General features: G+C 70.6%; 47 protein-coding genes (1 of these 47 running past the window's edge). 21 read left to right on the forward strand and 26 right to left on the reverse strand.

Going from position 1 to position 57671, the window contains the following annotated elements:
- Positions 1-551 precede the first annotated feature (551 nt).
- Entirely contained in the window at positions 552-1193 is a 642-nt protein-coding gene (locus tag AC07GB_RS24400; RefSeq protein WP_478848805.1) for a DNA-3-methyladenine glycosylase, read from the reverse strand.
- 204 nt (positions 1194-1397) lie between these two features.
- Between AC07GB_RS24400 and AC07GB_RS24405 the strand changes: the two genes are divergently transcribed.
- The 3 genes from AC07GB_RS24405 (at position 1398) to AC07GB_RS24415 (ending at position 3502) form a co-directional block, all read left to right on the forward strand.
- On the forward strand, positions 1398-2180 hold the full coding sequence (locus tag AC07GB_RS24405; RefSeq protein WP_478848807.1) for a sporulation protein: 783 nt from the start codon (positions 1398-1400) through the stop codon (positions 2178-2180).
- 120 nt (positions 2181-2300) lie between these two features.
- A complete protein-coding gene (locus AC07GB_RS24410; RefSeq protein ID WP_478848809.1) occupies positions 2301-2840 on the forward strand; it encodes a YbhB/YbcL family Raf kinase inhibitor-like protein in 540 nt (179 codons plus the stop codon).
- A 155-nt stretch (positions 2841-2995) separates the two neighbouring features.
- Positions 2996-3502, forward strand: coding sequence for an HNH endonuclease (locus AC07GB_RS24415; RefSeq protein ID WP_478848811.1), 507 nt, complete (start codon positions 2996-2998; stop codon positions 3500-3502).
- A gap of 65 nt (positions 3503-3567) precedes the next feature.
- On the opposite strand, the gene AC07GB_RS24420 is transcribed toward AC07GB_RS24415, so the two are convergent.
- The 3 genes from AC07GB_RS24420 to AC07GB_RS24430 form a co-directional block, all read right to left on the reverse strand.
- Complete coding sequence (locus AC07GB_RS24420) at positions 3568-4518, reverse strand: SPFH domain-containing protein (protein ID WP_478848813.1); 951 nt, start codon at positions 4516-4518, stop codon at positions 3568-3570.
- Between the two features lie 147 nt (positions 4519-4665).
- Positions 4666-5094, reverse strand: coding sequence for an NfeD family protein (locus tag AC07GB_RS24425; protein WP_478848815.1), 429 nt, complete (start codon positions 5092-5094; stop codon positions 4666-4668).
- A 48-nt stretch (positions 5095-5142) separates the two neighbouring features.
- Positions 5143-5952, reverse strand: a complete 810-nt coding sequence (locus AC07GB_RS24430; RefSeq protein ID WP_478848817.1) for an ABC transporter ATP-binding protein — start codon at positions 5950-5952, stop codon at positions 5143-5145.
- A gap of 112 nt (positions 5953-6064) precedes the next feature.
- On the opposite strand from AC07GB_RS24430, the gene AC07GB_RS24435 reads away from it, so the two are divergent.
- Positions 6065-6868 (forward strand): hypothetical protein, encoded by an 804-nt coding sequence (locus AC07GB_RS24435; RefSeq protein ID WP_478848819.1) that lies wholly within the window; start codon positions 6065-6067, stop codon positions 6866-6868.
- A gap of 113 nt (positions 6869-6981) precedes the next feature.
- Here AC07GB_RS24435 and AC07GB_RS24440 read toward each other — a convergent pair whose 3' ends face one another.
- The 4 genes from AC07GB_RS24440 to AC07GB_RS24455 form a co-directional block, all read right to left on the reverse strand.
- On the reverse strand, positions 6982-7224 hold the full coding sequence (locus AC07GB_RS24440; RefSeq protein WP_478848821.1) for a chaplin: 243 nt from the start codon (positions 7222-7224) through the stop codon (positions 6982-6984).
- 109 nt (positions 7225-7333) lie between these two features.
- On the reverse strand, positions 7334-7579 hold the full coding sequence (locus tag AC07GB_RS24445; protein ID WP_478848823.1) for a chaplin: 246 nt from the start codon (positions 7577-7579) through the stop codon (positions 7334-7336).
- A gap of 196 nt (positions 7580-7775) precedes the next feature.
- Positions 7776-8450: a response regulator gene (locus AC07GB_RS24450; RefSeq protein ID WP_478848825.1), complete on the reverse strand. Its 675-nt coding sequence runs from the start codon at positions 8448-8450 to the stop codon at positions 7776-7778.
- Positions 8443-9588, reverse strand: a complete 1146-nt coding sequence (locus tag AC07GB_RS24455; RefSeq protein WP_478848827.1) for a GAF domain-containing sensor histidine kinase — start codon at positions 9586-9588, stop codon at positions 8443-8445. The genes AC07GB_RS24450 and AC07GB_RS24455 overlap by 8 nt, the downstream gene beginning before the upstream one ends.
- A 294-nt stretch (positions 9589-9882) precedes the next feature.
- On the opposite strand from AC07GB_RS24455, the gene AC07GB_RS24460 reads away from it, so the two are divergent.
- The 3 genes from AC07GB_RS24460 (at position 9883) to AC07GB_RS24470 (ending at position 12646) form a co-directional block, all read left to right on the forward strand.
- Entirely contained in the window at positions 9883-10584 is a 702-nt protein-coding gene (locus tag AC07GB_RS24460) for an SDR family NAD(P)-dependent oxidoreductase (protein ID WP_478848829.1), read from the forward strand.
- Positions 10581-11624 (forward strand): S-adenosylmethionine:tRNA ribosyltransferase-isomerase, encoded by a 1044-nt coding sequence (locus tag AC07GB_RS24465; RefSeq protein WP_478848831.1) that lies wholly within the window; start codon positions 10581-10583, stop codon positions 11622-11624. The genes AC07GB_RS24460 and AC07GB_RS24465 overlap by 4 nt, the downstream gene beginning before the upstream one ends.
- 332 nt (positions 11625-11956) lie before the next feature.
- Positions 11957-12646: a transglycosylase SLT domain-containing protein gene (locus AC07GB_RS24470; protein ID WP_478848833.1), complete on the forward strand. Its 690-nt coding sequence runs from the start codon at positions 11957-11959 to the stop codon at positions 12644-12646.
- A 136-nt stretch (positions 12647-12782) separates the two neighbouring features.
- Here AC07GB_RS24470 and AC07GB_RS24475 read toward each other — a convergent pair whose 3' ends face one another.
- Positions 12783-15428 carry an ABC transporter ATP-binding protein/permease gene (locus AC07GB_RS24475; protein WP_478848835.1) on the reverse strand — a complete coding sequence of 882 codons (2646 nt, stop codon included), beginning with the start codon at positions 15426-15428 and terminating at the stop codon, positions 12783-12785.
- Positions 15429-15735: 307 nt separating this feature from the next.
- Here AC07GB_RS24475 and AC07GB_RS24480 point away from each other — a divergent pair, with 307 nt between their 5' ends.
- Together AC07GB_RS24480 and serB are read left to right on the forward strand one after the other, a co-directional pair.
- A complete protein-coding gene (locus AC07GB_RS24480; RefSeq protein ID WP_478848837.1) occupies positions 15736-17481 on the forward strand; it encodes a streptophobe family protein in 1746 nt (581 codons plus the stop codon).
- Positions 17482-17795: 314 nt separating this feature from the next.
- Positions 17796-19064 (forward strand): phosphoserine phosphatase SerB, encoded by a 1269-nt coding sequence (gene serB / locus AC07GB_RS24485; protein WP_478848839.1) that lies wholly within the window; start codon positions 17796-17798, stop codon positions 19062-19064.
- A 105-nt stretch (positions 19065-19169) separates the two neighbouring features.
- Here serB and AC07GB_RS24490 read toward each other — a convergent pair whose 3' ends face one another.
- The 4 genes from AC07GB_RS24490 to AC07GB_RS24505 form a co-directional block, all read right to left on the reverse strand.
- Entirely contained in the window at positions 19170-19688 is a 519-nt protein-coding gene (locus AC07GB_RS24490) for a SixA phosphatase family protein (protein WP_478848841.1), read from the reverse strand.
- Positions 19689-19817: 129 nt separating this feature from the next.
- On the reverse strand, positions 19818-20039 hold the full coding sequence (locus AC07GB_RS24495; RefSeq protein ID WP_478848843.1) for a hypothetical protein: 222 nt from the start codon (positions 20037-20039) through the stop codon (positions 19818-19820).
- 191 nt (positions 20040-20230) lie between these two features.
- Positions 20231-20347 (reverse strand): SGM_5486 family transporter-associated protein, encoded by a 117-nt coding sequence (locus tag AC07GB_RS24500; protein WP_107450643.1) that lies wholly within the window; start codon positions 20345-20347, stop codon positions 20231-20233.
- A gap of 68 nt (positions 20348-20415) precedes the next feature.
- Positions 20416-21813, reverse strand: coding sequence for a CynX/NimT family MFS transporter (locus AC07GB_RS24505; RefSeq protein WP_478848845.1), 1398 nt, complete (start codon positions 21811-21813; stop codon positions 20416-20418).
- A 103-nt stretch (positions 21814-21916) separates the two neighbouring features.
- On the opposite strand from AC07GB_RS24505, the gene AC07GB_RS24510 reads away from it, so the two are divergent.
- Positions 21917-22600 (forward strand): FadR/GntR family transcriptional regulator, encoded by a 684-nt coding sequence (locus tag AC07GB_RS24510; protein ID WP_478848847.1) that lies wholly within the window; start codon positions 21917-21919, stop codon positions 22598-22600.
- 13 nt (positions 22601-22613) lie between these two features.
- Here the strand turns inward: AC07GB_RS24510 and AC07GB_RS24515 are convergent, their stop codons facing one another.
- The 6 genes from AC07GB_RS24515 to AC07GB_RS24540 form a co-directional block, all read right to left on the reverse strand.
- A complete protein-coding gene (locus AC07GB_RS24515; protein WP_478848849.1) occupies positions 22614-23027 on the reverse strand; it encodes a hypothetical protein in 414 nt (137 codons plus the stop codon).
- A 137-nt stretch (positions 23028-23164) separates the two neighbouring features.
- Positions 23165-23938 (reverse strand): enoyl-ACP reductase FabI, encoded by a 774-nt coding sequence (gene fabI, locus AC07GB_RS24520; RefSeq protein ID WP_030684230.1) that lies wholly within the window; start codon positions 23936-23938, stop codon positions 23165-23167.
- Positions 23939-23943: 5 nt separating this feature from the next.
- Positions 23944-24663, reverse strand: a complete 720-nt coding sequence (gene fabG / locus AC07GB_RS24525) for a 3-oxoacyl-[acyl-carrier-protein] reductase (protein WP_478848851.1) — start codon at positions 24661-24663, stop codon at positions 23944-23946.
- 109 nt (positions 24664-24772) lie between these two features.
- Positions 24773-25939 (reverse strand): McrC family protein, encoded by a 1167-nt coding sequence (locus AC07GB_RS24530; RefSeq protein WP_478848853.1) that lies wholly within the window; start codon positions 25937-25939, stop codon positions 24773-24775.
- A 137-nt stretch (positions 25940-26076) separates the two neighbouring features.
- A complete protein-coding gene (locus AC07GB_RS24535) occupies positions 26077-28299 on the reverse strand; it encodes an McrB family protein (protein ID WP_478848855.1) in 2223 nt (740 codons plus the stop codon).
- 244 nt (positions 28300-28543) lie between these two features.
- On the reverse strand, positions 28544-29014 hold the full coding sequence (locus AC07GB_RS24540; RefSeq protein WP_478848857.1) for an ATP-binding protein: 471 nt from the start codon (positions 29012-29014) through the stop codon (positions 28544-28546).
- A gap of 187 nt (positions 29015-29201) precedes the next feature.
- Between AC07GB_RS24540 and AC07GB_RS24545 the strand changes: the two genes are divergently transcribed.
- Both AC07GB_RS24545 and AC07GB_RS24550 read left to right on the forward strand, forming a co-directional pair.
- Positions 29202-30053 carry a helix-turn-helix domain-containing protein gene (locus AC07GB_RS24545; protein WP_478848859.1) on the forward strand — a complete coding sequence of 284 codons (852 nt, stop codon included), beginning with the start codon at positions 29202-29204 and terminating at the stop codon, positions 30051-30053.
- Positions 30050-30271: a DUF397 domain-containing protein gene (locus AC07GB_RS24550; RefSeq protein ID WP_478848861.1), complete on the forward strand. Its 222-nt coding sequence runs from the start codon at positions 30050-30052 to the stop codon at positions 30269-30271. The genes AC07GB_RS24545 and AC07GB_RS24550 overlap by 4 nt, the downstream gene beginning before the upstream one ends.
- Positions 30272-30331: 60 nt before the next feature.
- On the opposite strand, the gene AC07GB_RS24555 is transcribed toward AC07GB_RS24550, so the two are convergent.
- Genes AC07GB_RS24555 through AC07GB_RS24565 form a run of 3 tightly spaced genes read right to left on the reverse strand, consistent with a single transcriptional unit; the run spans position 30332 to position 43013 of the window.
- Complete coding sequence (locus AC07GB_RS24555; protein WP_478848863.1) at positions 30332-34744, reverse strand: Eco57I restriction-modification methylase domain-containing protein; 4413 nt, start codon at positions 34742-34744, stop codon at positions 30332-30334.
- Positions 34741-37764, reverse strand: a complete 3024-nt coding sequence (locus AC07GB_RS24560) for a helicase-related protein (RefSeq protein ID WP_478848865.1) — start codon at positions 37762-37764, stop codon at positions 34741-34743. Before AC07GB_RS24560 ends, AC07GB_RS24555 begins: the two co-directional genes overlap by 4 nt.
- On the reverse strand, positions 37761-43013 hold the full coding sequence (locus AC07GB_RS24565; RefSeq protein ID WP_478848867.1) for a DEAD/DEAH box helicase: 5253 nt from the start codon (positions 43011-43013) through the stop codon (positions 37761-37763). Before AC07GB_RS24565 ends, AC07GB_RS24560 begins: the two co-directional genes overlap by 4 nt.
- A 252-nt stretch (positions 43014-43265) precedes the next feature.
- On the opposite strand from AC07GB_RS24565, the gene AC07GB_RS24570 reads away from it, so the two are divergent.
- The 3 genes from AC07GB_RS24570 (at position 43266) to tyrS (ending at position 47602) form a co-directional block, all read left to right on the forward strand.
- Positions 43266-44789: a TldD/PmbA family protein gene (locus tag AC07GB_RS24570; protein ID WP_478848869.1), complete on the forward strand. Its 1524-nt coding sequence runs from the start codon at positions 43266-43268 to the stop codon at positions 44787-44789.
- A gap of 88 nt (positions 44790-44877) precedes the next feature.
- A complete protein-coding gene (locus AC07GB_RS24575) occupies positions 44878-46272 on the forward strand; it encodes a metallopeptidase TldD-related protein (RefSeq protein ID WP_478848871.1) in 1395 nt (464 codons plus the stop codon).
- Positions 46273-46333: 61 nt separating this feature from the next.
- Positions 46334-47602 carry a tyrosine--tRNA ligase gene (tyrS, locus tag AC07GB_RS24580; protein WP_478848873.1) on the forward strand — a complete coding sequence of 423 codons (1269 nt, stop codon included), beginning with the start codon at positions 46334-46336 and terminating at the stop codon, positions 47600-47602.
- Between the two features lie 114 nt (positions 47603-47716).
- Here tyrS and AC07GB_RS24585 read toward each other — a convergent pair whose 3' ends face one another.
- Complete coding sequence (locus AC07GB_RS24585) at positions 47717-47992, reverse strand: GlsB/YeaQ/YmgE family stress response membrane protein (protein WP_478848875.1); 276 nt, start codon at positions 47990-47992, stop codon at positions 47717-47719.
- Positions 47993-48206: 214 nt separating this feature from the next.
- Between AC07GB_RS24585 and AC07GB_RS24590 the strand changes: the two genes are divergently transcribed.
- Both AC07GB_RS24590 and AC07GB_RS24595 read left to right on the forward strand, forming a co-directional pair.
- Positions 48207-48596: a DUF3099 domain-containing protein gene (locus AC07GB_RS24590; RefSeq protein ID WP_478848877.1), complete on the forward strand. Its 390-nt coding sequence runs from the start codon at positions 48207-48209 to the stop codon at positions 48594-48596.
- A gap of 179 nt (positions 48597-48775) precedes the next feature.
- On the forward strand, positions 48776-49012 hold the full coding sequence (locus tag AC07GB_RS24595) for a hypothetical protein (protein WP_478848879.1): 237 nt from the start codon (positions 48776-48778) through the stop codon (positions 49010-49012).
- A 14-nt stretch (positions 49013-49026) separates the two neighbouring features.
- On the opposite strand, the gene moaA is transcribed toward AC07GB_RS24595, so the two are convergent.
- From moaA to AC07GB_RS24610, 3 genes are all read right to left on the reverse strand, one after another.
- Complete coding sequence (moaA, locus tag AC07GB_RS24600; RefSeq protein ID WP_478848881.1) at positions 49027-50019, reverse strand: GTP 3',8-cyclase MoaA; 993 nt, start codon at positions 50017-50019, stop codon at positions 49027-49029.
- A 158-nt stretch (positions 50020-50177) separates the two neighbouring features.
- Positions 50178-51827, reverse strand: a complete 1650-nt coding sequence (locus AC07GB_RS24605; RefSeq protein WP_478849088.1) for a solute symporter family protein — start codon at positions 51825-51827, stop codon at positions 50178-50180.
- Between the two features lie 8 nt (positions 51828-51835).
- Entirely contained in the window at positions 51836-52204 is a 369-nt protein-coding gene (locus tag AC07GB_RS24610; protein ID WP_478848883.1) for a DUF485 domain-containing protein, read from the reverse strand.
- A 359-nt stretch (positions 52205-52563) separates the two neighbouring features.
- Here AC07GB_RS24610 and AC07GB_RS24615 point away from each other — a divergent pair, with 359 nt between their 5' ends.
- The 4 genes from AC07GB_RS24615 to AC07GB_RS24630 form a co-directional block, all read left to right on the forward strand.
- Positions 52564-54150, forward strand: coding sequence for a S8 family peptidase (locus tag AC07GB_RS24615; RefSeq protein ID WP_478848885.1), 1587 nt, complete (start codon positions 52564-52566; stop codon positions 54148-54150).
- Positions 54151-54167: 17 nt separating this feature from the next.
- Positions 54168-55715 carry a S8 family serine peptidase gene (locus AC07GB_RS24620; RefSeq protein ID WP_478849090.1) on the forward strand — a complete coding sequence of 516 codons (1548 nt, stop codon included), beginning with the start codon at positions 54168-54170 and terminating at the stop codon, positions 55713-55715.
- A gap of 96 nt (positions 55716-55811) precedes the next feature.
- Positions 55812-56378, forward strand: coding sequence for a hypothetical protein (locus tag AC07GB_RS24625; protein WP_478848887.1), 567 nt, complete (start codon positions 55812-55814; stop codon positions 56376-56378).
- Between the two features lie 7 nt (positions 56379-56385).
- A protein-coding gene (locus AC07GB_RS24630) for a CoA transferase (RefSeq protein ID WP_478848889.1) crosses the window boundary here: on the forward strand, positions 56386-57671 show its 5' portion. The gene runs 169 nt beyond the window's last position; the window shows 1286 of its 1455 coding nt (coding positions 1-1286); it begins with the start codon at positions 56386-56388; the stop codon falls past the right edge of the window.

Here is a 57671-nt window from a genome sequence, read left to right on the forward strand (position 1 = left end):
ATGTGTACCCGTAATCGGGTGCAACACCACGAGAGCGGAACAACCAGGAGGAATAATCCCGGTCGTTCACAGCGTCCTCGCTGTGCGCCTCCCAAACTTGGAAGGACTTTTTCAAAGGAACCTCGCCACCGGACTGATGTCCAGTAGACGGGGTATCAACATATCTGGCGTTGACTTTTGGCACGCTGTTGAGTTCTCAAGGAACGGACGCTTCCTTTGTACTCACCCTCTCGGGCTTTCCTCCGGGCGCTTCCCTTCGGTATTTCGTGTTTCCAACCTTACCAGATCCGTTTTCCGTTCCGTTTCCGGTTCGGATTTCATTTCCGGTGGCCGTTGGAGGGCCTTTGCCTTTCGGCGTGGTCACTACTTTAGCGGATCCTCCCTGCGACTCATAATCGAGTCTGCGGATTCGAATTTCGGCATGCAGGCATGCGAAATACGGCCCCGCGGAGGGGAAGTCGTAGGTAGTGGTTGGCCGCTTCCGGCTGCAGGCTGATTGCCGTACCCGGGTCAAGCGGCTCGGGCTACATTACGGACCTGCCAACGCCACGTCAAGTTCGTCGACGACGGGGCGTATGGGCCCTATAAGGGCTCACCGTCGGGTCGTTGGCCTGCCAGAAGCGCCACGGGTGGACGCTGCCCTCCCCGCCGACTCCGGTTCGGGGACCGGTCTTGACCTGGTCGGGGTGGACGGGTGTCCCGGCGAGGACGCTGAGCGGTGCCTCGGGGCCCGCGCAGACGTCGGCGCCGTTGAGGGCGCGGTCCACGTCGAGGGCCGTGGCCAGGCGCGCGGGGCCTTTGGCCAGTTCCTTGTCGTTACGGGCCGAGAGTCGACGTTTGCGGGCCAGCTCGGCCCCCTCGATGATCTCTCCGGCACGCAGCAGCACTCCGCTCGCGGCGCCCTCTGGGCCGCACACGAAGTTGAGGCAGTGCCACATGCCGTAGGTGAAGTACACGTAAGCGTGCCCGGGCGGGCCGAACATCACGTCGTTGCGGGCGGTGCGGCCCCGGTAGGCGTGCGAACCGGGGTCCGCCTCCCCCGCGTACGCCTCGACCTCTGTCAGACGCAGCTCGATCGGGCCGTCCGGCGAGTTCCGCACGAGGACGCGGCCGACCAAATCGGCAGCGACCTCGAGGACGGGCCGGTCGAAGAAGTCTCTGGGCAAGGGCGTACGGTCAGGTCCCGCGATCATGCCGTACGAGCGTAGTGCACCGGGCGTGCGTGGGTACCGGGCAGAGGGTGGGCGGAGCCTGGCCGGGGGGTCTTCTCGCCGGCAAGGCGAGGGCGCCAGGGTGAGAGCGCGGAACCGCACACCCGCTGATCGCGTTGGTACGGATCGAAGTAGACGATCCATCGATCGAATCAAGCCACAGGCAGCGTCCTGGGGAGGAGAGTCATGGCGTTCAAGAAGCTCCTGGCGAGTCTGGGTGCCGGCGGCGCGTCCGTAGAGACGGTGCTGACCGAGGCCAACGTCGTACCGGGCGGTGTCGTCCAGGGCGAGGTGCGCATCCAGGGCGGCTCCGTGGATCAGCGGATCGAGGGTCTGGCCGTGGGGCTCCAGGCCCGGGTCGAGGTCGAGGGCAACGACCAGGAGTTCAAGCAGGACATCGAGTTCACCAAGCAGCGCCTCGGCGGGGCCTTCGAGCTGAAGGCGAACGCCGTGCACACGGTGCCGTTCGGCCTCGACATTCCCTGGGAGACGCCGGTCACCCACCTCGGCGGGCGCGAGCTGCACGGCATGAACATCGGGGTGAAGACGGAGCTGGCGATCGCCCGCGCCGTGGACTCCGGCGACCTGGACCCCATCCACGTCCACCCACTGCCCGCGCAACAGGCCATCCTGGACGCCTTCGGGCAGCTGGGCTTCCGCTTCAAGAGCGCCGACATGGAGAAGGGGCACATCCGCGGCACGCGCCAGAAGCTGCCGTTCTACCAGGAGATCGAGTTCTTCCCGCCGGAGCAGTACCGCGGGCTGAACCAGGTCGAGCTGAGCTTCGTCGCCGACGACCGCGAGATGGACGTCGTCCTGGAGATGGACAAGAAGCCCGGCCTGTTCAGCGAGGGCAGTGACTCCTACAAGGCGTTCAAGGTCGGTCTCCACGACTTCCAGGGCACGGACTGGGCCGCGTATCTGAACGCGTGGCTGTCCGAGGTCGGCAGCCGCCGCAACTGGTTCTAAGGCCTAGGCTCGTCGGCGCGGGCTGATCGTCGTGATCGTGGACGGTCGCCGCGCCGAAGAACCGTTGTCTGTACCGATCAGCCAGTATCGATCAGTCTGTACCGATCAGGAGGTGCCTACGTGGCCGAGGTCAACAGGCCGCCGCTGCCGCACGACTTCCACCCGCCCGTGCCGTCGTTCACGGTCGCGAGCGCGGACTTCGAGGCGGGCGCGACGCTGCCGGACGCCCAGGTGTACGCGGGTGGGAACACGTCGCCGCAGCTGCGATGGGAGGGGTTCCCGCCGGAGACGAAGAGCTTCGCCGTGACGTGCTTCGACCCGGACGCCCCCACGGGGAGCGGATTCTGGCACTGGGTCGTGTTCGACATCCCGGCCTCGGTGACCGAGCTGCCGGCCGGTGCGGGCAGCGGCAAGTTCGATGGCCTGCCCGAGGGCGCGGTCCAGGTGCGCAACGACTACGGGACGAAGGACTTCGGGGGCGCGGCCCCGCCGCCCGGTGACCCGGCGCACCGCTATGTGTTCACCGTGTACGCGGTCGACCAGGAGCAGCTGGGTCCTGACGCGGACGCCTCGCCCGCCGTGGTCGGCTTCAACCTGAGGTTCCACACGCTCGCGCGGGCGCACGTGGTCGCCGAGTACGCGGCGCTCGCGGAGGACTGACACCCGCCGACCGTTCATTGAACGTTTGCCCGCCCCTGGTCTTGGAAGTGATCAGGGGCGGGCATCTTTTATTGCGTTGTCCATCCCGGCGCGCCCGGCCAGAGTTGATCCAAGCCCGCCAGGCGGTGGGCCGGTGCACACGGGAGGTGGGCGAGATGCGAGACACGCTGGTCCTGAACGCGAGCTTCGAGCCGCTGTCGACAGTGACGCTGAACCGAGCCGTCGTACTGGTCCTCCAGGACAAGGCCGTCGTGGAGCACGCCCACCCCGGACTGCGGATGCGCGCCGCCGATGTGGACCTTCCGGTGCCGCGGGTGATCAGGCTCTGCCGTTATGTACGTGTGCCGTTCCGAAGACGCGCTCCGTGGTCACGGCGCGGTGTGCTGGTGCGCGACCGGCACCGGTGCGCGTACTGCGGCCGGCGTGCGACGACCGTGGACCACGTGGTGCCCCGGTCCCAGGGCGGCGCGGACAGCTGGCTGAACACGGTGGCGTCGTGCGCGCTCGACAACCACCGCAAAGCGGACCGCACGCCGGAGCAGGCGGGGATGCCGCTGCTCCAGCAGCCGTTCGAGCCGACGCCCGCGGACGCGATGCTGCTCACGCTCGGCCGTGAGGACCTGGCAGCACTTCCCGACTGGCTGGCACAGCCCGCCGCCTGACCGCCGGTACGACGTTGGGGCCGCACTCCTCGAGAGTGCGGCCCCAACGTCGTACCGTACGCGCGTCAGTCGATGGGCGGCTGTTCGCGGCGCTCCACGCCGCCCGGGGTCTTGGGGGCGGCGGGAGCGCCGCCGCCGGAGATCGGGCCGAAGTTGCCGAGCGCGCCGCCGAGGCCCTTGAGGGCGTCGCCGATCTCGCTGGGCACGATCCAGAGCTTGTTGGCGTCGCCTTCGGCGATCTTCGGGAGCATCTGGAGGTACTGGTAGGACAGCAGCTTCTGGTCGGGGTCGCCCGCGTGGATGGACTCGAAGACCGTGCGGATCGCCTGGGCCTCGCCCTCGGCGCGCAGGGCGGCGGCCCTGGCCTCGCCCTCGGCGCGCAGGATCGCGGACTGCTTCTCACCCTCGGCGCGCAGGATCTCCGACTGGCGGACACCCTCGGCCTGGAGGATCGCGGCGCGCTTGTCGCGGTCGGCGCGCATCTGCTTCTCCATCGAGTCCTGGATGGAGGTGGGCGGCTCGATGGCCTTCAGCTCGACGCGGTTGACGCGGATGCCCCACTTGCCGGTGGCCTCGTCGAGGACGCCGCGCAGCGCCGCGTTGATCTCCTCGCGGGAGGTGAGGGTCCGCTCCAGGTCCATGCCACCGATGATGTTGCGCAGGGTGGTGACGGTGAGCTGCTCGATCGCCTGGATGTAGCTCGCGACCTCGTACGTCGCGGCGCGGGCGTCGGTGACCTGGTAGTAGATGACCGTGTCGATGTTCACGACCAGGTTGTCCTGGGTGATCACCGGCTGCGGCGGGAAGGGCACGACCTGCTCGCGCAGGTCGATGCGGTTGCGGATGGAGTCGATGAACGGGACGACGATGTTCAGGCCCGCGTTCAGCGTGCGGGTGTAGCGGCCGAAGCGCTCCACGATGGCGGCGCTGGCCTGCGGGATGACCTGGATCGTCTTGATCAGGGCGATGAAGACCAGCACCACCAAGATGATCAGGACGATGATGATTGGTTCCATCGTGGTTCCCCACTACCCTTCGTGCTTCGGCGGTTCCGGAAGATCTTGGCGATCTGGCTGCGAGTCTTTCAGAACGCCGCCTGCCCCGTGGGGGGTTCCGATCCCCCGGCGGCGTCACTCGACGGCCTGACGGACGGCTTCGCGCCGTCACATGACGACGGCGGTCGCTCCGTCGATCTCGACGACGTCCACCTGCTGGCCCGTCTCGAAGGTCTGCTCGGTGTCGAGCGGACGCGCCGACCACACCTCACCGGCGAGCTTGATGCGTCCCCCGGAGGCGTCGACGCGCTCCAGGACGACCGCCGACCTGCCCTTCAAGGCGTCGATTCCGCTGGCCAGTTCGGGCCGTTGGGAGCGGTGCCGGGCCGCGATGGGCCGTACGACCGCGATCAGGGCGACGGAGACGGCGACGAAGACGATGGTCTGCGCCACCGCTCCGCCGCCGACGGCCGCGGTCGCCGCGGCGGCCACGGCCCCGACGGCGAGCATGCCGAACTCCGGCATCGCGGTCACTACCAGCGGGATTCCCAGGCCGACCGCGCCGATCAGCCACCACACCCATGCGTCGATGTCCACATAATCATGGTAGGGCCGCGACTCCCGTTACGGACAGGGCGTACAAGGTCAGCTGAGCGGCAGGCCCTGCGCGGTCCAGCGGTCGCCCCGCTGCTCGACGACCAGCGGCAGGCCGAAGCAGAGGGAGAGGTTGCGCGAGGTCAGCTCCAGCTCCAGGGGTCCCGCGGCGAGGACCTTGCCCTGGCGGATCATCAGGACGTGCGTGAAGCCCGGGGCGATCTCCTCGACGTGGTGCGTGACCATGATCATCGAGGGGGCGATGGGGTCGCGGGCGAGCCGGCCGAGGCGGCGCACGAGGTCCTCGCGGCCGCCGAGGTCCAGGCCCGCGGCGGGCTCGTCGAGGAGCAGCAGCTCGGGGTCGGTCATCAGGGCGCGGGCGATCAGGGTGCGCTTGCGCTCGCCCTCGGAGAGGGTGCCGAACTTACGGTCCAGGTAGTCGCTCATGCCGAGGCGGTCGAGGAAGGCGCGGGCGCGCTGCTCGTCGATGTCCTCGTAGTCCTCGCGCCAGCCCGCCGTCATGCCGTACGCGGCGGTGAGGACGGTCTGCAGGACGGTCTGGCCCTTCGGCAGCTTGTCGGCCATGGCCATGCCCGCCATGCCGATGCGCGGGCGCAGCTCGAACACGTCGACCTTGCCGAGCTGTTCGCCGAGGACGGTGGCGGTGCCCTTGCTCGGGAAGAGGTAGCTGGACGCGACGTTGAGGAGGGTGGTCTTGCCCGCCCCGTTCGGGCCGAGGATGACCCAGCGCTCCCCCTCCTTGACCGACCAGGAGACCTGGTCCACCAGAGCCCGGCCCTCTCGGACCACGGATACGTCCTTAAGCTCCAGTACTTCGCTCATGAGCGCGGTCTCTCCCATTGCAGTCTCGGCTGTCGCGGCGTCCGTGGACTCGGTTGGACGCAGCCCCCGGATAAAACCTACGCCACTGGCCGACCGTTCCCGTGCTGAGGCCGGTCCTTAGGCTGTGTGCATGCTCTCGGAACCACGCTCAGGACGCTTGGCCGCATGGGGAAACGCCCTTTTGGCCGGACTTGTTTCACCGGACGACGCGGTGCACGCGATCGTGGGTGACGACGCGGTGCACCGCGTCGAGGGGCTGCCCGGGGAGCCGGCGCCCGTCGGTCTGACGCTCGCGCTCGGGCGGCTGCGGGGCCTCGGGGTGACCGGGCTCCGGGTGGCGCTGCCCGTGCCGGGGCACCCGCTGGGGCTGAGCGGGCCGCCCGCCTTCAACGAGCGTGCGCTGGAGGCCGAGGAGGCCGTCGTCGCGTCCGGCGCCGTGTACGGTCTCGTGCCCGAGGTGTACGAGGCCGGCCCCGAGGACGCCACGGCCGTCGAGGACGTACATGTGGAGGTCGTGTGGCACTGCCTGCCGGTGCGGGACGCGCCGCCCGCCGACGTGCCCTCGCTCGGCGAGGCGGAGCGGGAGCTGGCGGAGGCGATGCGGGAGGCCACGCGGGTGCTCTCGCGGCTCGACGTGGCGGCGTCGGGCCCGCTCGCCGAGGCGGCGCTCGACGCCTACCGGGCGCGGGCGGAGCGGGGGCGCGAGCTGCTCGCGCCCGGGTATCCGCCGCGCGCGGTGCGGGTGTTGGAGCTGGCCCAGCGCGTGGGGCTGCTGGTGTCGATGGCGTACGACCACGGCCACGGCGGGGCCGTGAGCGCCTCGGAGATGGCCGCCCGGGCGGGAGCCCTCCAGCCGGTGGAGCGCACGGCCCGGCGGGCGCAGGTCGCCGCGTACAACTCGTACGTCGAGGTGCTTGAGGGCGGGCGGGGGTAGCTCGGGTTTTTGGTGGGCGGGTCGGCGGGCGGACGCGCGGAGCGGACGCGCGGAGCGGACGCGGGGGACCCCGCGGACCAGGGGTCCGCGGGGTCCTGTGCCCGTGTCGCGCGTCAGTGGTTCGCCGTCTGGTTGCCGAAGGCGGGGTTGAGGATGCCGACCACGTTCGCGCTGTTGCCCGTGGCGTTCACCGGGATGTGCACCGGGGCCTGCACGAAGTTGCCGGAGCCGACGCCCGGGGAGTTCTTGGCGTTGCCGTCGGCGTGGGCGTCGGTCGCGGACGCGGCTCCGGCGGAGGCGCCCGCGGCGAGACCGGCGACGGCTACGGCGAAGGCGGCCTTCTTGGCGATGCTCATGTGGTGTGTTCCTTCTGGTGGCGCTGGTTGCGGGGCCCCGGCCGTGCGGCCGGGGCCGTGCTGGGCGACGCGACGCGCGCGGCCTGGGGGGTGGGCCGCGCGCGGTCGGTCAGACGTTCTCGCAGACGTTCCCGAAGGTGGGGTTCAGGATGCCGACGACGCTGACGCTGTTGCCGCAGGCGTTCACCGGGATGTGCACCGGGGCCTGGACGAGGTTCCCGGAGACGACGCCCGGGGAGTTCTTGGCCACGCCGTCGGCGTCGGCGCCGCCGTGGGCGGAGGCCATACCGGCACCGGCGACCAGCAGGCCACCCGCCATCATCGTGATGGCCGCGGCCTTCTTCACGTTCTTCACTGCTGAAACCCTCCTAGCGGAAGCTGCGGCTGAGGCGCCGCAGCACGCACTGGAGAACGGCCGCGCACCGCGGGGGATGCGCCATCCGGGGGACATCCACACGACGGTATGAATCTCAGCCCGGAACGCGACGGTCCGTACTGACCGCCCCCGGTGTGCGCCCCGGGCGCTCACCGCCCGGGCGCGCCAACGGGAATCAGCCGGTCACGCCGTGGCGCACGGCCCAGAGGGCGGCCTGGGTGCGGTCGGCGAGGTCGAGCTTCATCAGGATGTTCGACACGTGCGTCTTGACGGTCTTCTCGGAGAGGACGAGGGCGCGGGCGATCTCGCGGTTCGAGCGGCCGTCGGCGATCAGGCCGAGCACCTCGCGCTCCCGCTCGGTCAGGGAGCCGCCCCTGCCCTGCGAGTGGTTGGCCTCCTCCTGGGACAGCAGGGCGCCGGCCACCTCGGGCTGGAGCAGGACGTGCCCGGCGTGCACGGAGCGGATGGCTCCGGCGAGGGCGTCGGGGTCCACGTCCTTGTACACATAGCCGGCGGCGCCCGCGCGCAGGGCGGGCACGACCGTGCGCTGCTCGGTGAAGCTGGTGACGATGAGCACGCGCGCGGGGTTGGCCAGCTCGCGCAGCTTGCGCAGGGCGTCGACGCCGTCCATGCCGGGCATCTTGACGTCCATCAGGACGACGTCCGGCCTCAGCTCCTCGGCGCGGGCGACGCCTTCGGCGCCGTCCGAGGCCTCGCCGACGACCTCGATGTCGTCCTGGATCTCCAGGAACGTCCGCAGGCCGCGGCGCACCACTTGGTGGTCGTCGACCAGGAGCACCCGGATCCGCCCTGTGACCGGGGCGGGCACCGCCCCTTCGTTCTCAGCCACCGGGAACCTCCATCTCGATCGTCGTGCCCTTGCCGGGCTCCGATTCCACGGTCAGCCGTCCGCCGACCCCGCCGGCCCGGTCCCGCATGGAGACCAGGCCCAAGTGCCGCCCGGCGCGACGCGTCGCGCGCGGGTCGAATCCCCTGCCGTCGTCCGTGACGCGCAACACCGCGCCCGTGCCGTGCCGCTCCAGGGCGACGCTCACGCGGTCGGCGTCGGCGTGCCGCAGCGCGTTGTGCAGGGCCTCCTGGGCGACGCGGAGCATGGCTTCCTCCTGGGCCGCGGGCAGGGCGCGCACGCCGGTGCTCCCGAAGGTGACCGTGGCCGAGTGGGCGCGGTCCAGGACCTGGATGTGCGTGCGCAGCGTGGCGACCAGGCCGTCCTCGTCGAGGGCGGCGGGGCGCAGCTCCACGACCGCCGCGCGCAGCTCGTCGGCCGCCTCGGCCGCGAGCGCGGCCACCTGCTGTAGCTCGCCCTTGGCGCGGGCCGGGTCCCGGTCGACGAGGGCGGCGGCGGCCTGGGCGGTCAGGCGCAGCGAGAACAGCTTCTGGCTGACGGCGTCGTGCAGCTCGTGCGCGAGGCGGGAGCGCTCCTCGGCGATGGTCAGCTCGCGGCTGCGCTCGTACAGGCGGGCGTTGGTGAGGGCGATGGCCGCGTGCTGGGCGAGGATCGAGAGCAGTTCCTCGTCGTCCTCATCGAAGCCGCAGCCGCCGGCGGGCTTCGAGCAGTTCTTGTTGGCGAGGAAGAGGGCGCCGAGCGTCTCGTCGCCGTGCCGGATGGGCAGGCCGAGGAAGTCGGACATGTCCGGGTGGGCGGCCGGCCAGCCCTCGAAGCGGGGGTCCTCGCGGACGTCGGCGAGCCGCTCCGGCTCGGCCTTCTGGAGCATCGCGGCGAGGATGCCGTGCTGGCGCGGGAGGGGGCCGATGGCCTTCCACTGCTCGTCGGTGACGCCGTCGACCACGAACTGGGCGAAGCCGCCGTGGTCGTCGGGGACGCCGAGTGCGGCGTACTCCGCGGAGAGCAGCTCGCGGGCCGAGACGACGATCGTCTTGAGGACGTCGCGCACCTCCAGCTGACTGCTCATGGCGAGCAGGGCCGAGCTGACCGCGTACAGCCCGGACCGGGGACCTTGACTCATGCGCCAACCGTACCGGCGGGGTGTGACAGGGCGTATCCGACCTGTGGCGGCAGGGAGCTAGGGCGCTGGGACTAGGTCGTGGGGCCCTCGATCCTCTGTCTTAGGACGGCCCGGCGCCGTAGGACGAAGGGACCCGGAGCGCTGGGCCCGGCGTCCGAGGCGCCGGGGCGCGGTCCGTTCCTACGGTGAGGTCACCGGGCGCCGCGCGGCGCCTGGGCGGGTCGAGTACATCGTCGGAACAAGTCGAGTACGTCGACGGAACAAGCGGAGCAAACAGCATAAAGGGGATGGGTCATGCCGGTTGCGATCATCACGGGGGCTTCGAAGGGACTGGGGCGGGCGCTCGCGGCGGCGCTCGCGGAGCGCGGCTGGGACCTGGTCCTGGACGCGCGTACGGACGCGGTGCTCCAGGAGGCCGCGCGGGATCTCGGCGGCCGTGGCGGGCGCGTGCGCGCCGTTTCAGGGGACGTCACGGACGCCGGGCACCGCGCCGCCCTGGTGGCGGCGGCACGCGCCTTCGGCGGCCTGGATCTGCTGGTGAACAACGCGAGCGTGCTGGGCGCCGCGCCGCTGGTGCGCCTGGAGGAGCACACGCTGGACGGCCTGCGACAGGCCCTGGAGACGAACGTGGTGGCCGCGCTGGGGCTCGTCCAGAAGGCGCTGCCGCTGCTGCGTGCCTCGCGCGCGGGCGGCGCGGTGGTCAACCTCAGCTCGGACGCGGCCGTGGAGGCGTACGCGACCTGGGGCGGGTACGGGGCGTCGAAGGCGGCGCTCGACCAGCTGACGGCGGTGCTCGCGGAGGAGGAGCGGGGGCTGCGGGTGTGGGCCGTCGACCCGGGTGACATGCGTACCGACCTGTATCAGGCGGCGGTGCCGGTCGACGACGCCTCGGGGCGGCCGCTGCCGGAGACGGTCGTGCCCGCGTTCCTGCGGCTGCTCGACGAGCGTCCGGCCAGCGGGCGGTACGCGGCCCCCGCGCTCCTCGTGACGTCATGACGGTCGTGGTGCGGGTGCCCGAGGGCCTCGACGCGGCGCTGCCGGTGGAGCAGCGGGGCCGTGGCCTTCGCCGGGACGCGGTGCGGCTGCTCGTGTCGCGGGGCGGCGCGGTGTCGCACCACGCCTTCAGGGAGCTGCCGGAGCTGCTGCGGGCCGGTGACGTGCTGGTCGTGAACACCTCACCGACGCTGCCCGCGGCGGTCGACGGGCGGATGGGCCACGCGCGCGTAGTGGTGCATTTCTCGACGCTCGGGCCGGACGGGCGGTGGGCCGTGGAGCTGCGGGAGCCCGACGGAAGGGGCACCACGCGCCCGCGTGCGGGTGGGCCCGAGGGTGCAGTGGTCACGCTCCCCGGAGACGTGCCCCTCGTATATGAGGAGCCGCTGAGCGCGGACAGCGGGCGGCTCTGGTGGGTGCGGGTGCCGGTGGACGTGCCGCGGCTGCTGCGTCGCCACGGGCGGCCCATTCGTTACTCCTATACGGAGCGGGACCAGCCGTTGTCCGTGTATCAGACGGTGTTCGCGGTGCCGTCGGCCGATGGCACGGGGAGCGCGGAGATGCCGAGCGCGGCGCGGCCGTTCACCGCGCGCCTGGTGGCGCGGCTCGTGAGCCGGGGCGTGCAGTTCGCGCCGATCCGGCTGCACACGGGGGTGGCGTCGCCGGAGGCGCACGAGCCGCCGTACCCGGAGCGGTTCGAGGTGTCGGAGCCGTCGGCGCGCTTGATCGAGGTGGCGCGGGCGGGTGGGCGCAGGGTGATCGCGGTGGGAACGACGGCCGTGCGGGCCGTGGAGTCGGCGGCCGGCCCCGGCGGGACGGTGCGGGCGGCGGCGGGGCGTACCGATCTGGTGGTGACGCCGGAGCGGGGCGTGCGGGTCGTGGACGGGCTCCTCACGGGGCTGCACGAGCCGGAGGCCTCGCATCTGCTGATGCTGGAGGCGGTGGCGGGCCGGGCGGCGGTGGAGCGGGGTTATGCCGAGGCGGTACGCCGTCTCTACCTCTGGCACGAGTTCGGCGACGTCCATGTCCTCCTACGGGAGTAGTTTGCTCACGCAGAGCATTGCTCCAGCAACTCCTGGTGAGACTGTTACGTGCCCGATGTGAGCCCGCGCATAGGACGCACATCACGTACGAAGTCCCTTAGTGGAGAGCAGGGCTCAGTAAACGGGGGCTAAACACGGGCATCGGCGGCCACGCTCGACCCCCCGGTCCACTATCGCGGATCGTATGTCACTCCTTTGCCACCGAATTTTGCGCCCGCTAAGAATTGCTCCCGTCGCTCAGCGCCGCGGTCCTCGCACCGCGGCGTTCTGCCGGAAGCAACCGTCCCCGCCGGCGCCCGAGCGGCCTCCCGATACGAAGAGGTCCACTCCGCATGTCCAAGCACGTCCCCTCTGGTCATAGTCGCTCGACCCTGACCAAGGCCCAGAAGTTCTCGATCGCCGGTGTCGCCACGCTCGGTGCCGCCGCCCTCGCCTTCTCCATCGTGCCGGGCAGCTCCCAGACCGAGGCGACGCGGACCGAGGCCCTCGGCGCCCACGCCGCCACCTGGTCCGTCCCCGCCAAGACGCAGCAGGCCGTGCACGCGAGCGTCAGCAAGCAGCACGCCAACGCCGACAAGCAGGCCAAGGACGCCGCCGCGAAGAAGAAGGCCGAGGACGAGGCCGCGGCGAAGAAGAAGGTCGAGGAGGACCGCAAGGCGAAGGAGACCGCGAGCCGCGCGGCCGCGCGCAAGCCGGTCTACGCCAACAACCTCGACGGCTGGATCCGCCAGTCCCTCGACATCATGAAGTCCAAGGGCATCCCCGGCTCGTACGAGGGCCTGCACCGCAACATCATGCGCGAGTCCACGGGCAACCCGAACGCCATCAACGGCTGGGACATCAACGCCCAGAAGGGCACCCCGTCGATCGGCCTGCTCCAGGTCATCCAGCCGACGTTCAGCGCGTACCACGTCGACGGCACCTCGACGAACATCTACGACCCGGTCGCCAACATCACCGCCGCCGCCAACTACGCGGCCCACCGGTACGGCTCGATCGACAACGTCAACGGCGCCTACTGAGCCGCACCTCAAGGACCGGACCTCCCCCGAGGCCGAGCCGGCAGACGCCGAAGGGCGGCACCCCGCGTGGGGTGCCGCCCTTCTTCGTGTGTCCGCTCCGCGTGACTCCGCACGAGACGTGTCCGCGCGAGCGGGTCTACTTGCGCATGACCTCCGGCTCGTGGCGGCGCAGGAAGCGGGCCACGAGGAAGCCGCAGAGCGCGCCGAGGGCGAGCAGCGCGGCCATGTCCATGACGTAGGCACCGCCCTCGTGGTCCCACAGCGGGTCGGTGCTGCCCGGGTCGTCCGGGTTGGGGCTGATCCTGTTGAAGTCCAGCGTGCTGCCGGCGGCGGCCACCGCCCAGCGCGACGGCATCAGGTACGAGAACTCGTTGACGCCGACCGTGCCGTGCAGGATGAACAGGCAGCCGGTGAACACGACCTGGATGATCGCGAACATGACCAGCAGCGGCATGGTCTTCTCCGCGGTCTTCACCAGGGCGGAGATGATCAGGCCGAACATCATCGAGGTGAAACCCAGGCCCATGATCGGCAGGGAGAGTTCGAGCAGCACCTGGCTGCCGAGGACCAGGCCCTTGTCCGGGATCTCCCGGGTGGAGAAGCCGATCGCGCCGACCAGGGCGCCCTGGAGGACGGTGATCATGCCCAGGACGATGACCTTGGACATCAGGTACGCGGAGCGCGACAGGCCGGTCGCGCGCTCGCGTTCGTAGATCACCCGCTCCTTGATCAGCTCACGGACGGAGTTCGCGGCGCCCGCGAAACAGGCGCCGACCGCGAGGATCAGGAGCACCGTCGTGGCCGTGCCGTTCGGGATGATCTTGCCGGTCTTCGGGTTCACGACCGGCAGCAGACCCTTGTCCGGGTCGATGAGCAGGCTGACCGCGCCGAGCACCGCGGGCAGGATCAGCATCAGCGCCATGAAGCCCTTGTCGGACGCGATGACCGACACATAGCGGCGGATCAGGGTGATCAGCTGTGAGCCCCAGCCCTGCGGCTTGGGCGGCTTGATCGCCTGCGGCGGCGGCATGTGTACGGACTGCGCGGCGACGGCGTCGATGTCCGCGGCGTACATCTGGTAGTGCTGCGAGCCCTTCCAGCGGCCCGCCCAGTCGTAGTCGCGGTAGTTCTCGAAGGCGGAGAAGACGTCGGCCCAGGTGTCGTAGCCGAAGAAGTTCAGGGCCTCCTCGGGCGGGCCGAAGTACGCCACCGAGCCGCCCGGCGCCATCACCAGGAGCTTGTCGCACAGGGCCAGCTCGGCCACGGAGTGCGTGACGACGAGGACGGTGCGGCCGTCGTCGGCGAGCCCGCGCAGGAGCTGCATGACGTCGCGGTCCATGCCCGGGTCGAGGCCCGACGTGGGCTCGTCCAGGAAGATCAGCGACGGCTTGGTGAGCAGCTCCAGGGCGACCGAGACGCGCTTGCGCTGGCCGCCGGAGAGGGAGGTGACCTTCTTGTCCTTGTGGATGTCGAGCTTCAGCTCGCGCAGGACCTCGCCTATGCGCTGCTGGCGCTCCTGCTCGCTGGTGTCGGCGGGGAAGCGGAGCTTGGCCGCGTACTTGAGCGCCTTGTTGACGGTCAGCTCCTTGTGCAGGATGTCGTCCTGCGGGACCAGACCGATGCGCTGCCGCAGCTCGGCGAACTGCTTGTACAGGTTCCGGTTGTCGTAGAGGACGTCGCCCTGGTTGGCGGGCCGGTAGCCGGTCAGCGCCTTGAGCAGGGTGGACTTGCCGGAGCCCGACGGGCCGATGACCGCGATCAGCGACTTCTCCGGGACGCCGAAGGAGACGTCCTTGAGGATCTGCTTGCCGCCGTCGACCGTGACGGTCAGGTGGCGCGCGGAGAAGGAGACGTCTCCGGTGTCGACGAACTCCTCGAGACGGTCCCCCACCAGGCGGAACGTGGAGTGGCCGACGCCGACGATGTCGTTCGGGCCGATGAGGACCGTGGACGACTTCGCGATCGGCATGCCGTTGACGTACGTGCCGTTGTGCGAGCCGAGGTCGCGCAGCTCGAAGCGGCCGTCGGGCGTCGAGGTGAACTCGGCGTGGTGCCGCGAGACCTGGAGGTCGGAGACCACCAGCTCGTTCTCCAGGGCGCGACCGATGCGCATCTTTCGGCCAAGCGAGAACTGGTGGTACGTGGTCGGGCTGCGGTCGCCGTAGACCGGCGGGGCCCCCGCCGCGCCACCGGGTCCCACGCCCGCGCCCGGGCCCTGCTGCGGTGGCACCTGCGCGTGCTGCTGTTGCGGCGGCGCCTGGTGCTGCGGTGCTTGCTGCCAGGCCTGCTGCTGCGGCATCTGCTGCTGGTGCTGCTGATACTGCGGTGCCTGGTGCTGCGGCTGCGCCGCCCAGCCCGGGGCCTCCTGATGCCCGAGTCCTGCCTGGCCAGGGGCCTGCTGCGGCGGCGCGTGCGCGGCCTGCTGCGGGGCGTTGTGCGCCTGCTGCTGCGCGCCCGGCGCGGACATGGCAGCGGCGGCGGCGCCGGGCGCGCCGCCGGTGAGGACGAGCTGCGGCCCGTCCGTCGCGTTGCCCAGGTGGACGGCCGACCCGGGGCCGATTTCCATCTGGTGGATCCGCTGCCCCTGCACGAAGGTGCCGTTGGTGGAGCCGTGGTCCTCGATGACCCAGCTCCGGCCGCCCCAGCTGATCGTCGCGTGCCGCCAGGAGACCCTGGCGTCGTCGAGCGCGATGTCACCCTGCGGATCGCGTCCGAGGGTGTAGGTCCGGGACGAATCAAGCGTCCAGGACCTGCCATTCAATTCCAGTACGAGTTCCGGCACTCCATGCCCCACTGAGTTGTCCCCCGAGTTGCCCCCATCATGGGGAGTCTAGGGATGTCGAACATCGGGAGGAACTATTTCAGGCGGAGGCCTCTGACCGAAAGTCGGGCCTTGTGAAGACTGCGTACGGGCCACTATGACTGCCCCGTTGACGGGGCAGATATCGCCTCGGAAAGTGGTAAGGGCTCTCAGCGAGTACGGATAGCGAGCATGCCGCACATATCGGCCATGTCACTCATGTCGTCGATATCGCCCGTGCCGTGCGTCCGCGCGCCGAGAGCGACGCGCGGCGACCTCGGGGGGTCTGATGGTGAGCGGCGGGTACGAGGGCGGGCGGCGGAGCGTGCCCTGGGGGGACGTGCTGCTCTCCGCGATCGCGGCGGTCAGCTGGGCGTTGATCGGCATGGCGGGGACGGCGGCCCTTGGTCTGCACCTGCTCGGCGCGGACGCGGCGGGCTCGCTCGGGCCGATGACGGCGGCGGCGATCGCCCTGGGCGTCGGCGGGTCCATCACCCCATCCGGTGATGTGTCGGCCTTCGGCCTCAAGGGTGCCGAGGCGACCACGGCCATTGACGTCGCGCCCCTGGGTGTGGGTCTTGCCGGTGCGGTCCTGCTCTCCTACTTCTTTTTACGTTCCTTGCGCGGCGCGGGAGTTGTGATCTCGCCCGCCGAACTCGCGGCGCGCGCGGGAGCGGTGATCACTCTCTTCGTCGCCATGCTCGGCGGGCTCGCCTGGGCCGGTCACGACGTCATCACGATCGACGGCGAACAGCTGGGCATCGACAAAGGAATTGACAAGGGAATCGACAAAGGTCTCGACAACCTTCCCGGAGGCATCGGCGACCGGATTCCCGACGGCCTCAAGGACATCGGCGGCATCGGGGACATCAGCGGGCTCTTCCCGGACCGCCTGCGCGACCTCGTCGAGGCCGAGGCCGCGGTCGGCTTCACGGTCGACACCGGCGCCACGTTGCTCGGTGGCGCGATCTGGACGGTCGCGGTGCTGCTCATCGCGCTGCTCGCGTCCCGCAGGACGCCGCTGCCGCCCGGCTTCGGCGCCGTCCACCGGGTGCTGCGGCCCGCGGCGTCCGCCCTGGTCGCGGTCGTCCTGACGGCCGTCGTCGCGGGGCTCGCGGCGGCGGCGTACGCGGCGATCGGCGACGACCACCCGAAGCGGGTCGTGGGCGGCGCGCTCCTCGGCACCCCCAACGGCGTCTTCCTCGGCCTGCCCGTCGGCCTCTTCGTCCCCTACGACGGCGAGGCCTCGGGCCCCCTGACGCGCTTCCTGCCGGACCCGGTGGACGATCTGCTGCGCGACTCCGACAAGCCCCTGACGCTGGGGCGGCTCGCCGAACTCGACGGGCGGGTGTGGCTCCTGGGGGTCGCGACCGTGATGATGATGCTGTTCGCGGGGGTGCTCACGGCGGTACGCAGTCCGCTGGCGCGGGCCTCGGGGCGCCCGGGGGGCCTGGCCGGGTTCGTCGCGCGCTGCGCGCTGACGCTCGGGGCGGTCACGGCGGTGGCCCTCCCGCTGATGGCGTGGCTGACCGGGGTGTCCGCGGACGCCTCCTTGTCCGTCCTCGGCTTCGACGCGTTCGGGGCCGGGCTCGAACTGCACGGGAACCTGACGCTCGCCGCGCTCCTCGGTGCGGCCTGGGGGGCGGGGGCCGGGGCCGTCGGGGCGCTGCTCGCGCGGGCCACCGGGGCGGCGGGGGGCCGGGTGGCACCGCTGGCGTCGGGTCCGGAGGCCCCACCGACCCCGTCGGCCCCGGACGGCGCGGGGCCCTATCGGCAGAGCACGCCGTACCGGCCGCCCCGGGCGGAGACGAATCCGTACTTGCAGGTGGGGGGTGGAGGGCCTGCCCCTGGGGCGGGTGGGCCACCGCCCGGCAGCGGACCGCCGCCCGGCAGCGGGGCGCCGACCGTCGCGAGCCCTGTGCCACCGCCGCCGGACGGGGCGAAGCGGGGGCAGCGGGGGGCGCGGCAGTGGCCCGCGCCGCCGCCTCCCCCACCGCCGCCACCGCCACCGCCACCCCCGAAGCGGAGGCCCTGACCCCACGCCGCGCTCCGCGCAGCCGGGGTGGTCCCACCTCTCCGCCCTCAAAATTTCGACACGGCTCCTGCGGGGCTTCGGGAGCGGGAAGCACCCGCGCCAGCGGCGGCGCCACCCACCGAGCCACAGCACCCCGGGGCAACCGAGCAGCCCGCGCGACAGCGACGTCACCTCCGCCGAGCCGGGGAGTGACAGCAAGACGGGCACCGGGCGAGCACGGTGGGGCCGGGGGATGAACAAGGGGGCGAGGGGATGTCCGGCAGCCGGACACCCCCGTCACCCGGCCCGCGCCGCCAGCTACCGTGGGGCTCACCATGAGTGCCTCCACGCCCCCCGCGCCCCCCGGCGCCGCCGCGCCGCCCGGCACGCCCTCGCCGGCAGGCGCCAACGCTGTTCTCCCCACGCTGCTCGTCAAGATCTTCGGTAAGGACCGCCCAGGCATCACCGCCGGCCTCTTCGACACGCTCGCGGCGTACTCCGTGGACGTCGTCGACATCGAGCAGGTCGTGACCCGGGGCCGGATAGTGCTCTGCGCGCTGGTCACCGAGCCTCCGCGCGGCCTCGAAGGGGATCTGCGGGCCACCGTCCACTCGTGGGCGGACTCCATGAACCTCCAGGCCGAGATCATCTCGGGCCGGGGCGACAACCGCCCGCGCGGCCTCGGCCGCTCGCACGTGACGGTGCTCGGCCACCCCCTCACGGCCGAGTCGACCGCCGCGATCGCCGCCAGCATCACGGCGACCGGGGGGAACATCGACCGCATCTTCCGGCTCGCCAAGTACCCCGTCACAGCGGTGGAGTTCGCGGTGTCCGGCACGGAGACCGAGCCGCTGCGCACGGCGCTCGCGCTGGAGGCCGCGGCGCTCGGCGTCGATGTCGCGGTCGTCGCCGCGGGCCTGCACCGGCGCGCGCAGCGCCTGGTCGTGATGGACGTCGACTCGACGCTGATCCAGGACGAGGTGATCGAGCTGTTCGCCGCGCACGCGGGCTGCGAGCAGGAGGTCGCGGAGGTGACGGCGGCCGCGATGCGCGGCGAGCTGGACTTCGAACAGTCGCTGCACGCGCGCGTCGCCCTCCTCGAAGGGCTCGACGCCTCGGTGGTGGACAAGGTCCGCTCGGAGGTGCGGCTCACCCCCGGCGCGCGCACGCTCATCCGCACCCTCAAGAGCCTCGGCTACCAGGTCGGCGTGGTCTCCGGCGGCTTCACCCAGGTCACCGACGACCTGAAGGAACGACTCGGCCTGGACTTCGCCCACGCCAACACCCTGGAGATCGTCGACGGCAGGCTCACCGGCAAGGTGACCGGCGAGGTCGTGGACCGCGCGGGCAAGGCCCGACTGCTGCGCCGCTTCGCCGACGAGGCGGGCGTCCCGCTGGAGCAGACCGTCGCGATCGGCGACGGGGCGAACGACCTCGACATGCTCAACGCCGCCGGTCTCGGCGTCGCGTTCAACGCCAAGCCGATGGTCCGCGAAGCCGCCCATACGGCCGTCAACGTGCCGTTCCTCGACACCGTCCTGTATCTCCTCGGCGTCACCCGCGAAGAGGTCGAGGCCGCGGACATGCACCTGGACCACGCCTAGGCACGAGCGGTTCACCGGCGCGGAGCCCCGCGTGGCCGGTAAGGATCGGGCCCGGCACCCCAGGGGTGCCGGGCCTTCGCATGGGTCGACGGTCGTGCCGAGCCGCTACGCCGACGGCGCCCAGTAGTCCACCAGGGTCGCCGTGCCGGGCTCCAGGCCCTTCCACGAGCCGGTGTACGTCAGGGTGGCGAACGCCGACGTCGGGAAGCCGCGGCGGTTCATCCGGACCTGGGCGTCGCCCTCGGCCTCCCCCGCGAGGACGTCGGCGAGGCCGTGGACGCCGGGGTTGTGGCCGATGAGGATCAGGTCGCGCACGTCGTCCGGGGTCTCGTTGAGCACGGCGATCAGCTCGCCGGGGGAGGCTTCATAGATCCGGTCCTCGTACACCGTCCGGGGACGCTGCGGGAGTTCCTGGACGGCGAGCTTCCAGGTCTCGCGGGTCCTGACGGCGGTCGAGCACAGGGCCAGGTCGAAGGCGATTCCGGTCTCTGCGAGTTTGCGGCCGGCCACGGGGGCGTCCTTGCGTCCGCGCTCGGCGAGCGGGCGCTCGTGGTCGGACACCTGGGGCCAGTCGGCCTTCGCGTGCCGGAAAAGGACAATCCTGCGGGGTTCTGCGACGCTCATGCGTCCCAGCTTCGCATGAAACACGCCATCGGGCGCAGGGAGTTGGCGGGCTCCCCCGGCTGGGGTGACAGGGCGCTCGACCCGTGTCTCCTGGGGTGACTCGCCCCTCTGCGACCAGGCACGAACGCCTTACGGGAGGGTCGCGAGGACGGCCTTGACGCGCTCGAAGAGGTGGGTGACGACGGGCTCGCCGCTCGCCGCGTGCGCGTCCGCCGGGTTCAGTATCAGCAGGAGCAGGGCGGCGAAGGCGACCGCGGGCAGGGCGATGGCCCACCACGGGAGCTGGATCTCGACGGCGGCCGGCTCAGCCCGCTCCGCCGGGTCGCGTCGGGTGTGCGCACGGACCGACATGCCGCCTCCAAGAACGATCGAGTGCTTCATGCCGCGTCTTCGCGGCCACATCTCGAAGGTACGGAGTTCCGGCCTCTGGGCCCATCAGGTGATCCACCCAGTTAACCCTGACACTGGCCCCCTAGGGGATGGTGGGGCTAGCACCACCATCCCGCGTGGGAGGGCTGGTTCGCCGACGATCCGGCAGGGCCTCAGGGCGAGGCGACGGACGCGATGATCCCGATGACGACGGTGATGGCCAGCATCGCGCCGAGCACGATGAGGAGCTTCTTCTGGCCGTTCTGGGGGTTCGGGTCGAGCACTGGCATGCCGCAAGTCTCCCACCCCGGGCCGGTGGGCCCGCCTCCGGGGCCCCGGGGCCGGGCGGGCCGCCCGCTCAGGCCGCCGCCTTCGCGGCCACCTCGTCCTCGATCGTGCGGTCGCGGCCCGCAAGGAAGCCGACAGCGATCTGCGGCACCATCAGGCCCGCCATGAGGGCGAGGGGCAGGCCCCAGCCCCCGCTGTGCTGGTAGAGCACGCCCACCAGGAGCGGGCCGGGAATCGAGATCAGATAGCCGGTGCTCTGCGCGAAGGCGGAGAGCTTGGCCACGCCCGCGCTGCTCTTGGCGCGCATGCCGACCATGGTGAGCGCGAGCGGGAAGGCGCAGTTGGAGATGCCGCACAGCAGCGCCCACGCCCAGGCACCGCCCGCCGGGGCGAGGTACAGGCCCGCGTATCCGGCGAGACCGCAGGCGCCCAGGAAGATCACGACGGGGCCCTGGTGGGGCAGCCGGGTCGCCACGCGCGGGATCACGAAGGCGAGCGGTACGCCCATGGCCATCGTGACGGCGAGCAGCACCCCGGCCTCGCTCGCGGGTACGCCCGCGTCCCGGAAGATCTGCGGCAGCCAGCCCATGGTGATGTACGCGGCGGTGGCCTGGAGCCCGAAGAAGCAGGCGAGGGCCCATGCCGTACGGCTGTGGGTGATGCGCAGCGCGTCGTCCTCGCGGCGGACGGCGGCCGGGACCCGCTCGGGGGCGGCCGCCCCGGCGCCGCGTTCGCGCACCAGCGGCAGCCACGGCACGACGGCGACGACCGCGAGCGACGCCCACACGGCGAGCCCGGTGCGCCAGCTGCCGCCGAGCGCGTCGGTCAGCGGCACGGTGACGGCGGCGGCCAGGGAGGTGCCGAGCGCGAGGGCCATGGAGTACAGGCCGGTCATCGAGCCGACGCGGTCGGGGAACCAGCGCTTGACGATGACGGGCATCAGGACGTTGCTCACGGCGATGCCCATGAGGGCGAACGCGGTGGCGGCCAGGAAGCCGGCGGTGCCGCCGATGAAGGGGCGGACCAGCAGGCCGGTGGCTATCGCCACCATGCCCGCGCACACCACGGCGCCGGAGCCGAAGCGGCGGGCCAGGCGCGGGGCCTGGCTGCCGAAGAGCGCGAAGCACAGCGGCGGCACGGAGGTGAGGAGGCCGGCGAGGGTGCCGCTCATGCCGAGCCCGTCCCGCACCTCTTCGAGGAGCGCGCCGAGGCTGGTGATGGCGGGCCGGAGGTTGAGGGCCGCGAGGACGATGCCGACGATGACCAGTCGCGTGGCCCACGCGCGCGTGGCGGTCGTTCCGCCCGGCTCGACCGGCGCGTTCGCGGCGCCGCGCGCCGCTCCGCCGCCCTTCGCTCCCGCAGGGCCCTCCGGTGCGGCTTTCTGCCGCACGGCGGCCCCGGCCGGGCTCGGTGGTGTCATCGTCCCGCGTGTCGTATCCGCTTCCTCACTGACCATGAGAGCCATCATAGAATCATGGGATGATTGGCTGTCCAGTTTTCAACGGGCCCGCCGCTCTCGCGAGGTCCGCCGGGCCCGCCAGCATCGCCGCCGACGTCGCCGAAGGAAGCACATGCCGCTGACCACACCGCGCCGCTCAGCACTGTCCGAGCAGGTCATCGCCGCCCTGCGCAATCAGATCTCGTCGGGCGAGTGGCCGGTCGGCTCGCGCATCCCCACCGAGCCCGAGCTGGTCGAGCAGCTGGGCGTGGCCAGGAACACGGTCCGTGAGGCCGTGCGCGCTCTCGCCCACAACGGCCTGCTCGACATCCGGCAGGGCTCGGGCACGTACGTGGTGGCGACCAGCGAGCTGGCGGGCGTGATGCAGCGCAGGTTCGCCGACGCCAACCCGCGCCACATCGCGGAACTGCGCGCCACGCTGGAGTCGAGCGGCGCGCAGCTCGCCGCCGCGCGGCGCACGGAGCGGGACCTCACGCAGCTGGACAGCCTGCTGGCGCGCCGCGAGGAGGCCTGGGCGTCGGGCGACGCCGAGGCGTTCGTGACGGCCGACGCGTCCCTGCACATGGCGGTGGTGGCCGCGTCCCACAACGACGTCCTGATCGCCCTGTACGCGGACCTGGGCGAGGTGCTGCGGGACTGGCTGCGCGAGGACGTCGGCGAGGAGCTGACCCCGGCGGCGTACATGGACCACGGCCGCCTGGTGGAGGCGATCCGCGCGCGGGACGCGGACGCGGCAGCCGCCGAGGCGGCCAGCTACCCCTACCAGTGCCACCCGGAGCGGCTCGGCGCCGACTGAGCGCCCCCGGTCCTCAGCGCTGGTGGCTGATCCACACCGAGCGGACCTCTTTCCAGCAGCGGCCGGTGAGCCGCACCGTCCTGGCGGGCCCGGCCGCGACCGGACGGCTGTCGCTGTCGATGTCCCACCACCGGTCGCACTCGATGTGCAGCCGAAGGCGGTCGGTGTCGGGGTACGGGTTGTGGCAGTACGCGACGACGTGGGAGCCGACGACGTTGCTGCGGCACTCCGCGCCGAAGGGCCGGTCCGCCGCGGCCGGGCGCGAGGGCGGGGCGGGAGCCGCGCTCGCCGCGCTTGCCGCGCCTGCCGCGCCTGCCGCGCCTTCGACGGGGTCTGCGCGCTGCGCGGACGCGTGGGACACGACGTCGTACGGCAGGGTGATCAGGAGGGCGAGGGCGGCGAGCGCCGCACCGGGTGACCAGCGCACACTCCAGGGTGCCCGGCCCTGCCCCACCCCCGCCCGGCCGGCGGGGCCGAACGGGCGATGCCCCGCCCCCGCGCACTGCGGGAACGGGGCATCGAAAACGCCAAGGCGTCAGGCGTCACGGCGTCAAACGGGCAGTGTCAGGCACCCATCATGTGCACGCCGCCGTCGACGTGGATGATCTCGCCCGTGGTCTTCGGGAAGAAGTCCGAGAGCAGGGCGACGATGCCGCGGCCCGCGGGCTCGGGGTCGGCCATGTCCCACTGGAGCGGGGAGCGGCTGTCCCAGACCTTGGCCAGCTCGCCGAAGCCCGGGATGGACTTGGCGGCCATGGAACCGATGGGGCCGGCCGAGACGAGGTTGCAGCGGATGTTCCGCGGGCCCAGGTCACGCGCCAGGTAGCGGTTGGTGGCCTCTAGGGCGGCCTTGGCCGGGCCCATCCAGTCGTACTGCGGCCAGGCGAACTGCGCGTCGAAGGTCAGGCCGACGACCGCGCCGCCCTCCTCCTCCGGCATCAGCGGCAGCAGGGCCATGGTCAGCGACTTCAGGGAGAACGCCGAGACGTGCATGGCCGTGGCCACCGACTCGAACGGCGTGTTCAGGAAGTTGCCGCCGAGCGCGTCCTGCGGGGCGAAGCCGATGGAGTGGACGACGCCGTCAAGGCCGCCCAGCTCCTCGCGGACCACGCCCTCCAGGCGGCCGAGGTGCTCCTCGTTGGTGACGTCCAGCTCGATGACCTTGGCGGGCTTGGGCAGCTTCTTGGCGATGCGCTCGGTGAGCGTGGGCCGCGGGAAGGCGGTCAGGATGACCTCGGCGCCCTGCTCCTGCGCGACCTTGGCAGCGTGGAAGGCGATGGAGGACTCCATCAGCACACCCGTGATCAGGATGCGCTTGCCGTCGAGAATTCCGCTCATGGTGATCAGTGACCCATGCCCAATCCGCCGTCAACGGGGATGACGGCTCCAGTGATGTACGAGGCGTCGTCCGAGGTGAGGAACCGCACCGTGGCGGCGATCTCCTCGGGCTGCGCGTATCGGCCGAGCGGCACCTGCGCCACGATGCCCGAGCGCTGCTCGTCCGTGAGCGCCTGGGTCATGTCGGTGTCGACAAAACCGGGCGCGACGACGTTGAAGGTGATGTTGCGTGACCCCAGCTCACGGGCGAGCGAGCGCGCGAAGCCGACCAGGCCCGCCTTCGACGCGGCGTAGTTCGCCTGGCCCGCCGAGCCGTACAGGCCGACGACGGAGGAGATGAGGACGACGCGGCCCTTCTTGGCGCGCAGCATGCCGCGGTTGGCCCGCTTCACGACGCGGAAGGTGCCGGTGAGGTTGGTGTCGAGGACGGACGTGAAGTCGTCCTCGGACATGCGCATCAGAAGCTGGTCCTTGGTGATGCCCGCGTTCGCGACGAGGACCTCGACCGGGCCGTGCTTCTCCTCGATCTCCTTGTAGGCCTGCTCCACCTGTTCGGCGTCGGTGATGTCGCACTTGACGGCGAGCACACCGGCCGCGGTGAGGTCCTTGGGCGGCTCACCCGAGCGGTAGGTGATCGCCACCTTGTCGCCGGCGTCGGCGTACGCGCGGGCGATGGCGAGGCCGATGCCCCGGTTTCCTCCGGTGACGAGAACCGAGCGGCTCAAGGGATCACCCTTCTCCTTGACTGTGTGGTCTCCCGGAAACCTATCGGTCCGGTACGTGATCCGGAGAATCGGCGTCCGACAGTGGCGCAGATGACTCGCTGTTAGGTTCCTACAGTCCGGGGACCGATTCGTCACGATGGGGTTGCGTCATCCGCGATTCACCTGCCCGCTCAGGGCGCGCGCCATCGATCGATATCGCAAGGGCCTCGATATCGGCTGCAAGGGCACGCCAAGGACGCGCAAGGTCCACGACATGCCGCCAGATCGTCAGTCGGCTGTTCCCCACAGGCACCACTACAGTGCCCGGCCTTCCCGAGGCGTACACGAGGTGCCCCTCGGTCAGTCCGAGGCGTACGCAGTACGCCGTCATCTGGTACAGATCGTCCCGCTCGGGCCCGGTCTTGAACTTGGCGTCCAGGACGACGGCCTGGCGCAGCACTCCGTCGTTCGGTGACGGCAGGTAGTGCACGAGATCCGGCTTGAGCACGTGCCTGCGCGCGCTGTCGAGATAGAAGTTCCGGTCCTGGGGTTCGGGTCGGCCGCCGATGCGGTGGCGCAGGGCTTCGCCGACCGCGCGGGCGAGGTATGCCTCGAAGAGCCGCCACATGACCACCAGCATTCCGTCCACCGCGATCTCGCGCCCGTCGCCGAGCTCGTACGAGGCGCCACGCAGGACGAGGTCGGCGAGCACGAGCGCGTGGGCGTAGCGAGTATTGCGCCGGTTGGGTGTCCAGCGGGGCGCGGGCGCTCCGGCGGGCAGGGGGTGGACACCGTCCAGACGGGCCGTGAGTCGCTGGAGCCCCGCGCGCGCTCCGGGGTCAAGGCCGGGTACGCGCAGGAGGCGGCGGGCGGCGGCGAGGAGGAGCCGGTTCTCGGGTATGTCGGGGGTATGGTCGTCGTAGACGACTTCGAGGGGCACGGGGACCCCGGGTCTGCGGCGGAGCTGGTCGGCGTGGCGGATGCGGCCCCGGACGAACGGCAGTGTGTCGTACGTCTCCTGGTAGTCGTGGAGCACGCCGTGCGTCAGGGCGTGGTCGGCAGCGGAGACGTAGGTGTGGGCGAGGGCCGGGAGGAGATCGGGGCGCGGCTCGGCGGTGACCGGTCGGGGGTCGAAGTGGACGCGGTCCGGGGCGTACGCGATGAGATGGAGGAGGCGGTCGACGGGGACCTTAGGGGTGATGGTGAGCTGCACGGTGCCGTCGCCCGAGCCCAGACGTACGGAGCCCACCCGGTCCCTGGCCCTGAGCCGCCAGTCGCCGCCTGTCCCAGGGCGCATCCAGACAAGCTTCTCGTACTCCGCGAGCGTCTGGACCTGAGCGGGTGTGAGCTGCCACGTCGTCCAGCCGCCGCCTTCCTTCAGCGGAATGAGCCGTGCGGCGTCCCGGCAATGGAGGGGCTGAGAGAGGCGCCCGTTCACGAGCCCGTGGAATCGGTGTCGTCGTCCGTAGACGGCCGGATGCCGAGCCGGTCACGCAGGACGTCGAGTCCGTAGACCGCTTCCACGTCGGTGCCGTCGCCCCAGTGGTGCTCGGTGAGGAGCGGGATGATCTGGGTCCGCCACAGGCGGTCCAGGGCTCCGTCGCCGGCGTGGGCGAGGTCCTGCATGAAGTAGGAGGGGCCGACCCGGAAGGAGCGGTCACCGGGGCTGGTCTCCGCGAGGAGGCGGTTGACCTCCTTGAACAGACGGACGTACGAGTCGTCGTACACGGCCGGGTCCTCGCCTCGCTCCTGCGCCCGCTTGCGCAGCCACGCCTCCAGGACTCCGTCCACCGGGGCCACGCCGGGGTGCAGCTCCAGGAAGGAGAAGCGGCGGCGCATGGCCGCGTCCATGTACGCCACGGACCGGTCGACGGTGTTCATGGTGCCGAGGATGTACAGGTTGGGCGGGAGGCGGAAGCCGCGGCCGTCGTCGGAGCCGTAGAGGAGGTGGACGCGCTCGGTGCGGTACTCCAGGAGGAAGTACAGCTCACCGAAGATCTTGGCCAGATGCCCCCGGTTGATCTCGTCGATGACCAGGACGAAGACCTCGGCCGGGCGCAGCTCGGCCTCGTCGGCCAGCCTGCGCAGCGGGCCGCGGTGCAGGTCGTAGCGGAGACCTCCGTCTTTTTCACCCTTCTCGCCCTTGTCTCCCTTACTGAGGCGGGGGCGGATGCCCTCGAAGAAGTCCTCGTAGGCGTAGGCGGGGTGGAACTGGACGAGCCGTACGTTGGTGGCGCTGGAGGCGCCCGCCAGGTGCCGGGCCAGGGCCAGGGCGATGTACGTCTTCCCCGTGCCGGGCGGACCGTGGAAGATCACCTGCGGGCTCGCGCGGAGAAGTTCGACGCAGTCCTGGAGCCAGGCGGTGTCGGGCAGGTTGAGCTTGGCGGCGAGCTCGTCGGTCGCGTTGGGGAGCACTGCAGGCCCCTGCGGCACGGCGACGGTGGGGGGCATGTCGCCGATCAACGCCAGCACGGTCTCGGCGTACTCGGTGGCCTCGAAGACAGCCGAATCCGAGTCCTCGACCACTGCGGCGAGCCCGGACGGCAGGTCCTTGAAGAAGTCGAGCGGACTGTTCAGATTGCGCCACTCGACGGGCCGGTCGAGCTGCTCCGCGCTGTGGGTGACGGGGCCGCGCACGACACCGACGTAGGTGTGGTAACCGTCCGTGGACAGCACGATGTCGCCTTCGCGCATGCGGTTGAGGAAGGCGTCGAGTTCACGGGTGACGGTCTCGCGGCGGGCCGGCGCGGTGGCCGGAAGGGCGGCGTCGACAGCCCTGCGGACGCCCTCCAGGCCCCGCGCGCCCAGCGTCGGAGGCTGGAAGCCCGTGGCAAGCGTGACGGTCGCGTTCTTCCGCCAGGGTCCACGAATAAGCGGAATGCCGGTATTGGGGTCGGTGCCACGGAGGATCCAGAGCTGGCGGGGACGCTCGTCCTCGGGTGTCTCGTCCGCCAGGCCGCCGCTCCCCGCGAGCGCCAGCACCTCGTCCACGGTCAGGACGGCCTGCGGCAGCGCCCGTACGATGTCCGCGCTGCTGCGGCCCTCGTCCAGCAGGCCCTCGCTGGCGAGGAGGCCACGCCAGGTGTCCAGCTCGGACGGGAGCAGCGGGTGGCCCGCACCGGCCGCGCCACCCGGGCCGAGGGCCAAGTACCAGCCCGCGGGCCGGTCGCCGCGCAGCACGCCTGCCAGGATGTCCTCGTCCACGCCGAACGCCGCGTCGAGCTCGCCTAGGTGGACCCAGCCTCCGCTGTCCGGCAGCTTGGCCAGGATTTCCAGGACCTCCGCGTAGTTCGGCTTCCGGTTGCTCCAGGCTCGGTATCTGCGGACTGCCTGGCCGTAGAAGTCCACCGCGTCCGGATAGTCGTCCAGTGCCCGCACGCCGGAACCGGTGATCTGCCAGCGCCGGTTCCCTCGGAACAGCCAGCCCGCCTTGACCAGATTGGTCGCGCTCCGCCCGATGTACTGGTGCATCGGCGTGTTGTTCTTGTACGACGACTCCTGGACCGCCTGGTCCCAGTCGCCCTTCAGCCTCGGCTCGCGCGCGAGGACCCGTGACCATACGTCCCGGAATTCCATCCCGTCCTGGGGAGCCTCCTCCCGCAGAATGGCGGAGGCGGTGTAGAGGGCTCTGGCGACGACGGTCGTGACAGTGGGCACGGCATCCATTCTTCGCAGCGTACGGGCATGGTGGCGCCGCCCGTACCCAGGCGAAGGTGAGCGGCCCCCCAGCCGGTCGGACGATCGTCCGGAGCCGACCGGTCTCGCCGTGGCGACACGGAGTACGCCCCCCGTCAACACGGCGTGACACGCTCACCTTACCGCGTACCACTGACATATGCCCTGGCCGGTCAACCGGCCTAGCCGCGCGGGGATGTTGAGGGGCCCATCCGATGGGCGCCCATCAGCTGCCCGGGAGCAGGATCCGGCAGCTGATCTGCTTGCCGACCGGCGTAACGGTCACGCCCCACCCTGGGGCGAGCACGTCGACGAGGGCGAGACCGCACCCCGACTCCGCGTACGGGTCGTCGAGTCGCACGCCGGTCAGGCGGGGGCGGGCGTCGCGGCACGGGTCGTGCAGCCGCACCCATGCGGCGGCCGGGGCCCCGCCCCTGTCGAACGGCAGCCCCGGACCCGGCTCCAACTCCACCTCTGCGACCAGGGGAACGAAGTCGCCACAGGCCCGGACGGCGTTGCCGCACAGCTCCGAGAGGACGAGCTGCACAGCGTACGTGAGCTCGTCGTCCGCGCCGGCACCGTACAGGGTCTTCTCGGTGAGGCCACGGATGGCCTGGAGGTGGTGCGGGGTGGCGGAGAGGTGGAGGACGAAGCCGGTGGGGGTGGGGGTGGGGTACCAGCCGAGGGTGGGGGGCATGGGGGCTCCTTTCGTGCGAGGGCGCCGTGGCACCGCTGGAGCAGCTCGGCACCTTTGTCGGCGACTTGAGCGTGACCCCCAACCTTGATCGATCGCAACCTTTCTACCTGATTGGGTGACGATTTCGCTTAACCCGCCCTCGGAGACAGGCAGTTGGGCGCAGTCTTGCCCTATGCCAAACTCCCCCATGGCTCCAACAGTCCGACGGCGTCGCCTCGGAGCGACCCTGCGCAGGTTCCGCAACGAAGCAGACCTCAGCCTCGATCAGGCCGCCGAGGCGATGGGCTGGACCAGCCCGAAACTCTCGAAGATCGAAAACGCCGTCCAGGGGATCAAGCCGGGCGATCTGGCCGAACTGCTCAAGGCCTACGGAGTGACGGATCCCGACGCCTTGGCCGTACTGGAGACACTGCGCCGCGACGCCACCAAGAAGGGCTGGTGGCAGGCCTATTCGGGCATCGTGCAGCCCGCGTACGCCGACTACATCTCGCTGGAGTCGGATGCCGAGCAGGTCTGCGCCTGGTCACCGATGCTCGTCCCAGGACTGCTCCAGACGGCCGCCTACGCCCGCGAGACGATCGCCGGGATCACGACGACTCGCACGCCGGAGGAGGTGGCCGCACTCGCCGAAGTGCGCATGGCACGGCAGTCTGTACTGACGCGCCCCGGCGCTCCGCTAGAGCTGTGGGCCATCATCCATGAGGCCGCGCTGTACCAACGCTTCGCCGCCCGCCCGACCACGATGCGCGAGCAGCTGCGCAAGCTGCTCGACACCTCCGAACTCCCCAACGTGACCGTCCAGGTCATGCCGCTGAACTCCACAGCGCACCCGGGGCTGGAGGGAGGGTTCAGCCTCACCAAGTTCAGGCCACCGCTGCCGAACGTCGTCCTGTTGGAGAACGCCGGAAGCGCGACATACGTTGAGGGGGAAGACGCGGCACCCTTCGAGAGAGCGTACGAGCGCATCCGGGCCACGGCGCTCTCGGTGGAGGACTCGTTGGTCCGCATCACCGAGTTGGAAGAAGGCCTGAGACAGTGACCGACCGCAAGACCGACCTGTACGCCCTAGACCTTGCGGACACCGATTGGCGCAAGTCGTCCGCAAGCGGCGCGGAGAACGACTGCGTCGAGATCGCCGAACTGCCCGGCGGCGGGCGGGCCGTACGCGACTCCAAGAACCCTGAGCGGGAGCCCCTGAGGTTCACGGCAGCAGAGTGGGCGGCGTTTCGGGCCGGAGTCATAGCCGGGGAGCTCTGACGAACAACGGACCGGGCGGGCTCGGGAGTCGATCCCGAGCCCGCCCTGCCCTCCTGAGGCTCAGCTCTTCTCGTCCTCGCCAAACATGTTGAGCAGGTCGAGTTGTATGTCGACGCCGTCGACCTCGTCCAGGCCGAAGAGACCGCCGGTCAGCTGGTCGGGGGCCGACTTGCCGCGACGCTTCTTCTTGGCCGGTGTCATCGGGCGGTGCGGCGGACCTCCGGACGGCCGGGCGCGGGTGAGCGGGCTCGTGCCCGGGGGATGGCGGTCGCCCTGCGCGGGGGGCGGGGTGAGGGAGGGGTGCGTGAACGGCCGCCCCTCCGCCATCGCCTCGTAGACGCGGACGATCTCGTTCCGGGTGTCCTCGAACAGTGTCGGCTGCTTGTTCCGGAACGCCCGGAAGCTGTCCAGGACCAGGTCCACGTCCGCTCGCTCGATCCCGTAGAGGTGGAAGTACGCGGCGTCCAGCTCGGCGCGGATCAGGAAGCGGCGCTCCTCGTTCCAGACGAAGGGCGGGCCGTCGTCGCCGAGGCACTTCGCCCAGGGGGCCATCTCATAGGAGGTGTAGGTGAGTTCGAGGACTCGCGGACGGATCCAGTCGGCGAGGGGGGCGCCTTGGGTCCAAGGGGTGGATAGGTCGTACGCGGCGGGAGGCAGGATCGGGAGCTGCTCCATGTAGGTGTACGTCAGGTGCGCTCCTTGCATCTTCTGACGAGCCGCGAAGTCCAGAGAGAAGGTAGAGAGGTTCGCCAGCAGGGCGTACAACGGCTGATCCACGTTCATAGGCATCAGCACAGGCTCAGTGTGGCCGACCGCCGTTCGCGGCATGACAGACGCGATAACCGTTCGCTCATCAACCGCTCGGCAGACATCCCGCCAACCGATGAGCCATCCATGAGGCCACGCCTTGCGCGGAATGGACCTGTCCTCAGCCAGCCGGTCCTCGGTCTCGTCCTCCGCCACCCAATGGCGAGGGAGAGGAACGGCATGCGGGTCCTGGTGCTGTTCCGTGCCGAGCCTGGGCAAGGTGCCCTTGTTGATCTGAGCCTCGGTGGCGTTCTCGTACGTAGCGAAGCGACTGTCGAACTGGTGCAGGAACTTCCCCTCGTACAGGGGCAGGTACCGCACACCGTCGTTCACGATGACAGTGCCTTCACGCTTCCCGCCATGGGCCACGAGCGTGTCCGCCGACTGGAAGCGCTTCGACGCTGTCGCCATGTCGAACATGCGCATGAAGGGTGCCTGGCCAAGCTTCCAAGGGTCCGCCGGACCGCCACTGACACGGCGCCGGAGTAGCGGCTTGTCGTGGAGTTTCTCCAGCACCTTCAAGTGTTCCCGACTCTCACAAACCGGAGCCGTCCGCGTGTTGGGGTTGATCCGCGCAAACCCGTCTTCGTCCAACGTGAACTCTCGCAGATCCAATTGGTCCGGGCGGCGCGCTCGAAACGCAAGTCGCACCTCCGGGTACTGCTCGGCAAGCTCACGGCCAGCCATGGTGAACAGACTGAAGCGGTACTGATTGTGAACCGCCCGAAACAGCTTCTCCTCATTCTCAAGATCCAGCACAGCAACCATCTGCCGCTGCTCAACCAAATCCGCAAAGAACGGCGCCGTCGTCTTATCCGTAGCGATCCCAGTAGGCAGAACCAGCCCCGCCATCCCCTCCGGCCCAATCAGCTGCCGCGCCTTCTCCGCGAACACCGCGTACGTGTTCACGTCACCGAAGCCGGTCTTCGGAAACAGGCCCGACTTCCGGTACATGGCGACCTGACCCTTGGACTCCCGCTGAGCGAACTGGTACTCCGCGTAGAGCGCGCGGTCGCCCTCGTTGGGGCGGCCCTGCTCGTCCACGCTGGTGGCCAGGGCCTCGATCATCCGGTCACGGATACTGGCCGTGGCCGCAGCGGCAATGTCCTCGTCACGCGCCGCGAACCACTCCTTCTTCTGGATCTTGACCCGTTCCCACGGCGGGTTGCCAAGGACCGCGTCGAAGCCCCCCTGCCAGCCCGTGTCCGGGTTGGCGTCGGGAGCCTCCGGGTCCTCCACGCGGAAGACACGGGGAAACTCCAGGTGCCAATGGAAGAACTGGTTGCGACGGACGATGTCCGCGAGAATGCGCTCGGCGTCCTCAGAGTCCAGGGGCCTGCCTGCCTCAACGTCCCGCAACACGTTCGTCGTGATCGCCGCCGGCGCGTCATCGCGCTTGGACCACAGGAAGGCCGCACACCAGACGTCCGCGACCCGCTTCATGCGTTTCAGCTCAGGGCGCTTCTCGAACTCCCGGTGCATCTTGGCGTGTTCGCGCACCTCGGCGAGGCTGTGGTCGGCCGCCTTGGCGAGCTTCTCGGCCTCCATACGGACCGACACCGTGCTCTGGCGGACCACCGGGGCCCGGCCCAGCTCGATGGCCTGCTGGCGACCGCGCTCCTTCTCGTTCTGCTTGCGCAGTGAGGTGACGATCGCCTGCTGGTCGCCCTCCAGCTTCTCGAACGCCCCGTCCGGGATGCCCTTCTCCAGTGCGGCCGGGGTTGCTCCCAGGAGGGCGTTGCCCACCTTGATGCGGTCGTCCAGGTAGGCCAAGGGCTCACCGGGGGTCAGCGACTCCAGCCACAAGGACACCTTGGCGAGCTCGGCGGCGAGGGGGTTGATGTCGACACCGTGGACACACTTGCGTACGACCTTCGCCATCGCGGCGCGGACGTGCTCCGGGGCCGGGTGGTCCTCGTCGTGCACCATCCGCGCGTACCTCAGCGCGATGCGCCGGGCCGCCGCCACCAGGACATGCCCCGAGCCACAGGAGGGGTCGACGAAGTTGATACGCAGCAGATGGTCCGGAATGCCTGACGCCTCATAGCGCTTTATGACGGGGTCCAGCGCGTTGTCCAGCAGCTTCTCGATCAGGGACACCGGGGTGTAGTACGAGCCGGTCAGCTTGCGCTTGTTGCCCGCGACGAGGTCCTTGAGCTCGAAGACCTCGTTGCCCGCCTCCCGCGTCGGGACGAGCTCAAGGAGCGACTCGTACACGCTGCCCAGTTCCTCCGCGCCCAGGTGACGGTAGTCGACCCGGGTGACGTGCCCCTTGTCCTTGATGCGGGACAACAGCCGCACAGCCTCAAGGAGCTGCTCGTTGGGCAGCTTCGCCGCGCGCAGCGGCTCGGGGCCACCCGGCAGGAGAGTGGTCGGCGCGTCCTGGTCGATCTCGTTCGGCTCGGGGACGTAGTAGAGGCCGCCCAACCCGGGCAGCGCAAGGGCGGGCTCACCGCCGTCGCGGCCCAGCGCGTCGAGCACGCGCACGAGGCCCTGCCACAGGTCGGTGTGGTGGTCGCCCTTGCGCCGCGAGGCGATGCGGCGCAGGCGGGCGGCCGAGAAGTACTGGGTGTAACGGTCACGAGCCGCTTTGTTGGCCTGCTTCTCGGCTTTCGTGGCCTTGACAGGGAGACGTACGAGAAGGGCGTCGCGGTCCTCGGCCACGAAGAGGAAGATCAACTGGTAGGCGAGGCGCAGGAGTTCGTGGTGGAAGTCGTCGAGGGCCCGGCGGCCACCGGCGGTGATCGCGTCGGACAGGGAGGGATTGTGCTGGAGGAAGCCGGTGCCGAGCACTCCCAGGGCCTTCTTCACCTGGTCGCGCAGCAGGTTGCGGGACCGGATGCCCGTCTCGATCGCGTAGTCGCGCCACCACTCCAGACGGCAGTCCACCGGAGTGAGCGGGATGTCGTCGGGCGCCGTGTAGTCGTCGACCTCCTCCCCTGCTTCGTCCTCGTCCTCCTCGGCGACCGCCGCCCCTCGCCGCGTCTTCTCCGGCTTGGGCACCAGCTCAAGGCGGGACGCGTGCAGCAGCGCGTACATCAGCAGGAAGTCGGAGAAGTTACCGCCTCCGAAGATCGCCTCAAGGTCGAACTCGACGTACGCCGAGCCGACGAGCGCCGTCGAGTCACGCAGCAGGCGGAGCAGCCTGCCGTTCGAGAGGATGCCCCACAGGTGGTCGGGGGAGGCGTTCAGCAACTCCTGCATCATCGGCTGCGGCGCCCGGGAGCTGCCAGCCGACAAGCGGTCCAGCGGGGTCGTCCAGCCGAGCAGGTGCACGGGCAGGTGGTCCTGCCATTGGTGGCTGACCTTGTAGGGGTCGCGGCCGGGTACCTGGATGCCGCCCCGGGCGGGGGCGAGACGGCCGTAGCCCAGTTCCTCCAGAAGCGTGAGGAGCCAGACCTGAGTCGCCTTGCGCGGATCCGCCTTCCCCTCCAGCTCCTTCAGTTCCTCCTGGAACGCGCTGTACGCCGCCCGCAGCCCGTTCCACTTGCGGCTGGCAGCGTCCTCGATGCGTACACCCCGTCCGAGGCCGTAATCCGCGGGCGCGCTGCCGGGCAGTTCACGGTCGCCCGAGCGGATCTTGGTGAGGAGATCCGCGGAGAGGAGACCACCCTCGACACGAACAGCTGCGGAGGCGGGGAGGCGGTCGGGGGCGAGGGCGGTCACCGGGCTCCTCCGGAGGCGGGCTGCTGGGCAGCCGGGACATTCAGGTACACGTACACACCGAGCAGGTCGGGGTCGCCGGACGGCTGGACGTCGATACGCCGTGCGGCGGCGGCGCCTCGCTCCCGGCCGCGCTGGCCGGCGGCCTCGCGGACCCGCTGGTGGGCGTCGCGCAGACGCTCGGCGAGGAGCCGCCCCCGGTCCGTGAGGTGGCTGCGGATCGTCTCGTCGTCCAGCTCCGCGGTCGCGCGGGCCGCCTGCTGGTCACGCAGCGCGGGCAGGGTGTTGACGTCGGGGGTGGCGGCGAGCAGGGCGGCGGTCTCCTCGTCCGAGAGCCAGACGCGGCCGCCGTCGTCGGCGGTGCGCCAGGCGAGGATCTGGGCGTCGTCGGCGATCAGGACACGCGACTTGTCGCCGGACGTACGGGGAGGCAGTTCGAGGCGGAAGCGGTAGCGGGCGAGCAACAGCACCGTGCGACGGTCCACGGCGGTGGTGCGGATCACACCGAGGCGCCGGGCCGGGCGTGCTTCGGGCGGCAGGCTGGTGTCGACAGCCGCGTCGAGGAGGTAGCGGGCCAGGGTGCGTACGGCGGGATCGGTGCGGAAGAGGGCGTGCTCGCCGCGGGCGACAGGGAGGTCCTCGCGGAAGACCAGTTCGCGAGCCGCTGCGCGGGAGCGGCCTCGAGGCTTCGCCTTGGGCGCTCCTCCGGGCGCCGTGGTCTGGTCGATGTCCTCGTAGAACCCGAGGGCGTGGCGCAGACCTGTCGGAAGCGGATCGACGGGGGCCTTGAAGCCGCGGTCGCGGGCGTCGCCGGTCGGCTGGGCGCCCAGCTGGGCCAAGGCCTCGCGGGCGAACGCGGCGATGTCCCCAGGCTCGCCGAGTGCCTGCCGCAGCGCGGCGAGTTCGGCCTCCACCTCTTCGGGGCGCAGGCCGGAATGGGCGAACTTGGTGAGCACCTTCGACTCGCGTTCGGCAGCCGACTCCCACTCCTTGTGAAGAGCTTCGCGTGCGCGGCCGAAATCCGGGTCGCCCTCGAAGTCGAAGGCGATCTGGCCCTCACTCTGCTTGCCTCGTAGCAGCAGGGCGTTGGCGAGGGCTTCGAGGACGCCCTGTCCCTGGTCGGGAACCAGGACGGCCACGCCGGTCTGGTCGGCGATGTCCTTGTGCTTCTGGATGAGAACCTTCAGGACGAGGCCGTCGATGCCGGTGTCCGTGTCATAGACGGTGATCTCGCGGACGCGGCGGCGCTTCTGCCCGAACCGGTCGACGCGGCCGGCGCGCTGAAGGTGGCGGGTCGGGTTCCAGGACAGGTCGTAGTGGATGACAGCGTGGAAGTGGTCCTGGAGGTTGATGCCCTCGGAGAGGCAGTCAGTGGCGACCAGGATGTGGCGGCCGCGCCGAGCGGTGAGTTCGTCGACGCGAGCCCGGCGAGCGTCCGGGTGGAGGGCGCCCGTGACCGCCTCCACGCTGGCGCTGCGCCCCAACTCCTCCTTGAGGTGATGGGCGACGTACTCGGCGGTGGGGATGTAGTGGCAGAAGACGATCGGGTCATAGCCGTCGGCCAGCTGCCGCTTGACCCGATCGACGAGGAGACGCAGCTTGGCGTCGGTCTCGGGGCCCGCGAGGGCCTCCGCCCGGTCCGCGAAGGCGGTGAGAGCTTTGACCTCGTCAGCGCGCCCCGTCGTGGACTTCGCGAGCTCGTCGAGGTCCGCCGGGAGAGCCCCGGGCACCAGGTCCACGCCTTCCGTGGTCTCCTCATCGGTGAGTTCAAGAGCGGCGGCCCGGGCCAGTTTCTCGGCCTCGGCCCGGCTGAGACCGGCGGCGATCAATGATCGGGAGCGCAGGGTCGCGACGGCCGCGGCGGGCGACGACAGGACACAGCGCAGCAGAGTGAGCGCCGTCCACCAGGACATGTGCGGGCGCTCGCCACCGACCTGCGCGCGCGTGAAGGCGAGGACATCGGCGACGAAACGGGCGTAGTCCGGGTCCAGCCGGTAGAGGGCGTCCTGAGTGTCGCGGTCCTCGGGAAAGGGCGTCTCCTCGATCAGTCGGTCCCTCAACATGTAGCGCTTCAGATCGTGGCGTCGGCGCTGCACGAAATGCCGGGCCAGCTTGTCGCGGTCGACGGATCGGGTGGTGTCCAGCGTGCTCAGGGAGGGGTCGAGCAGGCCGGTGAGCTTGGAGAAGGCCTGGGGGTCGCCGCTGTGAGGGGTGGCGGTGACCAAGATGAGGTGACGGTCACGACCGGCTGGATCGCTCCGGTCGGCAACAGCCGAAAGCAGCTCGTACCGTTTCTGCTGCTCGTTGCCCCCCGTGCCCACGCAAGTGTGCGCCTCGTCCACGATGAGCAGATCGGGGCAGTGGCGGCGGAACGCGTCGCGGCGCTCGTCCTGCTTGATGAAGTCGGTCGAGACGACCGTGACCCGATAGTGGTCGAAGATGGACCGCTTGGAATCGCCGACCGCGTTCTGCAAGCGCCCGGCCGTGGACGGCAGCACTAGTTCGGCGTCCATGCCGAACTTGTCGCGCAACTCGCGCTGCCACTGCTCAGCGAGGGCGGGCGAGCACAACACAGCCATGTTCCTGGCAGAGCCCTGCTCCATGAGCTCTCGCGCGATCAACGCGGACTCGACGGTCTTGCCGATACCGACGTCGTCACCGATCAGGAGGCGCACGGGGTCCATGCGCAGCGCCATCATCAACGGCACCAGCTGATATTGGCGGGGCTGTACGGCGACACCTGCCAGGGAGCGGAAAGGACCCGCGCCCGCCGTGGAGGCGATACGCAAGGCGGTACGCAGCAGTGAGGCGGAGGCGAAGTCGCCGGCCTCGCCGGGCACGGGCTGCGGGCGGCCGAAGCCCGGCTCGCCGATCTCGTCCGGGAACAGAGCGGCGACGAACTCCCGGTCGCCGTCCAGAGGTTGAGCGATGACCACGTCCTCAGTGGTGTCGGGCAGGACGACCCAGTCGCGGTTCCGGGCACGGACAAGGGTGCCGGGGGCGTGGCCGGTGGCGGTCGTCATCGGGCCCCTCCTCGGTGATCACGGCCCATTCCGAAGACGTCCGGGTATGCGCGCACGGTGTCCTTCCAGTCGGGTTCGGCTCCGGCCCTGATCACGAGCCAGCCGTCGTCCATCATCCGATACTCGTCCTGTTCGGTGAGACGGCGGGCACCGTCGTACTCCAGGTACACGGCGACATCGCCGCCGGGGAGGTGGTACACGACGTCGGCGACGTCGGTCGCCGTCTCGTCGGGGAGACGGTGCCCGTCATCGGCCAGGAGCCGCAGGAACGACTCGACCGGCGTGTCCGGTGCGGTCCGCTCTTGAGCCTCCCGAAGCCGAGCGGCGGACGCGACCGATGCCTGCGACGCACGGGAACCGCCTTGGGTACGCGCCTTGGCCAGCGCCACCAGCAGCGGGGCGGCGCGGTGTCGGTCGATCCGCTTGTGGAATCCCTGGTTGGCGTACGAGAGCAGACAGTCGTAGCAGCCGAGCTCGCAGCGCTCGGGCGCGCCCTCCGCCCGGTCGAGGTCCTTGCCGTCCTCGTCGTAGTGGATGATCCGCAGAGCTTCCTTCGCCACGTCGGCGAGGGCTTCCTCCTCGTCGTGCAGCCGACGCAGCACACCCGCGCCACCCTCCGCGCTCTCGACGAAGAGCATCCGGCCGCGTCGGTCGGCATCCGGCAGGTCCTGGCTCTCCAGCTCGGAGTCCTCCAGCTGGAAACATGCCTCGATGCCACGCTCCAGGGCATAGCGCAGGGAGATCGCGGTGCTCTCGTTCACCTCGTCGGCGAACCTCAGCACCGCGATGTTCTTGGTGTCCTGGGCGTAAGGGATTACCTGCAACGTGCGCTGCGCCTGGTCGAAGGAGGCCAGCGACTCCTCCTCCACCGATTCCTCCTGCATCCGGGCCGCCCGGCCCTCCGAGAGCCACTTGCCGCTGATCGGGTCCAGCCAGAAGCCGAAGCCCGAGCCGTCCTCGCCGTCGCGCTTGCGGTAGCCGAGGTTGAGGACGCGCACGCTCGCCGAGTCCCCGTAGGAGACCTCGGCCAGCGGCGTCCCGTCGGCTCCGCGTACCTCGGCCTCGTGCGCACCGCCGGGGGCGTAGCGGTAGACGGTCCGCAGGCGGAAGCCGCGCTTGAGGCGCTCCTCCTCGTCCGAGGAGATCCGGCGGCGCGGTTCGGCATGGACCTGGGTGAGCTGCATCAGCTTCGGCAGGGTGCGGTGCAGCGGGACGTGGCAGTTCTCGCAGCGGTCGGCGCCCTCGGCCCGATCGTGCCAGTAGCCGCAGGCCTCGCAGAGCCGTATGTCGCTGGTCGCCACCTGCCCCGGACGGTCGCCCATCGGCACCGTCACCCGGTCGATGGCGTAGCGGTTGCCCTCGTGGTAGATGAGCGCGCCCGGCCCGAACTCACCGATCGCGATGAAGCGGGGGCGCTGGATATACGCGCCATTGCGCTGCCCGTATTTGCTGGCCGCGCGCTCGCCGGGTACGTAGGCGGCGAGCGGCAGCCGGGGGAAGGAGTAGCCGGGCAGGAAGCCTTCGGAGGCGAAGTAGCGGTAGGTATAGAAGTCGCTGTACGAATCGCTGTCGGCCTCGTTGCGCAACAGCTTGAGCTGGTTCTCGGCATCGGCACGGCGTCGGGCCGCCTCATCGCGGTCCCGGCGGCTGAGCGAGAGGTCGTTGGCGCGGCGGTGCTGCTGCTCGACCTCGGTGCGGGCGGTGCGGTAGAGACGGCGCCAGCGCTCGCAGGCGGTGTCCAGGCTGCTCATTGCCTGCCGTACCGTGCGTTCGATCCAGCCGTCATACCACCAGGAGGCGCCGGACAGCTCGTGGTGAAGAGGGGTGAGGATCTCGGTGGCTCGGTTGATCGCACGCAGCCGGGCGGGCTCGCTGTCCAGCGCGCCGCGCAGTCGCGGCAGCAGATCAAGGGGCCAGTGACCATCCTCCCCCGGTGTCTCGGCGTCCAGGACGTCGGTGAGACGCGTGCCCAGGTGCTCGCCCGTCTCGGCCAGCCAGATGGAGTGCACGTGGGAGCGGATCAGCTCCTCGTTGGCGAGGTCGAGGCGGGGCGGGGTGACGCTGCCGGAGACCATGAGGCTCGGGCGGCGGAAGTAGTACTGATCGTGCGAGGAACCCGTGGAGCAGTACGTGGTGACCAGCGCGGGCTGGCCACCGCGGCCCGCACGGCCGGAGCGCTGCGCGTAGTTGGCGGGGGTGGGCGGGACATTGCGCATGCCGACCGCGTTCAGCTGGTCGATGTCGACGCCGAGTTCCATCGTGGGCGAGCAGTAGAGGACCTCCAGGTTCCCCTCACGGAACGCCTTCTCGCGCAGGAGGCGGATCTGGGTATCGACCTGTGCGGTGTGCTCGTGCGCCCGGATGCCCGTGAGGCCGGAGGCTCCGTCCCGGTAAAGGTCGCGGAAGTACGGGTTGACGCGGACGTCCGCGCCCGCGTCGGTCACCTTGCGCACCGGGTCGGGTTCGGGTCGCGTGCCATCGCCGGGGAGCCAGCGCAAGGCGGAAGCACGGATCTGATGGCTGAGGGAGCCGTCGCGGTCCTCCTGAACGACGGCGAGCAGGCCACACTCACGCAGCACACGCATCAGGTCCCGGATCACCGCATCGGCGTCGGCCACCGGGATGCGCTTACCGGCCCATCCGGGCAGGGCAGCGAACTGACCAGTGCGCCGCAAGTAACGGCCGTAGCCGCCGCGACCACTGAGATACACGTCCTCAGGTGCCGCCCCGGGTCGCCCCGGCCCCGCGTACGCGAGGCCCGCGCGGACGCGCGGTTCACGCTGGGACAGGGCCCACGGGGTGACGAGATGCGCCTGGCTGACGCTGTCGAGCCGGTCGAAGCCCTCCTGCGTGAGGCACTCCACCTCGACGGCGAGAGAGCGGCGCAGTTCGTCGAGCAAGACGCGAGCCAACTGTTCGCGGTGAGCTGATGTGTCGCCGAAAAGCAGGGCGTGGCAGCCTTCCCAGCACTCAGGGTCAGCGGCGATCTCGGCCAGGTCGGTGTACTCGAAGCGCAGCAGACCGGTCTGGGACAGATTGGGCATGGTGACACGCCAGCCGCGTACCAGGTCGGAGTAGACGCGGTAAGCAAGCACATCGCGCAGCGCGGAGTGAGCCAAGTCCCGCTGATGGAACTTGGCGGTCGGCACCTTGGCGTACGCCGCCATCGGCAGGTCCAGGGCATCGAACACCGCCTGGGGCAAGCGGTCATAAGTAAGTCCCACCTCCCCGGCCACGGTCAAGGCACGGTACAGGGCGCCGCGAACCTGGGTGACAAGGGCGAAGTCGTTGAAATGACCGGCCTGGAGGCTGGCGTCCTGTCGATTGTCGACGAAGGTGAGGAGCTTGCGCGCCTTCTTCTTCAGGTCTAGCTGCGCGCGTAGAGAGCGCACCACCCGGGAGCTGATCAGTGAGACGGCGGAGCTGCGGCCCTCTGCGGAGAAGGTGCCCAGTTTGGCCAAGTCCCTCAGCCGCAGCTGCTCGTACGAGGTGCGGCAGTGTAGGCAGAAGCGAAAGGGAGCGGCGATCCACCAGGCACGCAGGCCGGTGCCAGGCTCGGTGATGTGGCCGTCGGGGCCGATCCACACTTCCTGAGGCAGGTCTCCGGCCCGGGCCTTGATGATCGACGACTGGCCTTCGTCGTCCGTCTCGACCCAGCTGACCGGCAGTCGCCGGAGTACCTTCTCTTGGTCCTGGGCGTCGGGCCAGGGCAGATCGTCGCTGACATACAGGAAGCCATCGCCTTCGGCGGTCGGCGCGTCAGGATCCTCACGGGCCTCGAAGGCGTCGCCGTCGTGCCTGGCGGGGCGGGTGACCACCAGATACTCCTTGCCGCAATCACGGCAGAAGTGCAGCGGCACGAGCGGCTTGTCCGGATGGTCAGGGACGGAGACCTGGTACTGGCTGGTCAGATGACGGCGGCCGGGCGGCTCGAAGCTGACGTAAACGGTGTCGCCCTTGGACAGGAACTGATGCAGGCGAAAGGCGAACAGGGGCCTGTGGTGCTCCGGGTGCTTGACCTCCGCTCCGGCTCGCAGCATCGCCATGATGGCCTGGTGGCAGGTCTCGGCGGGCTCACCGCTGTAGTCGGCCAGGAGGTCGGCGGCCTGGGGAATCGTGAGAGGCGGGCGCCGGACGAGCTTCCCACTGGACTGCTCGATAGCCAGTCCCACGGTGTCCTCGACCCAGACAGCAAGGGGGTCTCGGCTAAGGGCGTCATAATCCGCCGGCAGATCGGCAGGGGACGCGGCGGCTCGGAGAACGGCGGCGGCGAGGGGACCACGGGGATGGACTCCGGGCGCCGCATGGGGGCCAGGGTCGGTGGAACGCTCCAGAGTCTCGCCAATGACATGGGGTGTCGGGATCCTCGTCCCAAACAGACGCGTGGCGACGCCGGAGATCTCCTCCTGCGCTTCGGCGAAGGTCCTGGCCGTGGCCATCGTCGCCGACGTGCCGATGCACTGAAGGTCCGGTGCCTCGCAGGCGTCCCGCAGTCGGCGCACGAGAAGGGCAACGTCGGCGCCCTGGCGCCCGCGGTAGGTATGCAGCTCATCGAGGGCGAGGAAACGCAGGCCCCGGGCCGCACCGATCAGCTCTTTCCGCTCCTCGGGGCGAGTGAGGAGGTACTCCAGCATGACGTAGTTGGTGAGCAGAATATCCGGTTTATTCCGAAGTACCTGCAGCTTCCGCTCGGTGTCCTCCTGCCCGGTGTAGCGGGCGAAAGTCACCTTGCGGCGGCTCTCCGGAACACCCCACTGGAGATAACGCTCCAGCTCGTGGAGCTGACTGTTGGCCAAGGCGTTCATGGGGTAGACGACGATCGCCGAGATACCACCGGGGTTCGGGTGACGCAGCACGTGGTTCACGATCGGCACGATGTAGGTCAGGCTCTTACCGGAGCCCGTACCGGTAGTCGTCACATAAGAGTGGCCGCCAGCCGCGAGCGTGATGGCCTCCAGCTGATGCTGGTGGAGAGTGAGGGTGCGAGTGCCCGGGTCGTCCTCGTGCTCCTTGGGACGGAAATAGTCCCGGCACAAGTCGTGGAGGGTGCCGGCCGCGCACAGGTCCGCCACAGTGCCAGCACGGCGGAACGTGGGATTGAGAGCGAGCTTGGGGTCAGGCCAGCGGGTCTTGCGCTTCCGTTCCTCGGCGAGGTGCTGGGCGATCTCCGAGTCCCGCACGGCGACGAGGGAGCTCGTGAATGCCTCGTACTCCTCGATGAGGTCATGATGGACACCGAAGACGTCCATGTTCAGCTGGCCCCCTTGCGGTCCACTCGCTCAAACAGCACGCCCCGACAAACCGACTAAAAACGGCAGGACGCTCCACTCAACTGAGTCAGCCTACTGCCCCGCCAGCCCACTCCCGCCAGGGCTTTCGCATGCGGCGAGGCCAAGGAGACAGACCGCACGAATTTTCGAGGAATGCGGCCAGTGAGACGTGATTCACTGCCAACGACGGTCATCGGAATCGCAGGAGCGTACTCGAAGGGAATCCCATCCGTGCCCCATGAAATCGATCAGTCATTCCTGGCGCTGCCGTTGCGGGCCCTCGCCGACGCGGCGCTCGCCCGCGCGCGGGCGCTCGGCGCCGAGCACGCGGACTTCCGCCTGGAGCGGGTGCGCAGCGCCGCCTGGCGGCTGCGGGACGCCAAGCCCGCCGCGTCCTCCGACACCACGGACCTGGGGTACGCGGTGCGGGTGGTGCACGGCGGCACCTGGGGCTTCGCCTCGGGCGTGGATCTGACCATGGACGCCGCGGCGCGTGTCGCGTCCCAGGCCGTGGCGATGGCCAAGCTGTCGGCGCAGGTCATCAAGGCGGCCGGGTCGGACGAACGGGTGGAGCTTGCGGCCGAGCCGGTGCACGCGGACCGGACGTGGGTCTCCTCGTACGAGATCGACCCCTTCTCGGTGCCGGACGAGGAGAAGACGGGGCTGCTGGCGGACTGGAGCGGGCGCCTGCTGGCCGCCGACGGGGTCGCGCACGTGGACGCCTCCCTGCTCACCGTCCACGAGAACAAGTTCTACGCGGACACGGCGGGCACGGTCACCACACAGCAGCGCGTACGGCTTCACCCACAGCTGACGGCGCACGCCGTGGACGAGTCGACCGGTGAGTTCGACTCCATGCGGACCATCGCGCCACCGGCCGGCCGTGGCTGGGAGTACCTGACCGGTACGGGCTGGGACTGGGACGCCGAGCTGGCCCGGATCCCCGGGCAACTGGCCGAGAAGATGCGCGCCCCGAGCGTCGAGCCGGGCCTGTACGACCTGGTGGTGGACCCCTCCAACCTGTGGCTGACGATCCACGAGTCCATCGGCCACGCCACCGAGCTGGACCGCGCCCTCGGCTACGAGGCGGCGTACGCGGGCACCTCCTTCGCCACCTTCGACCAGCTCGGCAAGCTCACGTACGGCTCGTCCCTGATGAACGTCACGGGTGACCGGACGGCCGAGCACGGCCTCGCCACCATCGGCTACGACGACGAGGGCGTGGCCGCGCAGTCCTGGGACCTGGTCAAGGACGGCACGCTCGTCGGCTACCAGCTGGACCGGCGCATCGCCCGGCTCACCGGTTTCGAGCGCTCCAACGGCTGCGCGTACGCGGACTCCCCCGCGCACGTGCCGGTGCAGCGCATGGCGAACGTCTCGCTCCAGCCGGATCCGGCGGGTCTGTCCACGGACGACCTGATCAGCGGGGTGGAGCGCGGCATCTACGTGGTGGGCGACCGGTCGTGGTCCATCGACATGCAGCGGTACAACTTCCAGTTCACCGGCCAGCGCTTCTACCGCATCGAGAACGGGCGGCTCGCCGGGCAGCTGCGCGACGTCGCGTACCAGGCGACCACCACCGACTTCTGGGGCTCGATGACGGCCGTCGGCGGCCCGCAGACGTACGTCCTCGGCGGCGCCTTCAACTGCGGCAAGGCCCAGCCGGGCCAGGTCGCCGCGGTCTCCCACGGCTGCCCCTCCGCCCTCTTCCAGGGCGTCAACATCCTCAACACCACGCAGGAGGCCGGGCGATGATCGACTGCGGCACCCACGGAATCGGCTGGGAGCCCGGGGGTCGCCCCCCGGGCAAGCACAGTCTCAACACCACGCAGGAGGCCGGGCGATGAGCCGTCGTACGAGCAAGCCGCACGAGATCGTCGAGCGGGCCCTGGAGCTGTCCACCGCCGACGGCTGCGTGGTGATCGCCGACGAGGAGTCGACGGCGAACCTGCGCTGGGCGGGCAACGCCCTGACCACCAACGGCGTCACCCGGGGCCGCACCCTCACCGTCATCGCCACGGTCGACGGGGCCAAGGGCACCGCGTCCGGCGTCGTCTCGCGCTCGGCCGTGACCGCGGACGACCTGGAGCCGCTGGTGCGGGCCGCCGAGGCCGCCGCCCGCGCGGCCGGGCCCGCCGAGGACGCGCAGCCCCTGGTGACCGGCGCCCCTGCGGCCCCGGACTTCACGGACGGTCCCGCCGAGACGTCCTCGGCCGTCTTCGCGGACTTCGCGCCCGCCCTCGGCGAGGCCTTCGCCCGCGCCCGGGCCGGCGGCCGCGAGCTGTACGGCTTCGCCAACCACGAGCTGACCACCAGCTACCTGGGCACGTCCACGGGCCTGCGGCTGCGCCACGACCAGCCGAGCGGCACCCTGGAGCTGAACGCGAAGTCGCCCGACCGCACCCGCTCGGCCTGGGCGGGCCGGGCCACGCGCGACTTCAAGGACGTCGACCCGGCCGCGCTCGACGAGGAGCTGGCCCAGCGCCTGGCCTGGGCGCGGCGGCGCGTGGAGCTGCCCGCCGGGCGGTACGAGACGCTGCTGCCCCCCACCGCGGTCGCCGACCTGCTGATCTACCAGCTGTGGTCGTCGGTGGCCCGGGACGCGGCGGAGGGCCGCACGGTGTTCTCCAAGCCGGGCGGCGGCACCCGCGTCGGCGAGCGGCTCACGCCGCTGCCCCTGACGCTGCGCAGCGACCCGAACGAGCCGGGCCTGGAGGCGGCGCCCTTCGTGCTCGCGCACGCCTCGGGCGACGACGCGTCGGCCTTCGACAACGGCCTGCCGCTCACCCCCACCGACTGGGTGCGCGACGGTGAGCTGAAACACCTGATCACCACGCGGCACAGCGCCGCCCTGACCGGCCTGCCGGTGGCCCCCGCGATCGACAACCTCGTCCTGGAGGGCGGCTCCGACCGCTCCCTGGACGAGATGGTGGCGGCCACCGAGCGCGGCCTGCTCCTCACCTGCCTGTGGTACATCCGCGAGGTCGACCCGGCGACGCTGCTGCTCACGGGCCTGACCAGGGACGGCGTGTACCTGGTGGAGAACGGCGAGGTGGTGGGCGAGGTGAACAACTTCCGGTTCAACGAGTCGCCCGTGGACCTGCTGTCGCGGGCCGGCGAGGCGGGCCGGACGGAGAAGACCCTGCCGCGTGAGTGGGGCGACTACTTCACCCGGGCGGCCATGCCCGCGCTGCGGGTCCCGGATTTCAATATGAGTTCGGTCAGCCAGGGCGTATAACCTCGTAGACCGCACCCCAGAGGTGCGCGTACCCATTCACTCCCGAGGAGACAAGAGACCTGTGACGGACATCGTCGACGAGCTGAAGTGGCGGGGACTGTTCTCCCAGTCCACCGACGAAGAGGCACTGCGCAAGGCGCTCGCGGACGGTCCCGTCACGTTCTATTGCGGCTTCGACCCGACCGCGGCCAGCCTGCACGTCGGGCATCTGGTGCAGGTCCTGACCGTGCGCCGCCTCCAGCTCGCGGGCCACCGCCCGCTGGCCCTGGTGGGCGGCGCGACGGGCCAGATCGGCGACCCGCGCCCGACGGCCGAGCGCACCCTGACCGACCCGGAGACGGTCGCGGGCTGGGTGGGCCGGCTGCGGGCGCAGATCGAGCCGTTCCTGTCCTTCGAGGGCGAGAACGCCGCGATGATGGTGAACAACCTGGACTGGACCGCGGGGATGTCCGCGATCGAGTTCCTGCGGGACATCGGCAAGCACTTCCGCGTGAACAAGATGCTCACCAAGGAGTCCGTGGCCCGCCGCCTGGAGTCCCAGGAGGGCATCAGCTACACCGAATTCAGCTACCAGCTGCTCCAGGGCATGGACTTCCTGGAGCTGTACCGGCGCCACGGCTGCGTGCTCCAGACCGGCGGCTCCGACCAGTGGGGCAACCTCACGGCGGGCATCGACCTGATCCACCGCCTGGAGCCGGAGGCGGCGGTGCACGCCATCGCCACGCCCCTGATGACCAAGGCGGACGGCACCAAGTTCGGCAAGACCGAGGGCGGCGCCGTCTGGCTCGACCCGGAGATGACGACACCGTACGCGTTCTACCAGTTCTGGCTGAACGTGGACGACCGGGACATCACCCGCTACCTGCGCATCCTCTCCTTCAGGACCCGCGAGGAGCTGGAGGACCTGGAGCAGCAGACCGCGGAGCGCCCGCAGGCGCGGGCCGCGCAGCGCGCGCTCGCCGAGGAGCTGACGACCCTGGTGCACGGCGCCGACCAGTGCGCGGCCGTGATCGCCGCGTCGAAGGCGCTCTTCGGCCAGGGCGACCTCGCCGACCTGGACGCGGCGACGCTGGCCGCGGCGCTCTCCGAGCTGCCGCGCGCGCAGGTCACCGAGCTGGGCCCGGTCGTGGACCTGCTCGCCGAGGTCGGCCTGGTGGCGAGCAAGTCGGCCGCGCGCCGCACGGTCAAGGAGGGCGGCGCCTACGTGAACAACGTGAAGGTGGCGTCCGAGGACGCCGTCCCGGCCCGCGAGGACCTGCTGCACGGGCGCTGGCTGGTGCTGCGCCGGGGCAAGAAGAACCTGGCGGCGGTGGAGGTCACGACCGGCTGACCCCGGTCACGGGCGACTGCCCCGGTCACGGCCTCGGCCCCGGTCACGACCCCGGTGACATGCCTGAGGGGCCGGTCCTCACGGACCGGCCCCTCACGCGTGTCCGCCGAGGCGTCACGTCGTCCGTCTCTCGCCCTTGACGGCCTTGTAGAGCATGTCGCCGATCGCCACGACGACGACGGCCGCGACGAGCTGGAGCGCGTGCCGGCCCCAGTCGATGCCCTTCGTCTCGTCGATGCCGAATCCCGCGGCCATCCAGTTGCCGAGGACCGCGCCGATGATTCCGAAGACGGTCGTCAACCAGAGCGGACTGTGCTGCTTCCCCGGCAGGATCGCCTTGGCGAGCAGACCGAGCACGAAGCCCACGATGATCGCCCACAACCAGCCCATAGCTGCCTCCTCAGACGGCTCGACATGAGCATTACGCTCAGTTTCGGCCCATCCTCCGTACGGCGCATGTCGGGCGGCTCCATACGTGGCGCGACGCAGCCGGAACAGGGAGGCGAGGCCGGACCCGGTCTACGCGACTGCGCGGGTGCGGCGTAACGTGTGAAGGGTCCAGGCCGGGGAGAGCCTGGCGCGAACGGGCAGGCGGTGGAATGTGATGCGGAAGCAGAACGACGCGCAGGTCTTCCGGATCACAGGGGCCAGGCAGGGCCTCGCGGACGACGTGCGGGGCCGGCAGCGGCGCTATGTGATCTCGATGTCCGTCCGCACTGTTTCGGTCATTGCCGCGGCGGTGCTGTGGAACGTCGAACGGCACGTCGCGCTCGTCGCGCTGGTGCTCGGCATCCTGCTGCCGTACGTCGCCGTGGTGATCGCCAACGCCGGCCGGGAGAACGCGCCTTCGCTTCCGTCAACGTTCGTACCGGCGCCGTCGCGGCCGATGCTCGCGGCCGCCTCGCCCGCCGACCGGAGCGCGGAACCCGTCCCGGAGGAGCCGCCGGGGGCCGTGCGCGAGGAACCGCGGGCGCCGTCACGCGATCAGGGCTGACCGACGACGTTACGCCAAGCTCAAGAAAAGCTCAGATCAATCATGCAGTTCCAGTGCCAGGCGGACGCTTAGCCGTGACATACTTCGTACGCGCTCCGCATCCCCCGTCGGAGCGACAGACCGACGCCGGGCAGCTCCCCCCGTGGCTGCTCGGCGTCGCCTTGTTTGGGATGACTCACGTGACCGACGAAACCCCCATCTGCTCCGCCAAGGGCTGCCGTACGGCCGCCGTGTGGGTGCTTGCCTGGAACAACCCCAAGCTGCACACCCCGGAGCGGCGCAAGACCTGGCTGGCCTGCGAGGAGCACCGCGAGCACCTGTCCCAGTTCCTCGGTGTGCGGGGCTTCCTCAAGGACGTCGTCACGCTGCCGGAGTGGGACGCGGCGCAGGCCTCGGAGGGCGGCCCGGCGGCCTAGCCCCGCGCGGCGGGTCAGCCGCCGATGGCCGACATGGGGCGCTCGGGCTGGAGGAACGACGGGTCGTCCAGACCCGAACCCGCCTTCTTTCCCCACATCGCGAGCTTCCAGATGCGGGCGATCTCGTCGTCCGTACTCTCCGGCGCGCGCAGGGCGGCGCGCAGGTCGGTCTCCTCCGTGGCGAACAGACAGGTGCGGACCTGTCCGTCGGCGGTGAGCCGGGTGCGGTCGCAGGCCGCGCAGAAGGGGCGCGTGACGGAGGCGATCACGCCGACGCGGTGCGGGCCGCCGTCGACGAGCCAGCGCTCCGCGGGCGCGGAGCCGCGCTGCTCGGAGCCCTCCTCGGTGAGGTCGAAGCGGGTGCGCAGCGAGGCCAGGATGTCACCGGCCGTGATCATGCCCTCGCGCTTCCAGCCGTGCTGGGCGTCCAGGGGCATCTGCTCGATGAAACGCAGTTCGTAGTCGTGCTCGACGGCCCAGGCCAGGAGGTCGGGGGCCTCGTCGTCGTTCAGCCCCGGCATCAGGACCGTGTTGACCTTCACGGGGGTCAGGCCCGCGGCGCGGGCCGCTTCGAGGCCTTCGAGGACGTCGCGGTGGCGGTCGCGCCGGGTGAGGGTCTTGAAGACGTCCGGGCGCAGGGTGTCGAGGGAGACGTTGACCCGGTCGAGGCCCGCGGCCTTGAGGGCCTTCGCGGTGCGCTTGAGTCCGATGCCGTTCGTCGTCAGGGACATGCGGGGGCGCGGCTCCAGGGCGGCGCAGCGCTCGACGATGCCGACGAGGCCGGGGCGGAGCAGCGGCTCACCGCCGGTGAAGCGGATCTCCTCGATGCCGAGGCGTGTGACGGCGATGCGGACGAGACGGACGATCTCGTCGTCGGTGAGCAGGTCGGGCTTGGCCAGCCACTGGAGGCCTTCCTCCGGCATGCAGTACGTGCACCGCAGATTGCACCGGTCGGTCAGTGAAACCCGCAGATCGGTGGCCACGCGGCCATACGTGTCGATGAGCACGTGGGCCCCCTCCCCGGTCCGGATCGGTGGTGCGTCTTGTAGTACGCCCTTCGACCATGAGCCTACGTGACGTGACTGACATCGACAGAGGCCGTTTCCACAGGACGGACGCGGCCGCGTCGTAGATCCCTACGACGCGGCCGCGCGACGGCATCCGGTCAGTGGGCGCCGGTGCCCGTGAGGGAGCGCACCTCAAGCTCCGCGTACTTGTCCTTGTCGGGCTCCTCCTTGGAGAGCATCGTGCCGAGCCAGCCGAGCAGGAAGCCCACCGGGATGGAGATGAGGCCCGGGTTCTCCAGCGGGAACCAGTGGAAGTCGACGCCCTTGAACATGGAGGTCTTCTCGTTGCCGGACACCACGGGTGAGAAGAGCACCAGGACGACGGCGGTGGTCAGACCGCCGTAGATCGACCACAGCGCGCCCTGCGTGGTGAACCTCTTCCAGAACAGGCTGTAGAGGATCGTCGGCAGGTTCGCGGACGCGGCGACCGCGAAGGCGAGGGCCACCAGGCCCGCCACGTTCAGGTCACGGGCGAGCGCGCCGAGGCCGATGGAGACGGCGCCGATGAAGACGGTCGCCCAGCGGGCGGCCCTGACCTCCTCCTTCTCGCCTGCCTTGCCCTTCTTGATCACGTTGGCGTAGATGTCGTGCGCGAACGAGGAGGACGAGGCGAGCGTGAGGCCCGCGACGACCGCGAGGATCGTGGCGAAGGCGACGGCGGAGATGACCGCGAGCAGGATGGCGCCCCAGCTGGAGTCCTTGCCGCCCAGTTCCAGGGCGAGCAGGGGCGCCGCGGTGTTGCCCGCCGGGTTGGAGTCGGTGATCTCCTTGGGTGTGAGGAGCGCGGCGGCGCCGAAGCCCAGCGCGATCGTCATCAGGTAGAAGCCGCCGATGATGCCGATGGCCCAGTTCACGGACTTCCGGGCGGCCTTGGCCGTGGGCACCGTGTAGAAGCGGATGAGGATGTGGGGCAGGCCCGCGGTGCCGAGCACCAGGGCGATGCCGAGCGAGATGAAGTCCAGCTTGGACGTCGAGGTGGCGCCGTACTTGAGGCCCGGCTCCAGGAACGGCGCGCCCTTGCCGCTGTTCTCCGCGGCGGTGCCGAGCAAATCGGAGATGTTGAAGTCGAACTTCAGCAGGACGAGGAAGGTCAGCAGGAGCGCGCCCGCGATGAGCAGGACGGCCTTGACCATCTGCACCCAGGTGGTGCCCTTCATGCCGCCGATGGTGACGTACACGATCATCAGGACGCCGACCAGCGCGACGATGCCGATCTTGCCGCCGTCGCTGGTGATGCCGAGGAGCAGCGAGACGAGGACGCCCGCGCCCGCCATCTGTGCGAGCAGATAGAAGATCGACACGACGATGGTGGAGGTGCCGGCGGCGGTGCGCACCGGGCGCTGGCGCATGCGGAAGGCGAGGACGTCGCCCATCGTGTAGCGCCCGGAGTTGCGCAGCGGCTCGGCGACGAGCAAAAGCGCCACCAGCCAGGCGACCAGGAAGCCGATGGAGTACAGGAAGCCGTCGTAGCCGAACAGGGCGATGGCGCCCGCGATGCCGAGGAAGGACGCGGCGGACATGTAGTCGCCGGAGACGGCGAGGCCGTTCTGGAAGCCGGTGAACTGCCGTCCGCCGGCGTAGAAGTCGGCGGCGCTCTTGGTCTGGCGGCCCGCCCACACGGTGATGACGAGGGTGGCGACGACGAAGACCGCGAACAGCGTGATGATCAGCGGCCGGTGCTCACTGGCCTGGCTGGCGGCGGCGACGGCGGCGTGGGCCTCGGGGACGGCCGTGGCGGTCGAGGCGATCGGGGTACTCACGCGCCGCCCTCCATCCGGGACTTGATGGCGTCCGCGCGCGGGTCGAGCTTGGCGGCGGCGTGGCGCGAGTACCACCAGGCGATGAGGAAGGTGGTGAGGAACTGCGCGAGGCCGAGCACGAGGGCGACGTTGATGTTGCCGGCGACCTTGGTGCCCATGAATTCACCCGCGTAGTTCGACAGGAGGACGTACACCAGGTACCAGGTGATGAAGGCGATGGTGAGGGGGAACGCGAACGAGCGGTGGGCGGTGCGCAGTTCGCCGAACTCCGGGCTCTGCTGCACCGCGACGTACTCCTCGGTGGAGGGCACCGAGCGTGTGGGGTCCTGGCCGCCCTTCGATGGTGGCGGTGCGTCGGAGGCCACGGAGTCTCCTCGTGGTACGGGGGTGGGGGGGACGGATACGGAAGCGGTGTGGTCCATGTGCTCTGCTCTCGAAGTGACGCGGATCACGTGGGCCGAGGATGGTGATGTTAGGCCCAGGGGACGTGATCCGACAGGGGGTTGATATTGCGTCTGCGTGCTGTTCAACGTCACGACGGCGCGCCCGGAGCGGCTCGAACGGGCGCTTTCCCGGCCTTTTGCAAGAAGTCATTGCTGGCCCGGGAGCACTGGGGATAGCTTCACCCTGCACAACAAGTCATGCACCTGGCACCACTCGTCAGCACCTGCCCGAGCACCAGCAGTGTTCGGGCAGTTCCGTATCCGGATGATGTGGAGAACCCATGGCTCATCTGCGCTCCTCGCGCTCTTCCCGGTCCAGACGGCTCACCCTCGCCGCCCTGCCGCTCGGCGTCGCCCTCGCCGCGGCGGTCGGCTTCGGCCCCGGCGCGACGGCGGCCCCGCTCGACTCGCCCGCACCGGTGGCGCCGCAGGCCGTCCAGGCGCCCGCTGCGGGCAAGCTGGCGTACGTCGTGAACACCCGTACCGACGCCAAGACCATCGCCGCGGTGAAGAAGGCGATCGCCAAGGCCGACGGCACGGTCGTGGTGACGTACCGGAAGATCGGCGTGATCGTCGCGCACTCGGCCAACCCGGACTTCGGCAAGGAGCTGCGGAAGGTGCGCGGCGTGCAGTCCGCGGGCGCGACCCGCACGGCCCCGCTGACGGCGGCCGGCACGACCGAGGAGGGCGCGCCCACCTTCCTGTCCAAGGACAAGGCGGAGCGGCTCAAGTCGGCTCAGCGGAAGGCCGCTTCGGGCCAGGCCGCCCCCGAGCCGCTCGAAGGCGACCAGTGGGACCTGCGGGCCATCGGCGCCGACAAGGCCGCGCAGATCAACCCGGGCAGCAAGAAGGTCACCGTCGGCGTCATCGACACCGGGGTCGACGACACGCACCCCGACCTGGCGCCCACCTTCTCCGCCAAGCAGTCGGCGAGCTGCGTCGGCGGCAAGGCGGACACCTCGCCCGGCGCCTGGCGTCCGGCGAAGAAGGAGCACTACCACGGCACGCACGTGGCGGGCGAGATAGCCGCCGCCCGCAACGGCATAGGCGTCGCCGGGGTGGCACCCGGCGTCAAGGTCGCGGGCATCAAGGTGGCCGACCCGGTCAGCGAGCTGTTCTACCCGGAGAGCGTGGTCTGCGCCTTCGTGTTCGCCGCCGACAACGGCATCGAGATCACCAACAACAGCTACTACGTGGACCCGTGGCTGTACAACTGCAAGGACGACCCGGACCAGCGGGCCATCCTCGACGCGGTCAACCGTGCCCAGCGCTACGCCCAGCGCAAGGGCACCCTGAACCTGGCCTCCGCGGGCAACTCCAACCACGACCTGGACGCGGACGCGATCGTCGACGAGTCGAGCCCCGACGACTCGACCCCGGTCAAGCGCACCATCGACCCGCACAAGTGCCTCGACCTGCCCACCCAGCTCCCGGGCGTCGTCACGGTCAGCGCGACCGGCGTGTACAAGGCCAAGTCGTACTACTCGACGTACGGCAACGGCGTCATCGACGTCGCGGCCCCCGGCGGCGACCGGCGCTACCAGATTCCGACCGACACCCCCCGCAAGGACGGCGGCATCCTCTCCACCATGCCGGGCGGCGAGTACGCCTGGCTCCAGGGCACCTCGATGGCCTCGCCGCACGCCGCGGGCGTCGCCGCCCTGCTGAAGTCCACGCACCCCAAGGCGGGCCCGGCCCAGCTCCAGAAGCTCCTCAAGAAGCAGGCGGACAACCCGGGCTGCCCGGACAAGCCGTACGACCCCGACGGTGACGGCAAGGTCGACGCCGTCTGCAAGGGCGACAAGAACCGCAACGGCTTCTACGGCTACGGGATCGTCGACGCGCTCGACGCCGTCAAGAAGAAGTGAAGGGGAGCACCTACGTGATCAGGCACTCCTCATCCCTCGGACGCCGCGCGCTCGCCCTGCCGCTCGGCGTGGCCGTGGTGTCCGCCCTCGCCTTCCTGCCGGGCACGGCGTCGGCGCAGCCGGACGCGCCGTCCGCCCCCGCCGCCCAGCGGGCGAAGGCCGACGGGTCGGCCATGAGCTACGTCGTCAACGTCCGCAAGGGACACGGCGGCTGGGCGTCGAAGTACGTCAAGAAGGCCATCGCCAAGGCGGGCGGCGAGGTCGTCATCGCGTACGACCAGATCGGTGTCATCGTCGCGCACTCCTCGGACCCTGACTTCGCGAAGAAGATCCGCGGCGTCAAGGGCGTGCAGTCGGCGGGGGCCACGCGCACGGCGCCGCTGTCCGCGCAGTCGAGCGACGACATCGACGCGGCGCGGCCGCTGTCCGCGAAGGAGGCCCGGGCCGCCGCGGGCGCGGCGGCGGGCGGCCAGGACGAGTTCGAGCCGCTCCAGTGGGACCTGCCCGCCATCAAGGCGGACCAGGCGCACAAGGAGTCCCTGGGCAGCCCGAAGGTGACGGTCGGCGTCCTCGACTCCGGGGTCGACGACACACACCCGGACATCGCGCCGAACTTCGACAGGAACGCGTCCGCGAGCTGTCTGGGCGGCGTGCCCACGCAGAAGGACAACGCGTGGCGGCCGGTGGCCAAGGAGAGCGACCACGGCATGCACGTGGCGGGCACGATCGCCGCCGCGAAGAACGGCACCGGCGTCACGGGCGTCGCGCCCGGCGTGAAGGTGGCGAGCCTGAAGGTGGCCGAGCCGGCGACCGGCCTGTACTACACGGAGGCCGTCGTCTGCGGCTTCGTGTGGGCGGCCGAGCACGGCGTGGACGTCACGAACAGCAGCTACTACACGGACCCGTGGCTGTTCAACTGCCGTACGGACGACGACCAGCGGGCCCTGGTCGACGCGGTCGGCCGCGCCAGCCGGTACGCGGAGCGCAAGGGTGCCGTGAACGTGGCGGCGGCGGGCAACGCCAAGACGGACCTCGCCCAGGAAGAGATCGTCGACAAGACGAGCCCGAACGACACGACGCCCGTCGAGCGCACCATCAAGACAGCGGACTGCTTCGACCTGCCGTCGCAGCTGCCGGGCGTCGTGACGGTGTCCTCCACGGGCGCGAAGGGCCTGAAGTCCTCGTTCTCGAACTACGGCAAGGGCGTCATCGACATCGCGGCCCCCGGCGGCGACTCGACGGCGTTCCAGAAGCCGCAGCCGCCCGCCACCAGCGGTCTGATCCTGTCGACCCTTCCGGGCGGCAAGTTCGGCTACAAGGCGGGGACGTCGATGGCGTCGCCGCACGCCGCGGGCGTGGCCGCGCTGATCAAGTCGGCGCACCCCAAGGCCTCGGCGGCCCGGGTGAAGGCCCTGCTGTACCGGCAGGCAGACGCGATGGCGTGCACCGACCCGTACGACATCGACGGCGACGGCAAGATCGACGCGGTGTGCGAGGGCGGCAGGAACAAGAACGGCTTCTACGGCGTGGGCATGATCGACGCCCTGGACGCCGTGCGGAAGTAGCGAAGCAGCCCCTCAAGGGAGCAACCGGTACCGCTGAGAGGCGGTCGGGGCCGGGCGGTTGCGGACCGCCCGGCCCTTCGCGAGAGGATGCCGCCCATGTACGCCTACCGAGACTCGTCATTCGTCCACGAAGGCCCCGAGCAGTGGCGCGCCGAGCCGGTGCGCCCGACGTGGCAGCTGGCCCTGCTGTTCCTGGTCACGGTGGTCGTGCTGCCGGTGTGGTGGCTGCTGCTGCTCGCCCTCGCCGTCGTGGCCTTCGTGATCGCCCTGTTCGCGGAGATCCTCACCGTCATCCCGGGCTTCGAGAGCGGCGCCGATCGCGTCATGGACCGGGTCATCGGCGTGATCGCGATCTGGCCGCGCTGGGTCGTGACCTGGCCGGAGCTGCGGCACGAGGGCGACGCCGGCTTCTACCGGGCGCGGGTCGACGGATACCTGGACACGTGGACGAAGCGGGCGTCGAAGCCCAAGGAGGACAAGAAGCCCAACCCGCCGGTGGAGTGCGAGGTGCCGCTGCGCAAGTACCGCGGCGTGGGCGGTGGTTACGTGGTCGAGGCCGCGGCCGCGCGCGGCTGGGAGCTGCGGCCCTCCGACCCCGCGGACGAGATCCGGCTGTGGTGGTCGGCGGCCTCCGAGGCCGGGACCACGGGACCCACGCCATAGTGACTGCATGACACAACTACCTTCCGCCGGCGTGGAGTCCACCGCCGGTGCCGCGTACGCCTGGGCCGCGCTCGGGGGCGCTCCCAAGGCGCTGGCACACCTCTCCCCCGTCGTACGCGACGACACCCTGGCCGCGCGGCTTCCGGTGCGCGCGCTGGCGCGGGCCTGCGTCGGCGTCTGCGCGCTCGCGGCGGCCGAACTGGCGGCCCTGCGCACGGGACGGCCCATGCCGCACGCGCGCGTGGACGACGGTGCCGTGGCCGCCGCGTTCACCAGCGAGCGGCAGCTGCTCGTCGACGGGCGCGCGCCGGTCACCTTCGCGCCCCTGTCACGGTTCTGGCGCACCGCGGACGGCTGGGTGCGGACGCACGCGAACTACCCCCACCACCGGGAGCGCCTGCTCGCCGCCCTCGGCCTCGCGGAGCGCGAGGCCGGCGTGGAGGCGGTGGCCGCTCGCCTCGCGGCGCTGTCCGGCGTCGAGGCCGAGGACGCGGTGTACGCCGCCGGGGGCCTGGCCGTGGCGCTGCGCAGCCCGCGGGAGTGGGCCGCGCATCCGCAGGCCGCCGCCGTGGCGCGGCTGCCCCTGGTGGCGCGCGAGCGGCTCGGCGGCGGTGCGCCGCGCACCCTGCCGCCGCCCGGCGATGACGACGGACCGCTCCTTCCCGCGTCCGGGGTACGCGTCCTCGACCTCACGCGGGTCATCGCGGGCCCGGTCGCGACCCGCACCCTCGCGCTGCTCGGCGCGGACGTGCTGCGCGTGGACCCGCCGCACCGCCCGGAGCTGCCCGACCAGCACGCGGACACGGGCTTCGGCAAGCGCTCCACGACGCTCGACCTCGGCGGCCGGGCCGGGCTGCGGACGCTCGACGAGCTGCTCGCCGGGGCCGACGCGGTCGTGACCGGCTACCGGCCCGGCGCCCTCGACCGCTTCGGGCTGTGCCCCGAGGCGCTTGCCGAGCGGCACCCGGGCCTGGTGGTGGCGCAGCTGTCGGCGTGGGGCGCGCGGGGGCCGTGGGCGCGCCGGCGCGGCTTCGACAGCCTGGTGCAGGTGGCGACGGGCATCGCCGTCACGGAAGGCTCGCCGGAGCGGCCGGGCGCGCTGCCCGCGCAGGCCCTGGACCACGGCACGGGCTATCTGCTGGCCGCGGCGGTCCTGCGGGCGCTCACCGAGCAGCGGACGGACGGCGCGGGCGGCACACGGGTGGCACGCCTCGCGCTGGCCCGGACGGCGGCGTGGCTGACCGGGGCGGTGGACGGCGGCTCCCTGGGACACGCCCCGGGCGACGGATCGAC

This window comes from Streptomyces sp. NPDC045778, assembly GCF_056431945.1.

Coding starts and splice junctions, on each gene's coding strand:
- AC07GB_RS24585 (WP_478848875.1), bottom strand. CDS start 47,992: ATGGGCTGGTTGTGGGCGATCATCGTGGGCTTCGTGCTCGGTCTGCTC.
- AC07GB_RS24510 (WP_478848847.1), top strand. CDS start 21,917: ATGCCGCTGACCACACCGCGCCGCTCAGCACTGTCCGAGCAGGTCATC.
- AC07GB_RS24460 (WP_478848829.1), top strand. CDS start 9,883: ATGCCGGTTGCGATCATCACGGGGGCTTCGAAGGGACTGGGGCGGGCG.
- AC07GB_RS24545 (WP_478848859.1), top strand. CDS start 29,202: ATGGCTCCAACAGTCCGACGGCGTCGCCTCGGAGCGACCCTGCGCAGG.
- serB (WP_478848839.1), top strand. CDS start 17,796: ATGAGTGCCTCCACGCCCCCCGCGCCCCCCGGCGCCGCCGCGCCGCCC.
- AC07GB_RS24415 (WP_478848811.1), top strand. CDS start 2,996: ATGCGAGACACGCTGGTCCTGAACGCGAGCTTCGAGCCGCTGTCGACA.
- AC07GB_RS24565 (WP_478848867.1), bottom strand. CDS start 43,013: ATGGACGTCTTCGGTGTCCATCATGACCTCATCGAGGAGTACGAGGCA.
- AC07GB_RS24405 (WP_478848807.1), top strand. CDS start 1,398: ATGGCGTTCAAGAAGCTCCTGGCGAGTCTGGGTGCCGGCGGCGCGTCC.
- AC07GB_RS24465 (WP_478848831.1), top strand. CDS start 10,581: ATGACGGTCGTGGTGCGGGTGCCCGAGGGCCTCGACGCGGCGCTGCCG.
- AC07GB_RS24455 (WP_478848827.1), bottom strand. CDS start 9,588: ATGAGTCAAGGTCCCCGGTCCGGGCTGTACGCGGTCAGCTCGGCCCTG.
- AC07GB_RS24540 (WP_478848857.1), bottom strand. CDS start 29,014: ATGCCCCCCACCCTCGGCTGGTACCCCACCCCCACCCCCACCGGCTTC.
- AC07GB_RS24500 (WP_107450643.1), bottom strand. CDS start 20,347: ATGCCAGTGCTCGACCCGAACCCCCAGAACGGCCAGAAGAAGCTCCTC.
- AC07GB_RS24400 (WP_478848805.1), bottom strand. CDS start 1,193: ATGATCGCGGGACCTGACCGTACGCCCTTGCCCAGAGACTTCTTCGAC.
- AC07GB_RS24625 (WP_478848887.1), top strand. CDS start 55,812: ATGTACGCCTACCGAGACTCGTCATTCGTCCACGAAGGCCCCGAGCAG.
- AC07GB_RS24615 (WP_478848885.1), top strand. CDS start 52,564: ATGGCTCATCTGCGCTCCTCGCGCTCTTCCCGGTCCAGACGGCTCACC.
- AC07GB_RS24590 (WP_478848877.1), top strand. CDS start 48,207: ATGCGGAAGCAGAACGACGCGCAGGTCTTCCGGATCACAGGGGCCAGG.
- AC07GB_RS24575 (WP_478848871.1), top strand. CDS start 44,878: ATGAGCCGTCGTACGAGCAAGCCGCACGAGATCGTCGAGCGGGCCCTG.
- AC07GB_RS24530 (WP_478848853.1), bottom strand. CDS start 25,939: ATGCGCCCTGGGACAGGCGGCGACTGGCGGCTCAGGGCCAGGGACCGG.
- AC07GB_RS24560 (WP_478848865.1), bottom strand. CDS start 37,764: ATGACGACCGCCACCGGCCACGCCCCCGGCACCCTTGTCCGTGCCCGG.
- fabI (WP_030684230.1), bottom strand. CDS start 23,938: ATGAGCGGAATTCTCGACGGCAAGCGCATCCTGATCACGGGTGTGCTG.
- AC07GB_RS24495 (WP_478848843.1), bottom strand. CDS start 20,039: ATGTCGGTCCGTGCGCACACCCGACGCGACCCGGCGGAGCGGGCTGAG.
- AC07GB_RS24480 (WP_478848837.1), top strand. CDS start 15,736: ATGGTGAGCGGCGGGTACGAGGGCGGGCGGCGGAGCGTGCCCTGGGGG.
- AC07GB_RS24490 (WP_478848841.1), bottom strand. CDS start 19,688: ATGAGCGTCGCAGAACCCCGCAGGATTGTCCTTTTCCGGCACGCGAAG.
- AC07GB_RS24505 (WP_478848845.1), bottom strand. CDS start 21,813: ATGATGGCTCTCATGGTCAGTGAGGAAGCGGATACGACACGCGGGACG.
- AC07GB_RS24430 (WP_478848817.1), bottom strand. CDS start 5,952: ATGGGAGAGACCGCGCTCATGAGCGAAGTACTGGAGCTTAAGGACGTA.
- AC07GB_RS24435 (WP_478848819.1), top strand. CDS start 6,065: ATGCTCTCGGAACCACGCTCAGGACGCTTGGCCGCATGGGGAAACGCC.
- AC07GB_RS24470 (WP_478848833.1), top strand. CDS start 11,957: ATGTCCAAGCACGTCCCCTCTGGTCATAGTCGCTCGACCCTGACCAAG.
- AC07GB_RS24420 (WP_478848813.1), bottom strand. CDS start 4,518: ATGGAACCAATCATCATCGTCCTGATCATCTTGGTGGTGCTGGTCTTC.
- AC07GB_RS24440 (WP_478848821.1), bottom strand. CDS start 7,224: ATGAGCATCGCCAAGAAGGCCGCCTTCGCCGTAGCCGTCGCCGGTCTC.